This window comes from Thalassovita taeanensis (genome assembly GCF_900110775.1).
GTDB classification, from domain to species: domain Bacteria; phylum Pseudomonadota; class Alphaproteobacteria; order Rhodobacterales; family Rhodobacteraceae; genus Litorimicrobium; species Litorimicrobium taeanense.
In genome coordinates, this window is the sequence record NZ_FOEP01000011.1 from 55,952 (window position 1) to 111,452 (window position 55,501).

The 55,501-nt window shown below is 59.8% G+C and carries 58 protein-coding genes and 1 tRNA gene (2 of these 59 cut by a window edge); 33 read left to right on the plus strand and 26 right to left on the minus strand.

The features are described from left to right. Positions 1–756: the 5' portion of a sensor histidine kinase gene (locus tag BSF79_RS14185; RefSeq protein ID WP_139246452.1), read on the minus strand. The gene continues 618 nt to the left of window position 1, outside the view; only the first 756 of its 1,374 coding nucleotides appear in the window; it begins with the start codon at positions 754–756; its stop codon lies beyond the left edge, outside the window. Positions 757–1,110: 354 nt separating this feature from the next. Between BSF79_RS14185 and BSF79_RS14190 the strand changes: the two genes are divergently transcribed. After that, positions 1,111–3,183, plus strand: coding sequence for an ATP-binding protein (locus BSF79_RS14190; protein WP_090270489.1), 2,073 nt, complete (start codon positions 1,111–1,113; stop codon positions 3,181–3,183). 163 nt (positions 3,184–3,346) lie between these two features. After that, positions 3,347–3,907, plus strand: coding sequence for a DUF4202 domain-containing protein (locus BSF79_RS14195; RefSeq protein ID WP_090270490.1), 561 nt, complete (start codon positions 3,347–3,349; stop codon positions 3,905–3,907). A gap of 246 nt (positions 3,908–4,153) precedes the next feature. On the opposite strand, the gene BSF79_RS14200 is transcribed toward BSF79_RS14195, so the two are convergent. Then, positions 4,154–4,229 (minus strand) — tRNA-Lys (locus tag BSF79_RS14200). Positions 4,230–4,337: 108 nt separating this feature from the next. Here BSF79_RS14200 and dapF point away from each other — a divergent pair. From dapF to BSF79_RS14220, 4 genes are read left to right on the plus strand one after another with little or no spacing between them, the layout of a single operon-like run. Next, a complete protein-coding gene (gene dapF, locus BSF79_RS14205; protein WP_090270491.1) occupies positions 4,338–5,168 on the plus strand; it encodes a diaminopimelate epimerase in 831 nt (276 codons plus the stop codon). Continuing rightward, positions 5,168–6,427: a tRNA (N(6)-L-threonylcarbamoyladenosine(37)-C(2))-methylthiotransferase MtaB gene (gene mtaB, locus BSF79_RS14210; RefSeq protein WP_090270492.1), complete on the plus strand. Its 1,260-nt coding sequence runs from the start codon at positions 5,168–5,170 to the stop codon at positions 6,425–6,427. Before dapF ends, mtaB begins: the two co-directional genes overlap by 1 nt. Before the next feature lie 57 nt (positions 6,428–6,484). Beyond that, a complete protein-coding gene (locus tag BSF79_RS14215) occupies positions 6,485–7,111 on the plus strand; it encodes an FMN-binding negative transcriptional regulator (RefSeq protein ID WP_090270493.1) in 627 nt (208 codons plus the stop codon). Positions 7,112–7,163: 52 nt separating this feature from the next. After that, the gene (locus tag BSF79_RS14220; protein ID WP_090270494.1) at positions 7,164–7,769 is read left to right on the plus strand and encodes a glutathione S-transferase; all 606 of its coding nucleotides are present in this window, start codon (positions 7,164–7,166) and stop codon (positions 7,767–7,769) included. 42 nt (positions 7,770–7,811) lie between these two features. On the opposite strand, the gene BSF79_RS14225 is transcribed toward BSF79_RS14220, so the two are convergent. Then, entirely contained in the window at positions 7,812–8,471 is a 660-nt protein-coding gene (locus BSF79_RS14225) for an outer membrane protein (protein WP_090270546.1), read from the minus strand. Between the two features lie 232 nt (positions 8,472–8,703). On the opposite strand from BSF79_RS14225, the gene petA reads away from it, so the two are divergent. From petA to BSF79_RS14240, 3 genes are read left to right on the plus strand one after another with little or no spacing between them, the layout of a single operon-like run. Beyond that, the gene (gene petA, locus BSF79_RS14230) at positions 8,704–9,264 is read left to right on the plus strand and encodes a ubiquinol-cytochrome c reductase iron-sulfur subunit (RefSeq protein ID WP_090270495.1); all 561 of its coding nucleotides are present in this window, start codon (positions 8,704–8,706) and stop codon (positions 9,262–9,264) included. Positions 9,265–9,275: 11 nt separating this feature from the next. Then, complete coding sequence (gene petB / locus BSF79_RS14235; protein WP_090270496.1) at positions 9,276–10,589, plus strand: cytochrome b; 1,314 nt, start codon at positions 9,276–9,278, stop codon at positions 10,587–10,589. A gap of 16 nt (positions 10,590–10,605) precedes the next feature. Further along, positions 10,606–11,394 (plus strand): cytochrome c1, encoded by a 789-nt coding sequence (locus tag BSF79_RS14240; protein WP_090270497.1) that lies wholly within the window; start codon positions 10,606–10,608, stop codon positions 11,392–11,394. A 67-nt stretch (positions 11,395–11,461) separates the two neighbouring features. Here BSF79_RS14240 and BSF79_RS14245 read toward each other — a convergent pair whose 3' ends face one another. Then, positions 11,462–12,718, minus strand: coding sequence for an FAD-dependent monooxygenase (locus BSF79_RS14245; protein WP_175545335.1), 1,257 nt, complete (start codon positions 12,716–12,718; stop codon positions 11,462–11,464). 46 nt (positions 12,719–12,764) lie between these two features. Between BSF79_RS14245 and BSF79_RS14250 the strand changes: the two genes are divergently transcribed. The 4 genes from BSF79_RS14250 to BSF79_RS14265 all read left to right on the plus strand — a co-directional run bounded on the left by BSF79_RS14250 (position 12,765) and on the right by BSF79_RS14265 (position 19,119). Next, positions 12,765–14,099, plus strand: a complete 1,335-nt coding sequence (locus BSF79_RS14250) for an amidase (protein ID WP_090270547.1) — start codon at positions 12,765–12,767, stop codon at positions 14,097–14,099. Between the two features lie 139 nt (positions 14,100–14,238). Next, complete coding sequence (locus BSF79_RS14255) at positions 14,239–15,417, plus strand: aminotransferase class I/II-fold pyridoxal phosphate-dependent enzyme (RefSeq protein ID WP_090270499.1); 1,179 nt, start codon at positions 14,239–14,241, stop codon at positions 15,415–15,417. Between the two features lie 16 nt (positions 15,418–15,433). Beyond that, positions 15,434–18,400 (plus strand): DNA translocase FtsK, encoded by a 2,967-nt coding sequence (locus BSF79_RS14260; RefSeq protein ID WP_090270500.1) that lies wholly within the window; start codon positions 15,434–15,436, stop codon positions 18,398–18,400. 113 nt (positions 18,401–18,513) lie between these two features. Further along, positions 18,514–19,119, plus strand: coding sequence for a LolA family protein (locus tag BSF79_RS14265; RefSeq protein WP_090270548.1), 606 nt, complete (start codon positions 18,514–18,516; stop codon positions 19,117–19,119). A 7-nt stretch (positions 19,120–19,126) separates the two neighbouring features. Here BSF79_RS14265 and BSF79_RS14270 read toward each other — a convergent pair whose 3' ends face one another. Next, the gene (locus tag BSF79_RS14270; protein WP_090270501.1) at positions 19,127–19,717 is read right to left on the minus strand and encodes a transglycosylase SLT domain-containing protein; all 591 of its coding nucleotides are present in this window, start codon (positions 19,715–19,717) and stop codon (positions 19,127–19,129) included. Positions 19,718–19,962: 245 nt separating this feature from the next. Here BSF79_RS14270 and hspQ point away from each other — a divergent pair, with 245 nt between their 5' ends. Further along, positions 19,963–20,289 (plus strand): heat shock protein HspQ, encoded by a 327-nt coding sequence (gene hspQ, locus BSF79_RS14275; RefSeq protein ID WP_090270549.1) that lies wholly within the window; start codon positions 19,963–19,965, stop codon positions 20,287–20,289. A 33-nt stretch (positions 20,290–20,322) separates the two neighbouring features. Here the strand turns inward: hspQ and BSF79_RS14280 are convergent, their stop codons facing one another. The 3 genes from BSF79_RS14280 to BSF79_RS14290 form a co-directional block, all read right to left on the minus strand. Then, positions 20,323–21,900, minus strand: a complete 1,578-nt coding sequence (locus BSF79_RS14280; protein ID WP_090270502.1) for a gamma-glutamyltransferase family protein — start codon at positions 21,898–21,900, stop codon at positions 20,323–20,325. Between the two features lie 216 nt (positions 21,901–22,116). After that, positions 22,117–22,560: an ATP-binding protein gene (locus tag BSF79_RS14285; RefSeq protein WP_175545336.1), complete on the minus strand. Its 444-nt coding sequence runs from the start codon at positions 22,558–22,560 to the stop codon at positions 22,117–22,119. Between the two features lie 37 nt (positions 22,561–22,597). Continuing rightward, positions 22,598–22,936, minus strand: coding sequence for an STAS domain-containing protein (locus BSF79_RS14290; protein ID WP_090270504.1), 339 nt, complete (start codon positions 22,934–22,936; stop codon positions 22,598–22,600). A 91-nt stretch (positions 22,937–23,027) separates the two neighbouring features. Here BSF79_RS14290 and BSF79_RS14295 point away from each other — a divergent pair, with 91 nt between their 5' ends. The 8 genes from BSF79_RS14295 to BSF79_RS14330 all read left to right on the plus strand — a co-directional run bounded on the left by BSF79_RS14295 (position 23,028) and on the right by BSF79_RS14330 (position 32,006). Next, positions 23,028–24,200, plus strand: coding sequence for a thiolase family protein (locus BSF79_RS14295; RefSeq protein WP_090270505.1), 1,173 nt, complete (start codon positions 23,028–23,030; stop codon positions 24,198–24,200). A gap of 79 nt (positions 24,201–24,279) precedes the next feature. Further along, positions 24,280–24,747, plus strand: coding sequence for a GAF domain-containing protein (locus tag BSF79_RS14300; RefSeq protein WP_090270506.1), 468 nt, complete (start codon positions 24,280–24,282; stop codon positions 24,745–24,747). An 81-nt stretch (positions 24,748–24,828) separates the two neighbouring features. Then, positions 24,829–25,401, plus strand: a complete 573-nt coding sequence (locus tag BSF79_RS14305; RefSeq protein WP_090270507.1) for a helix-turn-helix domain-containing protein — start codon at positions 24,829–24,831, stop codon at positions 25,399–25,401. Positions 25,402–25,411: 10 nt separating this feature from the next. Then, positions 25,412–26,035, plus strand: a complete 624-nt coding sequence (locus BSF79_RS14310) for a LysE family translocator (RefSeq protein WP_090270508.1) — start codon at positions 25,412–25,414, stop codon at positions 26,033–26,035. A gap of 1 nt (position 26,036) precedes the next feature. Continuing rightward, on the plus strand, positions 26,037–26,408 hold the full coding sequence (locus tag BSF79_RS14315; RefSeq protein ID WP_090270509.1) for a GFA family protein: 372 nt from the start codon (positions 26,037–26,039) through the stop codon (positions 26,406–26,408). 9 nt (positions 26,409–26,417) lie between these two features. Further along, positions 26,418–28,865, plus strand: coding sequence for a GcvT family protein (locus BSF79_RS14320; protein ID WP_090270510.1), 2,448 nt, complete (start codon positions 26,418–26,420; stop codon positions 28,863–28,865). Beyond that, positions 28,862–31,306: a GcvT family protein gene (locus BSF79_RS14325; protein WP_090270511.1), complete on the plus strand. Its 2,445-nt coding sequence runs from the start codon at positions 28,862–28,864 to the stop codon at positions 31,304–31,306. Before BSF79_RS14320 ends, BSF79_RS14325 begins: the two co-directional genes overlap by 4 nt. A gap of 46 nt (positions 31,307–31,352) precedes the next feature. Beyond that, the gene (locus BSF79_RS14330; RefSeq protein WP_090270512.1) at positions 31,353–32,006 is read left to right on the plus strand and encodes an RluA family pseudouridine synthase; all 654 of its coding nucleotides are present in this window, start codon (positions 31,353–31,355) and stop codon (positions 32,004–32,006) included. 44 nt (positions 32,007–32,050) lie between these two features. On the opposite strand, the gene BSF79_RS14335 is transcribed toward BSF79_RS14330, so the two are convergent. The 9 genes from BSF79_RS14335 to BSF79_RS14375 are packed head-to-tail and all read right to left on the minus strand — an operon-like array spanning position 32,051 to position 36,619. Then, positions 32,051–32,554, minus strand: coding sequence for a flagellar basal body-associated FliL family protein (locus BSF79_RS14335; RefSeq protein WP_090270513.1), 504 nt, complete (start codon positions 32,552–32,554; stop codon positions 32,051–32,053). Between the two features lie 9 nt (positions 32,555–32,563). Then, on the minus strand, positions 32,564–33,295 hold the full coding sequence (flgH, locus tag BSF79_RS14340) for a flagellar basal body L-ring protein FlgH (protein WP_090270514.1): 732 nt from the start codon (positions 33,293–33,295) through the stop codon (positions 32,564–32,566). 12 nt (positions 33,296–33,307) lie between these two features. Then, complete coding sequence (flgA, locus tag BSF79_RS14345; protein WP_090270515.1) at positions 33,308–33,724, minus strand: flagellar basal body P-ring formation chaperone FlgA; 417 nt, start codon at positions 33,722–33,724, stop codon at positions 33,308–33,310. Then, complete coding sequence (flgG, locus tag BSF79_RS14350) at positions 33,724–34,509, minus strand: flagellar basal-body rod protein FlgG (protein ID WP_090270516.1); 786 nt, start codon at positions 34,507–34,509, stop codon at positions 33,724–33,726. The genes flgA and flgG overlap by 1 nt, the downstream gene beginning before the upstream one ends. Positions 34,510–34,530: 21 nt before the next feature. Further along, positions 34,531–35,244 (minus strand): flagellar hook-basal body complex protein, encoded by a 714-nt coding sequence (locus BSF79_RS14355; RefSeq protein ID WP_090270517.1) that lies wholly within the window; start codon positions 35,242–35,244, stop codon positions 34,531–34,533. Between the two features lies 1 nt (position 35,245). After that, positions 35,246–35,515, minus strand: a complete 270-nt coding sequence (locus BSF79_RS14360; RefSeq protein WP_090270518.1) for a flagellar biosynthetic protein FliQ — start codon at positions 35,513–35,515, stop codon at positions 35,246–35,248. Further along, positions 35,515–35,796 carry a flagellar hook-basal body complex protein FliE gene (gene fliE / locus BSF79_RS14365; RefSeq protein WP_090270519.1) on the minus strand — a complete coding sequence of 94 codons (282 nt, stop codon included), beginning with the start codon at positions 35,794–35,796 and terminating at the stop codon, positions 35,515–35,517. Before fliE ends, BSF79_RS14360 begins: the two co-directional genes overlap by 1 nt. 35 nt (positions 35,797–35,831) lie before the next feature. Then, positions 35,832–36,224 (minus strand): flagellar basal body rod protein FlgC, encoded by a 393-nt coding sequence (flgC, locus tag BSF79_RS14370; protein ID WP_090270520.1) that lies wholly within the window; start codon positions 36,222–36,224, stop codon positions 35,832–35,834. A gap of 11 nt (positions 36,225–36,235) precedes the next feature. Continuing rightward, positions 36,236–36,619 (minus strand): FlgB family protein, encoded by a 384-nt coding sequence (locus BSF79_RS14375; RefSeq protein ID WP_090270521.1) that lies wholly within the window; start codon positions 36,617–36,619, stop codon positions 36,236–36,238. 86 nt (positions 36,620–36,705) lie between these two features. On the opposite strand from BSF79_RS14375, the gene BSF79_RS14380 reads away from it, so the two are divergent. Next, the gene (locus BSF79_RS14380) at positions 36,706–38,142 is read left to right on the plus strand and encodes a FliI/YscN family ATPase (RefSeq protein ID WP_175545337.1); all 1,437 of its coding nucleotides are present in this window, start codon (positions 36,706–36,708) and stop codon (positions 38,140–38,142) included. Between the two features lie 9 nt (positions 38,143–38,151). Here the strand turns inward: BSF79_RS14380 and BSF79_RS14385 are convergent, their stop codons facing one another. The 6 genes from BSF79_RS14385 to BSF79_RS14410 form a co-directional block, all read right to left on the minus strand. Continuing rightward, positions 38,152–38,940: a DUF1217 domain-containing protein gene (locus tag BSF79_RS14385; protein WP_090270522.1), complete on the minus strand. Its 789-nt coding sequence runs from the start codon at positions 38,938–38,940 to the stop codon at positions 38,152–38,154. Then, on the minus strand, positions 38,937–39,341 hold the full coding sequence (gene flbT, locus BSF79_RS14390) for a flagellar biosynthesis repressor FlbT (RefSeq protein ID WP_090270523.1): 405 nt from the start codon (positions 39,339–39,341) through the stop codon (positions 38,937–38,939). Before flbT ends, BSF79_RS14385 begins: the two co-directional genes overlap by 4 nt. Further along, a complete protein-coding gene (flaF, locus tag BSF79_RS14395; RefSeq protein WP_090270524.1) occupies positions 39,338–39,715 on the minus strand; it encodes a flagellar biosynthesis regulator FlaF in 378 nt (125 codons plus the stop codon). Before flaF ends, flbT begins: the two co-directional genes overlap by 4 nt. Positions 39,716–39,791: 76 nt before the next feature. Then, positions 39,792–41,003: a flagellin N-terminal helical domain-containing protein gene (locus BSF79_RS14400; protein ID WP_090270525.1), complete on the minus strand. Its 1,212-nt coding sequence runs from the start codon at positions 41,001–41,003 to the stop codon at positions 39,792–39,794. Between the two features lie 210 nt (positions 41,004–41,213). Continuing rightward, entirely contained in the window at positions 41,214–41,567 is a 354-nt protein-coding gene (locus BSF79_RS14405) for a hypothetical protein (protein ID WP_090270526.1), read from the minus strand. Further along, entirely contained in the window at positions 41,557–41,832 is a 276-nt protein-coding gene (locus BSF79_RS14410) for a rod-binding protein (protein ID WP_090270551.1), read from the minus strand. Before BSF79_RS14410 ends, BSF79_RS14405 begins: the two co-directional genes overlap by 11 nt. Positions 41,833–41,944: 112 nt before the next feature. Here BSF79_RS14410 and BSF79_RS14415 point away from each other — a divergent pair, with 112 nt between their 5' ends. The 3 genes from BSF79_RS14415 to BSF79_RS14425 all read left to right on the plus strand — a co-directional run bounded on the left by BSF79_RS14415 (position 41,945) and on the right by BSF79_RS14425 (position 44,961). Further along, positions 41,945–43,360 (plus strand): flagellar hook-length control protein FliK, encoded by a 1,416-nt coding sequence (locus tag BSF79_RS14415; protein ID WP_090270527.1) that lies wholly within the window; start codon positions 41,945–41,947, stop codon positions 43,358–43,360. Positions 43,361–43,368: 8 nt separating this feature from the next. Beyond that, complete coding sequence (locus tag BSF79_RS14420) at positions 43,369–44,037, plus strand: flagellar hook capping FlgD N-terminal domain-containing protein (RefSeq protein ID WP_090270528.1); 669 nt, start codon at positions 43,369–43,371, stop codon at positions 44,035–44,037. Positions 44,038–44,109: 72 nt separating this feature from the next. Continuing rightward, entirely contained in the window at positions 44,110–44,961 is an 852-nt protein-coding gene (locus BSF79_RS14425) for an aminoglycoside phosphotransferase family protein (protein ID WP_090270529.1), read from the plus strand. Here BSF79_RS14425 and ubiB read toward each other — a convergent pair. Both ubiB and ubiE read right to left on the minus strand, forming a co-directional pair. After that, positions 44,958–46,490 (minus strand): 2-polyprenylphenol 6-hydroxylase, encoded by a 1,533-nt coding sequence (gene ubiB / locus BSF79_RS14430; RefSeq protein ID WP_090270530.1) that lies wholly within the window; start codon positions 46,488–46,490, stop codon positions 44,958–44,960. The genes BSF79_RS14425 and ubiB overlap by 4 nt on opposite strands. A 1-nt stretch (position 46,491) precedes the next feature. Next, entirely contained in the window at positions 46,492–47,244 is a 753-nt protein-coding gene (gene ubiE, locus BSF79_RS14435; protein ID WP_090270531.1) for a bifunctional demethylmenaquinone methyltransferase/2-methoxy-6-polyprenyl-1,4-benzoquinol methylase UbiE, read from the minus strand. Positions 47,245–47,329: 85 nt separating this feature from the next. Between ubiE and mutM the strand changes: the two genes are divergently transcribed. The 3 genes from mutM to rpsT all read left to right on the plus strand — a co-directional run bounded on the left by mutM (position 47,330) and on the right by rpsT (position 49,484). Beyond that, positions 47,330–48,181: a bifunctional DNA-formamidopyrimidine glycosylase/DNA-(apurinic or apyrimidinic site) lyase gene (gene mutM / locus BSF79_RS14440; RefSeq protein ID WP_090270532.1), complete on the plus strand. Its 852-nt coding sequence runs from the start codon at positions 47,330–47,332 to the stop codon at positions 48,179–48,181. Positions 48,182–48,244: 63 nt separating this feature from the next. Beyond that, the gene (locus BSF79_RS14445) at positions 48,245–49,021 is read left to right on the plus strand and encodes an enoyl-CoA hydratase (protein WP_090270552.1); all 777 of its coding nucleotides are present in this window, start codon (positions 48,245–48,247) and stop codon (positions 49,019–49,021) included. 199 nt (positions 49,022–49,220) lie between these two features. Next, positions 49,221–49,484: a 30S ribosomal protein S20 gene (rpsT, locus tag BSF79_RS14450; protein ID WP_090270533.1), complete on the plus strand. Its 264-nt coding sequence runs from the start codon at positions 49,221–49,223 to the stop codon at positions 49,482–49,484. A gap of 35 nt (positions 49,485–49,519) precedes the next feature. Here rpsT and BSF79_RS14455 read toward each other — a convergent pair whose 3' ends face one another. After that, the gene (locus BSF79_RS14455; RefSeq protein ID WP_139246453.1) at positions 49,520–49,846 is read right to left on the minus strand and encodes a hypothetical protein; all 327 of its coding nucleotides are present in this window, start codon (positions 49,844–49,846) and stop codon (positions 49,520–49,522) included. 217 nt (positions 49,847–50,063) lie between these two features. On the opposite strand from BSF79_RS14455, the gene dnaA reads away from it, so the two are divergent. The 4 genes from dnaA to BSF79_RS14475 all read left to right on the plus strand — a co-directional run. Continuing rightward, entirely contained in the window at positions 50,064–51,443 is a 1,380-nt protein-coding gene (dnaA, locus tag BSF79_RS14460) for a chromosomal replication initiator protein DnaA (RefSeq protein ID WP_090270535.1), read from the plus strand. A gap of 185 nt (positions 51,444–51,628) precedes the next feature. Beyond that, positions 51,629–52,747, plus strand: coding sequence for a DNA polymerase III subunit beta (dnaN, locus tag BSF79_RS14465; protein ID WP_090270536.1), 1,119 nt, complete (start codon positions 51,629–51,631; stop codon positions 52,745–52,747). A 63-nt stretch (positions 52,748–52,810) separates the two neighbouring features. Continuing rightward, on the plus strand, positions 52,811–53,920 hold the full coding sequence (recF, locus tag BSF79_RS14470; protein ID WP_090270537.1) for a DNA replication/repair protein RecF: 1,110 nt from the start codon (positions 52,811–52,813) through the stop codon (positions 53,918–53,920). 114 nt (positions 53,921–54,034) lie between these two features. Beyond that, positions 54,035–55,501: the 5' portion of a class I adenylate-forming enzyme family protein gene (locus BSF79_RS14475; RefSeq protein WP_090270538.1), read on the plus strand. Its footprint extends 90 nt past the window's final position; the window shows 1,467 of its 1,557 coding nt (coding positions 1–1,467); it begins with the start codon at positions 54,035–54,037; the stop codon falls past the right edge of the window.

A 55,501-nucleotide genomic window follows, 5' to 3' on the forward strand; every position in this document is an offset into this window, starting at 1 on the left:
AGCTCCCGAGGCAAGTAATTCCATCGCGCCCTTCACAGATGTCAGAGGCGTGCGCAACTCGTGACTAACTGTGGCAACGTAATCTGCTGTTCGCTGGGCAGCATCACTTTCGTCCGCCTCGGTCCGTTGCAAAACGGCCATGAAATCCGCCTCGGTCCGTTGCAAAACGGCCATGAAACATGTCGGACCATCGCCCTGCTGTATCAACTGCAAGGAAATATGAATTTCCTCTTCGTCAGCCTCGTAGTCAAGGCATTCAACATCGTTCGCGCCAGTTAGAAGCGGCTGGACTGCGCCGCGCAGGCGCGCGCGGTCCAGACCCGGAACGATCTGACCGAAGTGCAAGGCCTGACCCTTTGCTTGATGCGAGTTGCGCCGACGCGCGCGCGCATTCATGAAAACAATCTCGAACGTTTCGGGGTGGAACATATATACTTCGTCAAGAAGTGCGAAGAACGCCGCCCCAACCATTTCGCCAAGGTCCATGCCTTGCTGTCCGGTCTCAGCCTGGTATCCGCGAGGATTGTCATCCATGTGCCCTGCATCCGTACCCGGCAAGATCGCCATATCCGGGTGGTACACCGCATCTGGGTCGAACAATACGCAATCGGAATCTCCGAAATATGGCTTGGGGCGCCGCAACATTCGCCAACCAAAAAGCGCCGCACAAACGACCAATGTCGCGCCGACGAGACGTGTATCAAGTGGCGACATTTCTCCCACCGACCTGGACTGTTCTAAAATACCGCTTAACACCCTGAACCCTCGAATTTCTCAACACGTCCGGACACATTTACCATTTAAAAATTGAACGCATCACATTTCAATAATTCGTCTCAAAATACCGTGCCAGCAGAGGTGGGCGAGAATTCGGTCGGAAGTCGTTGAAAATAAGGCAGCCCGCGCCTTCTTTCGCCGCATTCAACCTATGCGAGTTTAACCTCGAATACGACAGGAAAAAAGTGTAATAAATACGCAATAGCGCAGGATTTCTTTGATTCCTTCCGTGGCGTTAGTGCTGTATTTCTTCCGTATTGGTTTCGAATGCGTTTCGTGAGTATAACACAATAAGTTGGCACGGATAAAACCGGTCCGTCCCTGAGAGCATAGATGCAGGCAAGCGATGCAAAACGTGTGAGTTCACGAAGGTTTTCGTGGCGCTGGTTCCTTAAACGGATCCGCGATAATTCGCATTTGCTGATCTATCTCTATGTGCTGGCGTCGTTGACCGTTGTTGACTACATCCTCGAAAAATACACGATCGCGCATAACCGCACCGAATTTGTACAAAACGTGTCCGAGCGTGCAGATACAATCCGCGCTCAGCTTGAGGCTGATATTGTTGGCAAAGCGTTGTTGATGCGCGGACTGGCGGTCTCGATTGCTAGCACCCCCAACATAAGTCAGGATCAGTTCGCGAAGATCGCGGCGCATGTGATTGGTGGCGATTCAAACATCCTTCTCATTGCTTCGGCACCCGATCTTGTGATCCGCAACATCTATCCTTTTGAAAAAAATCATAAGTATATTGGTCTGGACTATCGAAATACCCCAGAAAACTGGGACGCTATTCAGACAGCCCGAAGTACAGGCCAAACAGTGGTCACAGGGCCGATAGTCATGGAAGATGGCAGTGGTGATCGGGCTTTTGTCTCCCGAACCCCGGTTTTCACTTCGAACCCCGTGACCGGGGAGCAGGAGTTCTGGGGACTAATGGTCGCCCTGCTTAACGCCCAAAACTTCATCGAAAAAGTGGCGGCGTTCGCGGTCCAGTCCGGCTATGACATTGCGATCCATTCGCACTCACCTGATGGTACCGACGGAGAGGTCTTTTTTGGTGACCCAAACCTATTTGACAAGGATCCAGTCCTGACCAAGGTCACGCTGCCCTTCGGGAGCTGGGTCGTTGCCGTTCTTCCAAAAGGAGGGTGGCCCAGCTTCCAGAAAAGCTTGGGCGCATTACGGTTCTGGCTGGCTTTGGTCGGGGTATTCTTGCTTCTGATCGTAGCGTATTTCGTCGAACTGAACCGGCGCAAGCTTGCAGCCGAGGAACATTTGCTGAATGCGATCGACGCGATAAATGACGGGTTTGCCTTGTATGACGACCAAGATCGCCTTGTGCTGTTCAACAACAAGTACCGCAAACTATACGCTCAGACTGGTGATCTTCTGGTCAAGGGCAACACGTTCGAGAGGATCATTCGCGGAGGAGTTGCGCGCGGCCAGTATCCTCAGGCAAAAGGCATCGAGGAAGACTGGATAGCCGAGCGTATGGCAAAGCACCGAGAGGCCAATTACGAGATCGAACAGCTGCTGGATGATGATACTTGGGTGCGAGTATCTGAGCGCAAGACTGCGGCCGGATGGACCGTTGGCTTCCGCGTCGACATTACCGAGCTGAAACGCGCACAGACCGCAGCCGAAAGCGCAAACCACGCGAAAACAGAGTTCCTGAACGTAATCAGTCACGAGTTGCGTACGCCTCTGACCGTGATCTTGGGCTACAACACCTTCCTTGTCGCGCCAGAAACGCTACCCACGGTGCGGGCGCTGCGCGAGGCGATTGCCGATGAAAGCATCCCACGGGAGGCGCTCAATGAAAAGACCGACAAACTGGTTGATATGGTGGCCCGCTATGCGGGCAAGATGGACACCGCAGGCAAGCATCTACTGACGCTCATTCAGGAAACGCTGGATTATTCCAAAATCGAAGTGGGAAAGATGAATATCTCGCCTGAACCGGTTGAGGTCGCGCCAATCGTTGAATCCTTGGTGGACCAGCTGCGTCAGCAAGCCAAGGCCAAGGGCATATGCCTTCTGAGCGAGACCGAAAACCTGCAGGTTCTGGCTGATGAAACCCGGCTGAGGCAGATTCTTTTCAATCTGATCGGCAATGCGATCAAGTTCACTGATCACGGCGAAATCGAGGTCTGGACCGAGAAGACCGGAGATATGATGACCTTCCACGTCGAAGATACAGGGCAGGGCATCCCCGCGGACGAACTGGAACGTGTTTTTGAAAGCTTTCGGCAGGTGGAAACCTCTTCGGTACGCAAAACGGGTGGGACCGGGTTGGGGCTGGCCATCAGCCGCAAGTTGGTAGAGATGCATGGCGGCAAGATATGGGTTGAAAGCACACTTGGCGAAGGCAGCGCATTTAGCTTTACGATTCCACTGGCTTGATCGCCCGCCCCGCGCCGTCGCCCTCGTGGCCGCTACCAGGTCGGCAAGCACCTCCATCTCCGCGCAGACCGACCAATGCCGTAACGCGCTGGTCAAGTTGCGTGACCTATGCCAAACTTTTTTGTCAGGACCGTTCACTTCCCAGGATGCAGAGCTCGTATATATGACCAGACTAGCCACCGCCCTCGCCGCCATTGATGCCGCCAATACCGCCGACCCCAACCTTGATCAGGGCCGCCCCGCCGCCCGGATCTATGGCGAGCGAATGAGCGCCGAGTTGGACAGGCTGTTTCCTGATGCGTCCGAAGTACTTCAAATTGCGGCGCGCGGGCAGCACGTGGAGCGCTGGCTGTTGCCGCGCTCTGATTACCCCGAAGGCAAGCCGGGCTATTTCGCCTGGCGTAAAGAGCAGGGGCGAAGACATGGCGCTCGCGTCGCCGCCATCATGGCAGACGCCGGATATGACGGCGCCGAACAAGACCGCGTCGGCGTTCTGCTGCGCAAGGAAGGCATCAAGCGTGACGCCGAGGTGCAGGCGCTTGAGGATACGATCTGCTTTACCTTCATTCGCTGGTACCTACATGCTTTCGCAGAGACTCGCACGCCCGAAGGGTTGGTCGATATTGTGCAGAAAACGGCTCGCAAGATGTCCGCAGAGGGACGTAGCCGTGCGGTATCAGAATTCGACATGCCCGCTGCATTGGAGCAGGCATTCCTGACCTGAGCTACACGATAGCACTGACGTCGCACCGAAATCTGTCGATATCAGGATGCAACAAAGGACTGCGGCGCTGTCTCATTCGGGGCGCGCCGAACTCAAACGCATGCGACTTAGGCGCTCTTGCCGCAATCAGCCTACACACAACGCGCTGCTGATCTTCTACGACTTGGAGCAACCGAGATTCTGGCGCCGATGCGATAGACCAATCCGAGCGCAAGCACATATTAGAAAACATCTAATTGTGTTCAGTGGTGAGCCGTGCAGGATTCGAACCTGCGACCCACTGATTAAAAGTCAGTTGCTCTACCAACTGAGCTAACGGCCCACTGTGAAGGCAGCTTCTAGAAAGAGCAGCGGAGAGGGTCAACCCCGAAAATGGATATTCTTCCAGACAGGCTGGATAAAGTGGAAAGCCGGGTTTATATGGCGCATCATGGCCAACGAGAATGATATCGGGTTGCCCTTCATGAAAATGCATGGGCTGGGGAACGACTTTGTCGTGATCGATGCGCGCGCGCATGCCATTCCTCTTGTGCCAGCGTTGGTGATTGCGATTGCCGACCGGCACCAAGGTGTTGGCTATGACCAGCTTGCCGTGATCGAGAATGGTGCAGGGGATGCACATCTGACGTTTTATAATGCGGATGGGTCAACCTCGGCTGCGTGCGGGAATGCGACGCGCTGTATCGCCCGCCACATCATGAATCAAAGCGGTAAGACGCAACTGCATTTGACAACCGACCGCGGCGATCTGTTTGCGGTGGATGCAGGCGACGGGCTGACCTCGGTCAATATGGGGCAGCCACAGTTGGACTGGAACGAAATCCCACTGTCGCACGCCATAGATACGCTGGAATTGCCCATCGAGGGCGCGCCCACCGCGACGGGCATGGGCAATCCGCATTGCACCTTTTTTGTCGACGATGCGGAAGCGGTTGATCTCGCCGCGCGTGGTGCTGTGATGGAACATCATCCGCTGTACCCTCAGCGCACGAACGTGCAGTTTGCCTCGGTCGTTGGCAAAAATCACCTGCGGATGCGGGTGTGGGAACGCGGCGTCGGTGTCACGCTGGCCTCCGGCTCCTCCTCGTGCGCCACGGCGGTTGCTGCAGCGCGCAGGGGGCTGACCGGGCGGTCTGTGCGCATTGATCTGGATGGCGGCGCGTTGCAGATTGATTGGCGCGACGATGGGGTCTGGATGACGGGCGAAACGATGCATATTTTCACGGCCCATCTGACACCGCAATTTATGGACAGCCTGTGATGTCGGACAAACCGCCCGTCTTTGCGACGCTGGGCTGTCGCCTGAACGCCTATGAGACCGAAGCGATGAAGGATCTGGCGGCGCAGGCCGGAATCGAAGGTGCCGTTGTGGTCAACACCTGCGCCGTGACGTCCGAGGCGGTGCGCAAGGCGAGACAGGAAATTCGCAAGCTGCGGCGCGAACATCCCGACGCCCGGTTGATCGTCACCGGCTGCGCCGCGCAGACCGAGCCCGAGACATTTGCCCGCATGGCCGAGGTCGATCAGGTCATTGGCAACATCGAAAAGATGAACCCGGCCACTTGGGCTGCGATGGGTCCGAATTTCATTGGCAACACCGAGCGGGTGCAGGTTGATGACATCATGTCCGTCACCGAAACCGCCGGGCACCTGATTGACGGCTTTGGCACCCGCAGCCGCGCCTATGTGCAGGTGCAGAACGGATGCGACCACCGCTGCACCTTCTGCATCATCCCCTATGGCCGGGGCAATTCGCGGTCGGTCCCTGCAGGTGTGGTTGTGGATCAGATCAAGCGCTTGGTGGACAAGGGCTATAACGAGGTGGTGCTGACAGGCGTCGACCTGACCAGTTGGGGCGCCGACCTGCCCGCGACGCCACGGTTGGGCGATCTGGTCATGCGGATTCTGAAGCTGGTGCCAGATTTGCCACGCCTTCGGATTTCCAGCATTGATTCGATCGAGGTTGATGAAAACCTGATGCAGGCGATTGCAACCGAGCCGCGCCTGATGCCGCATCTGCACCTGAGTTTGCAACACGGCGACGACATGATCCTCAAGCGGATGAAACGGCGGCACCTGCGCGACGACGCGATTCGTTTCGCCGAAGAGGCGCGCAGGCTGCGCCCGGATATGACATTCGGCGCCGACATCATCGCCGGCTTCCCGACCGAGACCGAGCCGATGTTTGAAAACGCGCTAAAACTGGTAACCGAGTGCGATCTGACCTGGCTGCACGTTTTCCCATACAGCCCGCGCCCCGGCACCCCGGCCGCGCGGATGCCGCAGGTCAATGGCAACGCCATCAAGGCGCGCGCCGCCCGCCTGCGCGCGGTCGGCGAGGCGCAGGTAATCCGGCATTTGTCGGCGCAGGTCGGGCTGCGCCACAAGGTGCTGATGGAAAACCCGCACATGGGCCGGACCGAGCAGTTTACCGAGGTAAGCTTTGCCACGCCGCAAACAGATGGCGCAATTGTCGAGGCCCTGATCACTGGCATTTCCGGTCAGCAACTGACCGCCTGAGGCTTGCAAATTACTGCGCCGGCCCGGAGTGTTGCGCCGCACAACCAGAGGCCCACAATGCACCCGAATCCTGCCTTCCGAAAAACCCCGCGCGACAGAAACCTGAATTTTGCCGCGCAGGTCGGGTTTGGAGTTCTGGCGGTGGCCGATGAGTCCGGGCTGCCGCTGCTCAGCCATATCCCTTTTGTGATCGAAGATGACGCTGCACTGTTCCATCTCGTGCGCTCAAACCCGATTGTGGCGCGACTTGCAGCGCCGCACCCGGCACGCTTGGCGGTCAGTGGGCCACACAGCTATGTCTCTCCCGACTGGTATGGGACTGCGGATCAAGTACCCACATGGAATTACGTCGCCGTGCATCTGACCGGTATGGCCGAAGCTTTGCCCCAGACAGAGTTGCGCCCAATGTTGGATTCGCTTTCGCACAAATTTGAGGCGCAGCTTGCACCAAAACCGGAATGGACATCGGAAAAGATGACCGACGGCGTGATGGACCGGATGATGCGGCAGATCGTGCCCTTTCGGCTGCACATCACCGATGTGCAGGGCACCTGGAAGCTGGCACAGAACAAACCCGAGGCCGCACGGCTTGCTGCGTCTGACGGTGTGGCGCAATTCGGCATGGGCAGCGAAGTGCAGGCGTTGGCCGATCTGATGCGCACGCCGCCACCTGAACAGCAATAGACAGCGGTTGCCTCCATCCCTAGGCTGCGTCCAAGCTTTGGGAGAGAACATCATGAAACTCGTATCCGCCGCCGCCTCGCCGTTTGTGCGCAAGGTCCATGTTGTACTGCACGAAACCGGCCAGACAGGCGACGTGGAAATTGTGCCAGTAAAAACATCGCCACTTTCCACCTCGGCCGAGGTGAGGGCTGCGAATCCAATTGGGAAAATCCCTGCATTGATTCGCAGTGACGGGCCTGCCCTCTATGACAGCCGCGTAATTTGCCAATACCTGAATGAACGCGCGGACGCGCACCTGTATCCTGATTCGCGCAAATGGGAGGTAATGACGCTGGAAGCGACCGCCGATGGCATCATGGACGCCGCTGTGCTGATTTCGTACGAAAACCGTCTGCGCCCGTCAGATCTGATTTTCAAAGACTGGACCGATGCCCAATGGGCCAAGGTGACAAGCGCTGTGAGTGCCGTGAATGATCGCTGGATGAGCCATCTGAATGGCCCCCTGGACATTGGGCAGATCGCCATGGGTTGTGCGTTGGGGTATCTGGATTTCCGGCACGACGCACGCGGCTGGCGCAAAGGCAACGACGCGCTGGACGACTGGTTTGCGGCCTTCTCACGTCGCGACAGCATGATCGCGACCGCTCCAAGCGATTGAGGATACTGGCCCTCTTATAAGATCAGAGGGCCAGTATCTATTTCAGAACGACAGGCTGACGCCAAAGTTCAGCGCGTTTGTGATGATCCGCGCATGCAGATCGCCACCGCCGTCCAAATCGACATTGTTGTCCGAAATCGTGAACTGATATTCGCTGAACAGCGCCCAACGATCGTTGAGCTTATAGCTGGCACCCGCTGTCAATCGCGCCGCCGGCCCAGTCATCTGATACCCATAGGTATGGTCGCCACCTGTGGGTTCGATATCAACATGCGGCAGCGCAATACCAATGCCCGCACCGACATATGGCGTGAACGTGCCCCACTTCCCCGGCCAGCGCTTCATATAGTTGACGGTGATGATGTTATGCCCGTCGGTAAATTCAAGACGGGTAAACTCGGGCGACATATCCGCCCCGGCATAGGCTTTGTCATGGCTCAGCTCGAGTCCCCAACCGGTGTTGCGGTCGTTCCACCAAGTAATGCGCCCACCGTAATAGGGCGGCATCGAGAAGGACTTACCGTCCCAGCCAACGCGCTTGCTGAAGTCACCCGGAAAGGCAACGCCTGCAGGCAATGTGCCCGAGGCCCGGCTGTGTGGCGAGGTCTGCCAGCCGCCATAAAGGCTCACTTCGGTTTCTGCGGCGGCGGATGTCGCAAACGAAACGGCCAACACTGCTGACGCGATCAGCTTTCGAGACATATCTGTATCCATTCAAGAATATGAGGGTGACGATGATTGTAGCAGGATAATGAGTCTTTTGCCGCCCCTCAAGCGCGACACTTCCGCACCTCTGACGCAAGCAGTGCCCCTGCGCCGCATTGTATACTGGACTGAGCGGAAAACCCCGGCTAAATAGCGGCTCGGAAAGGTTGCGTAATTCGCGGCCCAGAACCGTATTGGCCAGTTCCGGCCGAAGAATGGAGATAACCTCGTGTCCCACGCAGAAGATCACGAAGGCACCCGCAGAGATTTCCTCTACTACGCCACCGCAGGTGCAGGTGCCGTGGCCACTGGTGCCGCCGTCTGGCCGCTGGTCAATCAGATGAACCCATCCGCCGATGTTCAGGCCCTGTCATCCATTCGGGTTGACGTGTCTGGCGTTGATGTCGGAACGCAGCTGACGGTGAAATGGCTGGGCAAGCCGGTTTTCATCCGGCGCCGGACAGAGGAAGAGATCGCCGCGGCGCGCGCGGTCGCGCTTGACGACCTGGTCGATAAATCGGCCGAGAATAAGAACAAGCCCGGCGCCGACGCGTCGGACGAAAACCGTACGATGGATGAAGCCGGCGAATGGCTGGTGATGATCGGCGTCTGCACCCATCTGGGGTGTGTTCCGATCGGCAACGGAGCAGGCGACTTCGGCGGCTGGTTCTGCCCCTGCCACGGGTCGCATTACGATGGGGCCGGACGTATCCGCAAAGGCCCCGCTCCGCGGAACCTCGACATTCCCGTCGCTGCGTTCGAAGATGAAACCACGATTAAGCTGGGTTAAGGACACGTAACATGGCTGGAATTCCTCACGACCATTACGAACCGAAGTCCGGTGGCGAGAAGTGGCTGCACAGCCGCCTCCCGATCGTCGGTCTTCTTTATGACACCATCATGATCCCCACACCCAAAAACCTGAACTGGATGTGGATCTGGGGCATCATCCTGACCTTCTGTCTGGCGCTGCAAATCGTTACCGGTATCGTTCTGGTGATGCACTACACGCCGCATGTTGATATGGCCTTTGCCTCGGTCGAGCATATCATGCGCGACGTCAACGGCGGTTATATGCTGCGGTATCTGCACGCAAACGGCGCGTCGCTGTTCTTCATCGCGGTTTACCTGCACCTGTTCCGTGGTCTGTACTACGGCTCGTACAAAGCCCCGCGTGAAATCACATGGATCATCGGCATGCTGATCTATCTGGCGATGATGGCGACCGCATTCATGGGCTATGTTCTGCCTTGGGGTCAGATGTCATTCTGGGGTGCAACCGTGATCACCGGCCTGTTCGGCGCGATCCCTTTCATTGGCGAGCCGCTGCAAACGTGGCTTCTGGGCGGACCGGCTGTGGACAACGCCACGCTGAACCGCTTCTTCTCGCTGCACTATCTGCTGCCCTTCGTGATTGCCGCACTTGTTGTGGTTCACATGTGGGCCTTCCACACCACGGGCAACAACAACCCGACCGGTGTTGAAGTGCGCCGCACCTCGAAAGAGGACGCCGCCAAAGACACCGTGCCCTTCTGGCCGTATTTCGTCATCAAGGACGTGTTTGCGCTGGCCGTGATCCTAGTGGTGTTCTTTGCCATCGTCGGCTTCATGCCAAACTATCTGGGCCATCCCGATAACTATATCGAAGCCAACCCGCTTTCGACGCCTGCGCATATCGTGCCCGAATGGTATTTCCTGCCATTCTACGCAATCCTGCGCGCCTTTACCGCTGATGTCTGGGTTGTTCAGTTCGCAAGCTGGATCACTGGCGGCATCATCGACGCCAAGTTCTTCGGCGTTCTGGCAATGTTTGGCTCGATCGCCATCATGGCGCTGGTGCCGTGGCTGGATACCAGCAGCGTACGCTCGGGCCGTTACCGCCCGATGTTCAAATGGTGGTTCGCCTTGGTTGCGCTTGATTTCTTGGTTCTGATGTGGGTGGGCGCAATGCCGACCGAGGGCATCTACCCGTACATCTCGCTGATCGCGTCGGCCTACTGGTTCGGCTATTTCCTCGTGATCCTGCCGCTTCTGGGTGTGATCGAAAAACCCATCGCGGCCCCCGCCACGATCGAGGAAGACTTCAATAACCATTACGGCAAATCGGCCGAATAAGACGGGATACAGGACAATGTTTAAGAAACTCGCGATCACCGCAGTTGCTGCCCTGACCCTGATGGCAGGTGGCGCTTTGGCTTCGGAAGGGGGGAAAATGCATGATGTGGACTTCTCTTTCGAAGGACCGTTTGGCAAATTCGATCAGATGCAACTTCAGCGCGGCCTTCAGATTTATACCGAGGTCTGCTCGGCCTGCCACGGTCTGAAGTTCGTGCCAATCCGCACTATTGGTGATGAGGGCGGCCCCGCTCTGCCCGAGGATCAAGTGCGCGCCTATGCAGCACAAATGGATATCTACGATCCCGAACTGGAGGATGACCGTCCGCGTACACCGGCCGACCATTTTCCTGCGTCGGGTGATCCCAACGCACCTGACCTGTCGCTGATGGCCAAGGCACGTGCAGGCTTTCACGGGCCTTACGGCTCGGGTATGAGCCAGCTGTTCAACGGCATCGGTGGCCCCGAATACATCGTCGCGATCCTGACCGGCTATACCGGCAACGAGAAAGAGGAAGCGGGCACCACCTATTACGAGAACACTGCCTTCCCAGGTGGTTGGATCGCAATGTCGCCGCCGCTTGCGGGTGAGGATGTCGAGTTCGCTGATGGCCATTCGAACGAGCTGCACCACGAATCCGAAGACGTGGCCTCTTTCCTGATGTGGACAGCAGAACCCAAGATGATGGCGCGTCAGCACACCGGTTTTGTCGCCGTTCTGTTCCTGACGATCCTGTCAGTTCTGTTGTACCTGACCAACAAGCGCATCTGGGCGCCGGTCAAGAAAAAGGCGAAAGAGGCGTAAGCCGCTTTCCAGCTGAGACAATAAAAAACCCCGCCATCTTGCGGGGTTTTTTATTGCTGAACGATTGTCAGCCGCGCATCAGGTCAGGCAAGTCGCCGGTAAGCCCGGCAGCTTCGCGGATGAAACTGCGTCGCAGGCCAGGGATCGCATTGATCGCCCCCATGCCCAGATCACGCCCAAACCGCAGAAACGGATTGTCATTGGAAAACAGTTTGTTGGTCAAGTCCGTCGCCAACGCAAGCGACGCTGTATCGAAACGCCGCCATTGCTGATACCGCTCAAGCACTGGCGCTGCGGCGAAATCTTCACCGCGGCGCGTGGCGTTGGTAAGAACCTGTGCCAGCGCGCCGACATCACGCAATCCGGCATTCAACCCTTGTCCGGCAATCGGGTGCATTCCATGTGCGGCGTCGCCGATCAAGGCCAACCGATCCGCCACGATATTATTCGCAATTGTCAGATTCAGCGGATAGGTAAAGCGCTTTCCAGCGAGCCGGATCTGCCCAAGAAAATCGCCAAACCGCGGGCGCAGCATTTGCATATACTGCTCATCCGGCAGCGCATCGAAAGCGGCAGCATTGTCGTGCGTTTCGGACCATACGATAGAGGATCGGTTGCCCGGCAGCGGCAAAATCGCCAATGGTCCGGGCGGCATGAAGAACTGATGCGCCACGCCGTGATGCGGCAAGTCATGTTCGATCGCACACACCAGTGCAGTTTGGCCGTAATCCCAGCCGGTGCGCTTGATCCCAGCGCGCTGCGCCGTACCGGATTTGCGTCCATCCGCACCGATCAGCAACCGCCCCCGCAGGACCCGGCCAGAGGCCAGCGTCAGGCTCACGCCGCTGGCATCACGGTCTTGGCTGACCACGGCTTCGCCATCAAGCAGGGTGATCGCGTCCTGCTCCGCCATCGCCTCGGCTAGGGCGCGACGCAGGAATCGATCCTCAAGCATGAAACCCATCGGGCCTTCTTCGATTTCGGCATGGTCGAAATGCAGAAAAAACGGCGATAATGGACCTTCGCCCGCGCGCCCATCGCTGACCTTGATTTCCAACATTGGTTGGCTGTACTCGGCCACCCGCCCCCAGACGCCAAGCGCAGTCAGCAAGCGTTTCGAACTCAATGCCAACGCATAGGCTCGTCCATCGAAATCGTCTTGCGCCTGCGCAGCGCGCGGCAAGGCATCAACCACCGTCACGCTGAGGCCGGTTTGAGCCGTCGCCAACGCCAAGGCCGGGCCATTCAACCCGCCGCCCACAATCAGGATATCGCTGTCATATGTCATGCCCGCCAATATGCGCCTGCAATCGGGATTGTCCATGCGCCGTGCTGCCGCTACCGTCAGAGAAAATCAACAGGAGACGATGATGCAGGAGTGGTTGTGGAAAAGTGCCGCCGAACTTGGACGCGGTATTGGTACGGGCGCAATCAACCCGGTTGACCTGACCCGGACCTATCTTGAGGCGATCGAGGCGCACCCGCTGCGCGACCGAATCTATGCCCGCGTCACCCCCGAAAGGGCCGAGGCCGAGTCCGCCGCCGCCGCCACGCGCGCCAAATCGGGATACCGCCTTTCGCTTCTTGATGGGGTGCCGGTCAGCTGGAAGGACCTGTTTGATACCGCTGGCGTCGCGACCGAGGCCGGGTCGTCCCTGCTGAAAGATCGCGTACCTGATCGTGATGCCTTGGTTTTACGCAACGCCACCGCGATGGGGCTGGTCTGCCTAGGAAAAACCCATATGAGCGAGCTGGCCTTTTCCGGGTTGGGGCTGAACCCCAGCACTGCAACACCGCCTTGTGTCAATGACGCCGATGCCGTGCCCGGCGGATCGTCCTCCGGGGCTGCTGCCTCGGTCGGGTTCGGGCTGGCACCCTGCGGGATCGGCTCTGACACGGGGGGATCTGTGCGGTTGCCATCGGCCTGGAACGATCTGGTTGGGCTGAAAACCACGTCGGGGCGTCTGTCGCTGAACGGGGTCGTGCCGCTTTGCGCCTCTTTCGACACCATTGGCCCGCTGTGTCGCTCGGTTGAAGACGCCGCGCTGATGCTGGCCGCGCTGGAAGGCGGGCGCGCAGCAGACCTGAAAGGGGCGACGCTGCAGGGCAAGCGCTTCGCCGCGCTGCAAACCGTTGTGTTCGACGACATCCGCGAGGGGCCCCTCGCCGCCTACATGTCAGCGATTGAAAAACTGCAAGCCGCAGGCGCAATAGTGGAGAAAATCGAGGCGCCCGAGGTCGCCCGCGCGATGGATCTGGCCGGGGCCCTGTTCGCCACCGAGGCCTATGGCACATGGCGCGAGGTGATCGAGGCCAATCCGGGCCTGATGTACGACAGAATCCTGCATCGCTTCCGGTCCGGCGCGCATACCTCTGGGCCTGATTACGTCGCGGCCTGGCTGGAACTTGACGCATGCCGCGCCGAATGGAACGCGCGCGTGGCGGGGTTTGATGCTGTGCTTTGGCCCACATCGCCGGTGCTGCCGCCAAAAATGGATCGGTTGATCAAAGATGAGGACTATTTCGTGTCCGAAAACTTGCTAACGCTGCGCAATACGCGTGTTGGCAACCTGATGGGGGGCTGCGGCGTAACGTTGCCAACGGGAACACCCAGCTGCGGCATTTTGCTCAATGGCTTGCCATATCAGGAAGAGCGCCTGCTGCGCTTGGCCTGCGCGGCCGAGGCGGTTTTGATCACCGACTGAGTTCACGCCGTCACAGCGATCTGTCAAAAAGGTCACAACACCGGTCCAAACCGTTGCTTTTTCTGGACGAAAGCCGCGGGCTTGAGTAATCTGCCATCAAACGGGGCGACAATGATCCCGAAACCTGAGGCAGTTGAATATGTTTCCCGAGCGGTTTGCGAACCTACCGGCCTATGCGTTTCCGCGCTTGCGGACGCTACTCGACGCTCATGCGCCGGGCGGCGACGTCATTCACATGACGATTGGCGAGCCGAAACACGCATTCCCGGACTGGATCGCAGGTATTCTGGCCGAAAACATCGCTGGGTTCGGGCAATATCCGCCAAATGATGGCACCCCTGAATTGCGCAGCGCGATCCGCGATTGGGTGAAGCGTCGCTATGGCGTGGCGCTGGATGCGGACACACAAATCATGCCGCTGAACGGCACCCGCGAGGGGCTGTACAACGCAGCGATGGCGCTGATCCCTGAGCAAAAGAATGGCGCGCAGCCCGTGGTTCTGATCCCGAACCCATTCTATCAGGTCTACATGATCGGCGCGATTTCGGTCGGGGCAGAGCCTGTCTTTGTGCCTGCCACCCGCGAAACCGGATATCTGCCTGATTATGCCGCGCTACCGCCCGAGCTGCTGAACCGCGTCGCCGTGGCCTATATCTGTTCGCCCGCCAATCCGCAGGGGGCAGTGGCCAGCCGCGCCTACTGGACCGATCTGATCCGGCTGGCCGAGCAGTATGATTTTCAGATCTTCGCGGATGAATGCTATTCCGAGATCTACCGCGATGCACCGCCCGTGGGCGCGTTGGACGTGGCCCAGGAACTTGGCGCCGACCCCGAACGAGTCTTGATTTTCCACTCGCAGTCAAAGCGATCAAACCTGCCGGGCCTGCGTTCGGGGTTTGTGGCCGGCGGGCCGGAAAGCCTGCGCCACATCAAGCAGCTGCGTGCCTATGCTGGGGCACCGCTGCCCCTGCCTTTGCAGCGCGTGGCCGAAGCCGTTTGGGCCGACGAGACGCATGTAATCGAAAACCGTCGCCTGTACGGCGAAAAATTCGTCGCCGCCGATCAGATTTTTTCCGGGATCAACAGCTATCTGCCACCAGACGCCGGGTTTTTCCTGTGGCTGCCTGTCGAAGATGGCGAAGAGGCCGCGCTGAAGGCGTGGCGTGAGACCGGGGTTCGGGTTCTGCCCGGTGCCTATCTCAGCCGCGATGTGGCTGGGGGCAACCCCGGCAAAGGATATATCAGGGTCGCCATGGTGGCCCCAATAGAAGAGATGCGGCGCGGGCTTATAACCCTGCGTGACTGCATCTATGGGTAAGAGGACGAGGGCAGGAATGGCATATCAGACCAAAGGACGCGATCCATTGTTTGACAGCGACATGCAGGCCGCAATCGAAAAGCGTGGCAAAGAACTGTTGGGAATTGCGCTGGTCCTTCTGGGGCTGGCGGCAGCAGCGATGATCCTATCCTATCACCCCGATGATCCCTCGTTCTTGTCGGCGACTGACGCGCCGGTGCAGAATTGGATGGGGCGACCCGGTGCTTCGGTTGCGGCGTTCCTGTTCGTGATTGTTGGCTGGGGTGGCTGGATCATTGCCGCCGCGCTGATTGCTTGGGGGCTGCGGCTTGCGCTGCACCGCGGGGCCGAACGCGCAGTCGGTCGGCTGATTTTCCTGCCTATCCTGATCGCGGTCACGTCAGTTTACGCCTCGACTCTGGTGCCGGATTCGAACTGGACGCACGGCTTTGGCCTTGGTGGTCGCTTTGGGGATACGGTTCTGGGCGCGTTCCTGAACCTACTGCCGGTCGGTGCCAGCTTTGGCCTGAAATTCGCGTCCTTGCTGTTGGCAGTAAGCTTGCTTGTGCTGAGCGCTTTTGTCCTGGGCTTCACCATGCCCGAGTTGCGCTCCATTGGCCGATTTCTGCTGATTGGCGTCATAGTGAGCTATGCAACGCTGCTCAATCTTCTGGGCAAAGGTGCCACCGGCGCCGTGACTGCGGCGCAAACCCTGCAGGCCCGCAATTCCGCCCGCAGGGCCGAACGTGACCGGCAAGCACAGGAACACACCGCTTGGCAGGAACAGCCAGACTGGAATGACGACCCGGCATATGACACGTTGGTCGAAACGGATGAGCCGACCAAACCGAGTTTGCTGGCGCGGATGCCCGGCCTTATTCGCCGACCTGACCCGATGCCCGAACCCGAGCTGGTAGAGCCGACCCCGCTTGGCGACATCGACTATGCCCCCGGCGATGAACGGATCAAGGCCAAGATCGCCGATGTGATCCGCAATCGCGTGCGCAGCAGCCCGCAGATCATGGTTGAAAGCGTGGCCCCTTTGACCAAAGGCCGTGGCCGTGGGCCCGAGCCTCTGGTTCTGAACACCTCTACTCGGTCCGCCAACTTGCCGCCCGAACCACAGTTGAGGGCGCCGCAAGCTGCCACCAGCGCGCACCACCTGCAGCCAACCGTTTCGGTACGCGCCCCGGTTCAACCCCCCGTGGCCTCAGCGCCGTCCCCGGCTGCGGCCGACCAGCCTGTCACGACCTATGAGGCCGAAAGCGCGTTCGACGACTACGCCCCCGGCGAGGTGGATTTCGCGCCCGAAGTCCAACCTGAGCCTGAACCTCTGCCGTTACAGCCTGCACCCGCAGCGCAACCTGCCATGACCATTCCCGTCGCCGAGCCACGTAAAGTGGTACAACACGCACCGCGCAAAGTGGTTCAGCCCTCATCCCGCGCTCAGGCCGAGGCGCAACCGGCATTGCAGTTCGACGAGGCCGCCGCCGCGCAATACGAGCTTCCGCCACTGAACCTTCTGGCCAACCCGGCGCTGATCCAACGCCACCACCTGAGCGACGACGCACTGGAAGAAAACGCGCGCATGCTGGAAAACGTGCTGGATGACTATGGCGTCAAAGGCGAGATCGTCAGCGTGCGCCCCGGTCCGGTTGTCACCATGTACGAACTGGAACCCGCGCCGGGCCTCAAGGCCAGCCGCGTAATCGGCCTTGCGGACGATATTGCCCGCTCGATGTCGGCCTTGTCAGCGCGGGTGTCCACCGTACCCGGCCGCACGGTAATCGGGATCGAACTGCCGAACGAGAATCGCGAAAAAGTGGTCCTGCGCGAGATCCTCAGCGCGCGCGATTACGGCGACAGCAACATGAAACTGCCGCTCGCACTTGGTAAGGATATCGGCGGCGACCCGGTTGTGGCCAACCTCGCCAAGATGCCTCACCTGTTGATTGCGGGGACCACCGGGTCCGGTAAATCGGTGGCGATCAACACCATGATCCTATCACTGCTGTATCGCCTGACGCCGGAAGATTGCCGGTTGATCATGATCGACCCGAAAATGCTGGAACTCAGCGTTTACGATGGCATTCCACACCTGCTCAGCCCGGTTGTTACTGACCCGAAAAAGGCGGTTGTCGCGCTGAAATGGGTCGTGGGCGAAATGGAAGAACGATATCGCAAGATGTCAAAAATGGGGGTGCGCAACATCGACGGCTATAACAGTCGCGTGGCCGATGCATTGGCGCGCGGAGAAATGTTCAGCCGGACGGTGCAGACCGGGTTCGACGACGATACCGGCGAACCGGTATTCGAGACAGACGAATTCGCGCCCGAGAAAATGCCCTATATCGTTGTTGTCGTCGACGAGATGGCCGACCTGATGATGGTCGCCGGCAAAGAGATCGAGGCCTGCATTCAGCGCCTGGCACAGATGGCGCGTGCCAGCGGCATCCACCTGATCATGGCCACACAGCGGCCTTCGGTGGATGTGATCACCGGCACGATCAAGGCCAACTTCCCCACCCGGATTTCGTTTCAGGTCACATCGAAAATCGACAGCCGGACGATCTTGGGTGAAATGGGCGCCGAACAGCTTCTTGGCATGGGCGACATGCTTTATATGGCCGGTGGCGCCAAGATCACGCGTTGCCACGGACCGTTCGTAAGCGACGAAGAAGTCGAGGAAATCGTCAACCACCTCAAGGCCTATGGCCCGCCGTCCTATATCGGCGGCGTGGTCGAAGGCCCGGATGATGATCGCGAAAGCGATATCGACGCGGTTCTGGGCTTGGGCGGCAATACCGACAGCGAGGATGCGCTGTATGATACTGCCGTGGCAATCGTGACCAAGGATCGCAAATGCTCGACCTCCTATATTCAGCGCAAGCTGGCGATCGGCTATAACAAGGCTGCGCGTCTGGTCGAGCAGATGGAGGACGAAGGCGTTGTGTCGGCGGCCAACCATGTCGGGAAACGCGAGATCCTGGTGCCAGAGCGCTAAGGCCTAACGCATCGCACGCAGCGCAAGGGTGGATACGCAACCCTTTGCCTGTCTCGCGTGTTTGTGACGTGTCGCAGGATGAAATCCAAAGTTCAGGAGACTACATCTTCACCATGAACAAGTTCGCATCACTCCTCGCCGCGCCGCTGTGCGTTGTTGCCATGTCGCTTCCGGCGGCGGCTGAAAAGCTGTCTCTGGGCGAGCTGTCGCGCTATCTGAATGGGTTGAACACCGCCTCGGCGGATTTCACGCAAATCAATGATGATGGCACGATCTCAACCGGGAAGCTGTTCCTGAAGCGGCCCGGACGGATGCGGTTTGAATACAACCCGCCGGAAAAGACTCTTGTTCTGGCAAGCGCCGGGGCTGTCGCGATCTTTGATCCCAAAACCAATCAGGGCCCTGAAAGTTATCCGCTGAATCGCACGCCGCTGTCGATTATTCTGGCCCGCAACGTCGATCTTGCGCGCGCCAATATGGTTGTCGGCCACGGCTATGACGGGACCGCAACTACCGTGACCGCGCAAGACCCCGAACATCCCGAATACGGGAATATTCAACTGGTCTTCACTGGCGCGCCGGTTCAGTTGCGGCAGTGGGTCATCAATGACGACGCCGGGAACAGCACCACAGTTGTGCTAGGCGCCATGCAAAGCGGTCAGGGCCTCAGCGACACGTTGTTCAACATTCAACTGGCAACACAGCGCCCTATCCGCTGACCGCGCCTCATTTAATACGACGGCGACAAGACCTGAGCTGAGCCTCGTACAGGTTGGCCCGCGCGCCCACCTCACCCGAAATACGTATCAGCCAGCTTTTGCTGTTGTATGATCCGCGCGCAAAGCCGGTGTGGCCCTCGTGATAGGCCAGATATTGATTGCGGGCGTCATGCAGGGCGATACCATTCTTCTCGCGCGTCTGCGTCATATACCAACCCATAAAGTCAGTGGCGTCCTGAATGTCATCGCGACGCGCACCAAAACGCCGGGTCTCGCGCTTATACTGGTCCCAAGTGGCATCCAACGCCTGACCATATCCATAGGCCGAGCTTTGCCGCCCCATCGGGATCACACCCAGCACATACCGGAATGGCGTGCGTGCGTTGCCGATGAATTTGCTTTCCTGATAAATCGTCGCCATCTGCACATGCACTGGAACACCCCAACGGCGTTCGGTCGCCTTGAAGGCGCGGCCATATTTCGGGCGCTGACTGAGGATCGAACAAGCGTCATCCAGATTACGCGGCGCGGAGTAGTTTCCGCCGCCACAAGACGCCAGCACCATCAACAGTATCAAAGCGCGAAGAGTTCTGCTCATATGCCTCTCGCTTTCTCATTTTTTCTGCAGTTTAGCGGAAAGTGGGCGCAGAGGAAATGGCCTTTGCAGGCCCGTTGCAAAAGCACGCTTAGCATCAGGGCAATCGCGCCAAGAAAACACCCGCGCGGCACGCCTCATGCACTGTAACTGCAAGGTTCACAGACTGTTTCCCCGAGAAATCGCGGCAATCATTGGACAAATTACCCCAAAACCGTCTATCCATGATGAATAGGGGCCGCAACAACATGCTAAAGACACGTGCGAAATATCACCTGGGCCAGATTGTCCGGCATAAAAAGCACCCGTTTCGCGGGGTGATTTTTGATGTCGACCCGCAGTTCAGCAACACCGAAGAATGGTATCGCTCGATCCCCGAGGAAAGCCGACCGGTGAAGGAACAGCCATTTTACCATCTGCTGGCGGAAAATGACAAAAGCTACTACGTGGCCTATGTATCCGAGCAGAACCTTGTCGCGGACTATTCCGGCGAGCCTGTGGATCATCCGGACATCCCTGACCTTTTCGGGCCGTTTCAGGATGGTCACTATCCCCTGCACTTTCAATTGAACTGAAGGCGCCCCGCTGTCGCGGGACGCGCTGTTGGCTCAATATCCCAAGGCGCAGCCATCCTTGCGCGGATCTGATGCGCCTTCCAGCACACCATCGTCACGAATCACGATCGCCTGCGCGCCGCCAATCGGCTCATTCGGGATTGAAACATTATGCCCCAGATCCGCCAACTCTTGCCGAACTGCATCCGAATATCCGCGCTCGACCTTCATCGCGCCGCTGTCGCTGAAACAACGCGGGGCGTCGATGGCGGCTTGTGGGTTTAACCCGAAATCGCGCAGGTTCGACACCATCCGCGCATGCCCGTTCGGTTGATAAGCCCCGCCCATCACACCAAAAGGCATCCGCACCTTGCCATTCTCGCGCAACATCCCCGGAATGATCGTATGCATCGGGCGATTGCCCCCGGTCATTTCATTCGGATGCCCCTGTTCAAGGGTAAAGCCCGCCCCCCGGTTTTGCAGCAGTATCCCGAATTTATCCGATGCAATACCCGATCCAAACCCGTGGAAGATGGAATAGATCAGCGAAACCGCCATGCCGTCCCGGTCAACGACAGTGATATAGATCGTGTCCTTATGCACCGCCTCGCTCAGCGGTGCCGCAGCGACCATGGCGCGTTTTGGATTGATCAACGCCGCCAATTTCGCCGCAGTTTCAGGGGCAAGCATATGCGCCAGCCGCGTGGTGCTGTTTGGATCGGCAATAATCCGATTGCGCGCGTCATAGGCCAGCTTTGCGGCCTCGGCTTCGATATGGGCGCGCTCTGCGCCGAACGGGTCCATCGTCGGCAGATCGAAATGCGATAGGATATTCAGCATCAGGATCGCTGTTGCCCCTTGGCCATTTGGCGGATGCTCGACCAGGTCGACTCCATTGTATCGCCCACTGACCGGTGTTGTGAAATCACAAGCTGTGGCGGCGAAATCCTCGGCCTCATGCACGCCTCCCAACGCCTGCAGCGCGGTGATCATGTCTTCAGCCACTTCGCCCTCGTAAAAGGCGCGGCGACCATCTCGGGCCAGCCTGCGCAGCACTTCGGCCTGTCCGGGTGCGCGGAAGATCTGCCCGACCTGCGGCGCCTTTCCGTCCAGCAGATAATGCCTGCGCCCATGTCCTTGCAGCGCTTTTGCACTTTCGGGCCAATCGAATGCCACGCGCGGTGCGATCGGAACTCCCTGATCGGCATAATGTATCGCCGGGGCCAGAAGCGTATCCAGACCCAGTTTGCCATGCTGTTCGGACAATGTGCAAAACGCATCGACCGCACCGGGGATTGTTACGGCCTCTGGCCCATGCAGCGGCACTGCCGTCAATCCGCGCGCGCGCAACTCCGCAGCCTGTGCCGCTTTTGGCGCGCGCCCCGAACCGTTCAGCGCCAGAATTTCATCGCTTCCTGCCGGGGAAAACAGGACGAAACAATCACCGCCCAACCCGGTCATCTGCGGCTCGCAAATCCCTAAAAGGACCGCACCGGCAATGGCGGCATCCATCGCGTTTCCACCGCGCTCAAGAATGTCGATTGCGGCCTTGGCGGCTAAAGGGTGTGAAGTGGCACACATTCCATTGCATGCCAGCACCGGCGATCTGCCGGGAAAGTGAAAGTCGCGCATCGTCCAGTCTCCTGCTCATTTCGCGGCAGGTTAGTTGGCACGATCAGAACTTCCAAGGATGTCAGGAAAGAAATCCTCGGCACCGTGCACTGGGTGGGGGCTATAAACGCACGGTACCGAGGGAAGCTATTTGCAGCTACCATTCATTTATGACCTGAATTTCGGGCGGCTTTGGGGGGGGCATGTGGCAATTCTAAGGCCATTTGCCCAGCACAGTCAGGAATCTCTGATTGACACCAACATTTCAAGCGTCAGTTCATTCCGCCCGCCCACACGATGATACGACAGGTTTTCGGTTAATTCCCGGATCAGCATCCAGCCCCATCCACCTTCAGGCAGCTCCTCCGGAAGCGGCAGAGGCGCCTGCACGACCTCTGGGACAAGGATCGCCTGCGGAACCGGCACGCCTTCGTCCCCTATTGTAACGAACAGCCTGCCGCATCCGAATCGGCACCGCAGGTCGACCGGCCCCATCCCCGCACTGCAGTAGGCGTGTTCCACCACATTGTTCAAAGCCTCTGCCACGACGATCTCGACCCGACCCAGATCGTCCTGATCGGGCACGTGGCGCGCGAGCTGAGCCAGCAACCGGATCAGAGCCTGACGAACAGACATGTCGGTGCTGGTAAAATGCAGTTGGATCTCTGCCGGTGCGGTCATGTAGGGGGCAGCTCCATCCTTCGGGGGCAGACCAGAGTCAGCCAGCATTTGCCCCAACAGCCTGTTCTACAGAGTCATGAATGGCAAACACCGTGTCCATGCGAGTCAGGCGAAACACTTTGTCCACATTGGGCATAAGCGCCGCCAAATGCAGCCTGCGATCTTTGCCCAACTGCTTCATCGCGGCAACAATCGCGCCAAGGCCGCTGGAATCAATAAAGCTGACATCGGTCAGATCAAGCACCACATCCGGCGCACCGCCATCCGTCAGCTGCCGCATTTGATCCTTGAAGGCGATCGCCACCGCGGCGTCGATTCTTGTTTCCGCAACAGTCACGATCTGAAACCCGCTGCGAGAGATAGTGGACATCTGCATGAAACCTCCGTTCAACTACAATCTGATCGTGAAAAGGCTAGACCCTAATTCTTACCATTCGGTATGCAGGCACAAATCAGGAGGATTTAAGATGAAGAATGTTGTTATTGCGGGTGCCGCCCGCACGCCGATGGGCGGTTTTCAGGGGGTTTTCGACGGAATCGCCGCGCCGATTCTGGGCGGGGCCGCTATTCGCGCCGCTCTGGCCGATGCGGGCGTAAAGACCGTAGATGAAGTGTTGATGGGGTGCGTGCTGCCTGCGGGCCAGGGGCAGGCCCCTGCGCGCCAAGCCGGTTTCGCCGGTGGCTTGGGCGAAGAAGTGCCCGCCACCACGCTCAACAAGATGTGTGGCTCTGGCATGAAAGCCGCGATGATGGCCTTTGACCAGATCGCCCTTGGTCATGCGGATTCTATGATTGCAGGCGGCATGGAAAGCATGTCCACCGCCCCATACCTGCTGCCCAAGATGCGCGGCGGCGCCCGGATTGGCCACCAAGAGGTCAAGGACCATATGTTCCTTGATGGCTTGGAAGACGCCTACGACAAAGGTCGCCTGATGGGCACCTTCGCCGAGGATTGCGCCGAGGCGTTCCAGTTCACCCGCGAAGCGCAGGATCAATATGCGCTGGCATCGCTGTCCAACGCGCTGGAGGCCGAACGCTCAGGCGCCTTCGAGGGCGAGGTGGCGCCAGTGACCCTGCACACCCGCAACGGCGAAGCCGTGATCACCACAGACGAACAGCCCGCCAAAGCCCGCCCCGAGAAGATCCCGCAACTGAAACCCGCCTTCCGCAAGGACGGCACGGTTACGGCGGCCAACTCTTCGTCGATCTCAGATGGCGCGGCTGCGCTGGTGATCGCCTCGCAAGACGTCGCCATCGCGCAGGGCATGAATATTCGCGCCCGCATCCTTGGCCATGCCAGCCACGCCCATGCCCCCTCGCAATTCCCGACCGCACCGGTGCCTGCGGCCAAAAAGCTTCTGGCTCGGCTTGGCTGGTCGGTCGACGATGTGGACCTGTGGGAAGTGAACGAGGCGTTTGCCGTTGTGCCCATGGCGTTCATGCAGGAAATGCACATCGCGCGCGACAAGGTCAACGTGAACGGCGGTGCTTGCGCACTGGGGCACCCTATCGGCGCAAGCGGTGCGCGGATCATGGTCACGCTGCTGAACGCGCTGGAAAAACGTGGACTGAAGCGAGGCGTGGCCGCGATCTGCATCGGCGGCGGCGAAGGCACCGCCATCGCGATCGAGCGTATCTGAGCGTCATTCTGAACAAACACTGCTGGGGGCCGTGTGTGCAGCAAACATGCGGCCCCCTCCCCTTTCGGAACAAAGCACCATGCAGACAGACTATTCCAATCTCGCCCAAACCATTGCGGCCCTGACTGAAGCCGAGACTGACACCGTGTCCCTGATGGCAACCCTCGCCTGCGAAGTGCACCATGCCGATGATCGTTTCGACTGGACCGGGTTTTATCGCGTGACTGCGCCGGACCTACTCAAGATCGGCCCCTATCAAGGCGGGCACGGCTGTCTTGTGATCCCGTTTTCGCGCGGCGTTTGCGGCGCGGCGGCCCGCACCGGTCAGGTGCAGCTTGTGCCGGATGTCGAGGCGTTTTCCGGCCATATTGCCTGCGCCTCCTCTACCCGGTCAGAGCTGGTCTTGCCTGTGTTCAACGGTGCAGGCGCTTTGCTGGGTGTCTTTGACATCGACAGCAACCAACCCAACGCCTTCACGACCGACGATGCGGAACAGCTGTCGTGCATCCTTGCCGATACATTTCGGAATGCAGCGGCGCCATTCTGAACGCGGCATGAAAATTATCTTGAAAATTTCACCGACTCGCTGCACCGTGAAAATTGACGGTACTTTTTCACGGATCCTGCAATGCAGCACGCGCTTCCCACTGACGGCAAAACCCTGGGCGCAGACCTGCGCGCCCTGCGCAAGGCGCGCGGGCTGACGCTGGCAGATATGGCGCAGCGGCTTGGCCGCTCGGTTGGCTGGCTTTCCCAGGCCGAGCGTGACCTCTCGGCCCCCTCTATCACCGACCTGCGCCATATTGCGGCCGTGCTTGATGTCCCGGTCTCCATGCTGTTCGGACAGGCCAACGCCCCCGCCGAAGAAGTGGGCCATGTCGTGCGCAAAGAGGCCCGCCGCCCAATCGGCTCCAATGACACCGGCCTGATCGAAGAGCTGCTGTCCCCCGACCTGACCGATGATTTCGAAGTGGTGCATTCCACATTCGAGCCCCACAGCCAGATCGGCGAAACCGTTACCCGCCCGACGCAAGAGGTGGGCTATCTGATCTCCGGCACGCTGGATCTAGAGATCGGCAAGGCCCGGTTCACCATTCACCCCGGCGACAGCTTCCGCATTCGTGGCGAGCCGTTTCGCTGGATCAACCCCTATGACCAACCGGCCGTGGCGATCTGGGTGATCGCCCCGCCGGTGTATTGAAAGATGCACGATGAGCTTTGAAGCCTGGACAGTCTTTGCCCTGTTTTGGGTGGTCTTCGTCACCACACCCGGCCCGAACGCGGTCAATTGCATCATGAACGGCATGACCCTTGGCTTTCGCCGCAGCCTGCCGGGCGTATTGGGTATTCTGACACAGGCCAGCCTGTTTCTGACCCTGTCGGCCTTTGGCATAACAGCTCTAATCGCAGCCTCGCCAACAGCCTTCTACGTGGCCAAGCTGATTGGCGCGGGGTTCCTGATCTATACGGGCGTCCGTGGCTGGCTGAATGCCAAGAAACCCGTCACCACCGATGGCGGCCCGGCCCGGTCCATCTATGGACGTGCCTTTATGATCGCCACGATCAATCCCAAAAGCGTCGCAGGCTACTTGGCAGCCTTTTCACAATTCGTGCAGCCCGATGTGCCCATCGCGGCGCAGATGGGAGTGATTGTCCCCACCGCCCTGATCATCACCACGCTCAGCTATACCACCTATACCGCGCTTGGGGCCGGGCTGGGCAGGGCAGCACTTGGGGCGGTGTTCAACGTCTGGCTGCGCCGGGCAATGGCGCTGTGCTTCATCATCTATGGCGTGTTGCTGGGCAGCGCCTCAACTCCGACAGGGCGCGCCTGACATGCTGGACGGAAGCTGCCTGTGCGGGCAAATCCACTTCAAGGTATCCGGCACGCCGCAAGGCACCTCGGTCTGCCATTGCAACCAGTGCCGAAAGATGTCGGGCTTTGCCTGGTCCTCGGCCTATGTGCCGCAAGATCAGATCAGCATCACCGGCCCCGTGCACTGGTTTTCCGCCAGCCCCAAGGCCCGGCGCGGCATTTGCCCCACCTGCGGCTCGTTCTTGTTCTGGCAGGGCACGGATGAAGACACGCTCAGCTTTGCCCTTGGGGCCATCGACGGTCCCACCGGACTGCACCTGTCCAAGCACATCTTCACCGCCGACAAGGGCGACTACTACGACATCGCAGACAGATTGCCGCAAAAACCATAGGAGGCAAGTATGACCGATTTCCCCACCTCAGCGCGGGTCGTCATTATCGGGGGCGGCGTGATCGGGACCTCCTCTCTCTATCATCTGGCCAAGGCGGGCTGGACCGATTGCATCCTGCTGGAAAAGAACGAACTGACCGCCGGCAGCACATGGCACGCCGCAGGCAATGTGCCCACCTTCAGCACCTCGTGGTCGGTGATGAACATGCAGCGCTATTCGACCGAGCTGTACCGTGGCCTTGGCGCGGCGGTGGACTATCCGATGAACTACCACGTCACCGGCTCGCTTCGTCTGGCGCATTCGGCCCAGCGCATGCAGGAATTTCAGCGCGCCAAAGGCATGGGCCGCGCACAGGGAATGGAGATCGACATTCTTGGGCTTCACGATGCCCGCGACATGTACCCCTTCCTTGAAACCCACGACCTGAAGGGTGCGCTTTATGATCCCGACGATGGCGATATCGACCCCGCCCAGCTGACGCAGGCATTGGCCAAGGGCGCGCGCGACATGGGGGCCAAAATCCTGCGCTTTACCCCCGCCACCGGCGTCAGTCGCGAAAATGGCGAATGGATCGTGCACACGGAAAACGGCGATATTCGCTGCGAATTCGTGGTTAACGCCGCCGGGTACTACGCCCAGCGCATCGGCGAGTGGTTCAAACCCTTCGGCGGACGCACAGTGCCGATGATGGTGATGAGCCATCAATACATGCTGACCGACGAACTCCCCGAGCTCGAAGCTTGGTCGCGCGACACCGGCCATAAACTGCCGCTGCTGCGTGATGTCGACAGCAGCTACTACCTGAGGCAGGAAAAGCATGGGCTGAACCTTGGCCCCTACGAGCGTAACTGCCGCGCCCATTGGGTCCACCCCGACGACCCCATGCCCGAGGATTTCAGCTTTCAGCTCTACCCGGACGACCTTGAACGGCTGGAATGGTACATCGAAGATGCAATGGCCCGCGTACCGCTTCTGGGCAAGGCCGGGGTCAGCAAGGTTATCAACGGGCCGATCCCCTATGCCCCCGACGGGCTGCCGCTGATCGGCCCGATGCCCGGCGTCCCCAACGCGTTCGAGGCCTGCGTCTTTACCTTTGGCATCGCGCAAGCCGGCGGCGCGGGCAAGGTGCTGGCTGAATGGATCACCGAAGGCCAGACCGAATGGGACATGTGGTCAGTCGATCCGCGCCGCTTCACCGATTATACCGACCGCGACTATTGCATCGCCAAAGGGACAGAGGTCTACGGCCACGAATACGCCATGCACTTCCCTTGGCATGCGTGGCCTGCCGGGCGCGACAAAAAGCTCTCGCCGGTACATGACCGTGTACTGGCTGCTGGCGGGCAGATGGGGGCCTACAATGGCTGGGAACGCGCAAATTGGTTCGCGCACCCCGGCGACGACACGTCCGAAGCCGCGACGCAAACATGGCACCGCAGCGGCCCGTGGGAGGATCGCATTCGGCACGAATGCCTTGCTGTGCGGGACGGTGTCGGCGTACTGGATCTGCCCGGCTTCTCGCGCTTCAACCTCAGCGGTGACGGCGCGGCCGCGTGGTTGCACAGCCGCATCGCAGGCGCGCTGCCCAAGACTGGCCGGATGAACCTCGCCTATTTCCCCGACACCCGTGGCCGTATCCTGACGGAAATGAGCATCCTGCGCCACGCCGAGGATAGCTTTACCCTGATCACCGCCGCCACCGCGCAATGGCATGATTTTGACGTGCTGAAACCCGCACGAGCAGCGGGGTTGACCCTGACAGACCATACCGCCGACTACTCCACGCTGATCGTCACTGGCCCGAAATCGCGCGCACTGCTTCAGGCGCTGGGGATCGATGCGGACCTGACCTTGCCTTGGCTGTCGCATCAAAAGGCGCGACTGTCCGGGATCAGTTTCGCCCTTGCACGGGTTTCTTTCGCAGGCGAACTGGGGTGGGAAATACACGCCGCCAACGCCGACATCCCCGCGCTCTACGACGCGGTGATTGGTGCCGGGGCGGTGCCCTTCGGTATGTGGGCGCTGGACAGCCTGCGGATCGAAAAAGGCTATCGCGCGTGGAAAGGCGACCTATCGACGGATTACACCCTTCTGCAAGGCGGGCTGCAGCGGTTCATTCGCTTTGACAAACCACAGGACTTCCCCGGCAAATCCGAACTTCTGGCGCAGCAACAACAGGGCGTGGACAAACGGTTCGTGACCTTGATCGTCGATGCCGAAGATTGCGACGCGCCTTACATGTCCACGCTGTGGCACGACGGGCAGATCGTGGGGGAAACCACCTCCGGCGCGTGGGGGTATCGCGTCAACGCCAGCGTCGCACTGGCCATGGTGCGGGCCGACCTGGCCGCGCCTGGAACCCCGCTTGAGGTCGAGATTTACGGCACCCGCCACCGTGCGATTGTGCAACCAGATCAGCCGCTCTGGGACCCCGCCAACGAAAGGATCAAAGCATGACCCTGCCCACTCAGGCCCGCGTGGTCATCATCGGCGGTGGCGTGATCGGCTGCTCGGTCGCGTATCACCTGACGAAACTCGGCTGGACCGATGTTGTCCTGCTCGAACGCAAACAGCTGACCAGCGGCACCACATGGCACGCCGCCGGGCTGATCGCGCAACTGCGCGCGACAGCGAACATGACCAAGCTGGCGAAATACAGCCAGGAACTCTACGGCGCGTTGGAGGCCGAAACCGGCATGGCCACCGGGTTCAAACGTGTGGGCTCGATCACCGTCGCCCTGACCGAAGAGCGCAAGGAAGAGATCTTCCGCCAGGCCGCCATGGCCCGCGCCTTTGGCGTCGACGTCGAACAGATCACACCCACAGAGGTCGGCGCGCGATATCCGCACCTGAACCTTGAGGGGGTCAAGGCGGGCGTCTATCTGCCCAAAGACGGTCAGGGCGATCCGGGCAATATCGCCCGCGCCATGGCCAAAGGCGCCCGGATGCGCGGCGCGGCGGTGCACGAGGGCATCAAGGTCACTGGCATGTCCCGTGCCAACCAACGGATCACCGGCGTCGATTGGCGCGCCGAAAATGGCAGCACGGGCCATATCGCCTGCGACATGATCGTCAACTGTGCGGGCATGTGGGGCCACGACGTGGGCCGGATGGCGGGCGTCAACGTGCCCCTGCACGCCTGCGAACATTTCTATATCGTCTCTGAACCCATTATCGGGCTTGGCCCCCTGCCCGTGCTGCGGGTGCCCGATGAATGCGCGTATTACAAAGAAGAGGCGGGCAAAATGATGCTGGGCGCATTCGAACCCACCGCCAAGCCCTGGGGCATGGGCGGCATCCCCGAAAGCTTCGAATTCGACCAGCTGCCCGAAGATTTCGATCACTTCGAGCCGATTTTGGAACAGGCCGTGCAGCGGATGCCGATGCTGGGAACGGCTGGCATCCACACCTTCTTCAACGGTCCCGAAAGCTTCACCCCCGACGACGCCTATCATCTGGGCCGCGCGCCCGAGATGGAAAATGTGTGGGTCGCCGCCGGGTTCAACTCGATCGGCATTCAATCGGCTGGCGGCGCGGGCATGGCACTGGCGCTATGGATGCAGGATGACGAGAAACCTTTCGATCTTGGCGATGTCGATATCGCCCGGATGCAGCCGTTTCAGGGCAACCGGCGCTATCTGCGTGAACGCTCCACCGAAACACTGGGGCTGCTCTATGCCGATCATTTCCCCCATCGGCAAAAGGCCACCGCGCGCGGCGTCCGTCGGTCGCCGTTTCACCCGCAACTTGCAGCGCAGGGCGCGGTTTTTGGCGAACTGGCGGGCTGGGAAAGGCCCAATTGGTTTGCTGAACCGGGGCAGGACAAGGCCTATCACTACAGCTGGAAACGGCAGAACTGGTTTGCCAACGCGGCGGCTGAACATGCCGCGATCCGGGGCGGCGTGGGCCTCTATGACATGTCCTCTTTCGGCAAATTACGCGTTGAGGGCCACGATGCCGAAGCCTTCCTGAACTATATCTGCGGCGCGGATATGTCGGTGCCGGTGGGCAAGATCGTCTATACCCAATTCCTGTCGCCGCGCGGCGGGATCGAGGCGGATGTGACCGTCACCCGCCTGTCGGAAACCGCGTATCTGGTCGTGACCCCCGCCGCGACCCGGCTGGCCGATGAAACATGGATGCGGCGCCATCTGCGCGATCATGCTGTGGTGATCACCGATATGACCGCGTCCGAAGGCGTTCTGGCGATCATGGGACCGCAGGCGCGCGCCGTGATGCAAGCCGTATCACCGAATGATTTTTCCAACGATGCCAATCCCTTCGGCACCGCGCAACAGATCGAACTGGGCATGGGCTTGGCCCGCGTGCACCGGGTGTCATACGTGGGCGAACTTGGGTGGGAAATCTATGTCAGCGCCGATATGGCCGCGCATGCGTTCGAAACCCTGTGGCAGGCCGGGCAGGATCACGGGCTAAAACTGTGCGGACTGCACATGATGGACAGCTGTCGGATCGAAAAGGGCTTTCGCCATTTCGGTCACGATATCACCTGCGAGGATCACGTGTTGGAGGCGGGGCTGGGCTTCGCCGTCAAAACCGACAAACCCGCCTTCATCGGTCGCGACGCAGTGCTGCGCAAACGCGAAACCGGGCTGGAGCGGCGGCTAGTGCAGTTTCGCCTTACCGACCCCGAACCGCTGCTCTATCACAACGAACCCATTTTGCGCGACGGACGGATCGTGGGGCACCTGACTTCGGGTGCATATGGGCATCATCTGGGTGCGGCGATCGGGCTGGGCTACGTGCCGTGCAAAGGCGAAACCGCCGCTGCGGTGCTGGCCTCGCAGTATGAAATTGACGTGGCCGGGCTGCGTGTGCGGGCCGAGGCATCGCTGAAGCCAATGTATGACCCAAGCTCGGCGCGGGTACGGATGTGAGGGCCTCGCGGGTTGCACGAGGGCCAACGGGGGCGTAATCAGCGCCATGGCCCTGAGCAGTGAATATACCCCGCCGACCGACCCGCTTGAGATTCTGCACGAGGATCACGAAATTATCGTGGCGAACAAACCTGCCGGTTTGTTGTCGGTGCCCGGACGCGGGGCGCATCTGGCGGATTGCCTGCTAAGCCGGGTGCAAGCGGCGTTTCCACATGCCTTGCTGGTGCACCGGCTGGACCGAGACACATCAGGCGTGATGATCTTTGGTTTGACCCCACACGCGCAACGCAATCTGTCGATGCAATTCGAAACCCGAAGCACGAAAAAAACCTATGTCGCGCGGGTAGCAGGGCGGTTGGAGCCGAAAACCGGCACGGTCGATCTGCCGCTGATCGTCGACTGGCCGAACCGACCCCGCCAGATGGTGTGCCCTGCGACCGGAAAACCAGCAGTGACCGATTTTCGCGTGCTGCGGGCAACCGATCAGGAAAGCCGGGTCAGACTGATGCCTAAAACAGGCCGCAGCCATCAGTTGCGGGTGCATATGCTGGCGTTGGGGCATCCAATTCTAGGCGATCCGATCTATGCTCAAGGGGCGGCGGCGCAATACCCGCGCATGATGCTGCATTCCGAAGAGCTGCGGATCAACCACCCTGACAGCGGCAAGGGCATGGGCTTTCGCGCCAAAGCCCCATTCTGACGCCCGCCATTCCTTCGTTCGAGCAGAGCGTCAAAGCCTAACTCTCAAACATCCTGCCGCGCAAGATCGGTAATCAACACATCCGAAATCGCCGCTCCACCGGTTTTCTGCGCGACAGACAGAAGCGAGCTGCGCAGCACCTCCATATTGGCCGCACTCGTGAAAGCCCCGCGAAAGCCGCCAATATTCGCGTGGTCAAACAGCACCTGCAGAAACACGTCGCGCAGTTTCGGCTCGCGCGTATAAACCGTCTCGGTCTCGCCGGGCCTGACCTCAAGACTAAGCGACATAACAACCAGCGCACTGACACGCTCTCCGGTAATAATGGGCACGACAAACTGATTGTTGAGCTTGACGTACTCGTTCCCATCGCCGCCGTGCTCATCGCCAGGACCATCCGTGTCAGCATGGGCATCAGGTTGTGCGTCCTCACCACAGGGGTTGATCTCAACCATCTCTGCCGGTTCGGGCTTAAGCACAAGCCCCGCGCCGATACCGGCACCAACCCCTAGCAACGCAAGAATGACAGGAAGAATTTTCTTGAACATATCACCTCCTTAAAATGGCAGAACCGCATCCAGAACCTGTTGCCCGATACGGGGTTGCTGCATGTCGGTAATCTGCCCACGCCCGCCATAAGACACGCGCGCCGCAGCGATTTTGTCATAGGTAATCTCGTTCTGCCGCGAGATGTCTTCAGGACGGACAAACCCGGTGACCAGCAACTCGCGCATCTCGAAGTTCACCCGCACTTCCTGACTGCCCTGGATCGACAAAGTCCCGTTCGGCAAGACATCCACCACTGTGGCAGCAACCCGCAGCGTCAGCTTTTCATTGCGCCGCACCGATCCATCCCCGCTGGACGCACTATTCGACCCGATCGAGACGGCACTATCCATCGAGGCCCCCTCGGGCAGACGTTCGTTGATCCGCTGCGGGATGCCAAAAAGCTGCGGCACGCCAAGCGACTCCGACCCGCTGCGCGACCGCGAGCTTGTGTTTGAAATCTCTGCCTTGTCGTCGATCTCGATGACAACGGTCGTGATGTCGCCGCGCTTGATCGCCCGGCGGTCCCCCAAAAGCGAACGCTGCCCACTGGTCCACAAGGATGCCTGATCAAGCGGACTGTAACGTTCGGTATAGATGGGAAGACCCGGATCGAACATCGCCCGCTGTTCAAGCCCATCCTGAACCGGCGTAAAGTCAGGCACGCGCCCAATGGCACTGCTGCGTCCGCAGCCAGAGGTCAAAGCAATCAGGCCCATCAGCGGAACAAGTCGTTTTAGCATATTTATAAGCTCCTATTGCAGAACCTGCACGGTTCCGTCGGGCATGATCTGCCCAGTGATCTGGGTTCTGGACGTCAGGTTTATCACCCGGATTTGATCGCCTTCACCGCCACGCGACAACGCGCGCCCTTCGGCTTGAATGCTCAACCCGCCGCTTTGAAAAAGCAGTGGAACAATTTGGTTGCGATCAACCAAAGCGGGCGGACCGACATCACCGGGGCGTATCGGGCGCCCGGCGTAAACCGCAACCCGGGTTTCCAACCCCAACAGCTGCGCAGTATCCGAATAGACCCCCGGCAGGGTGCCCGGTTTCAGCGTGACATCTTCCGGCGTCAGGATCGTCCGCGCGCGAATGGTGCGGGTGGCTACAGCGATATCCGCCTGAACAGGCGCGGCGACAAGCAAACACATCAGGATCAATCTATACATCAGCGGATCTGCGTCGTTGCGCCAAGCATCTGATCGGCCGCTGAAATCACCTTGGCGTTCAATTCATAACCGCGCTGCGCTTCGATCAACTCGGTGACCTCGCGCACGGCATCAACCGAGCTGTCCTCCAGATACCCCTGCCGCAATGTGCCCAATCCATCCTGTCCCGGCGATGACACCAGCGCCGAACCAGAGGCTTCGGTTTCAACAAAAAGATTGCTGCCCATCGCTTCCAACCCTTTGGCATTGGAAAAGCCGACAAGGCTGAATTGCCCCAACAATTGCGCCTCCGCTGTCTCGGAAAAATAGGCATAGACCTCGCCATCTGCGTTGATGGAAATCGACAGGGCGTCGGAGGGGATCGTGATTTCAGGCGACACCGCGAACCCGTCAGAGGTGACAATCAGCCCATCTGCCGACCGCTTCAAACCGCCATCGCGAGTATACGCCGCCTGCCCTGATGGCAGGGTCACCTCAAGATAACCTTTACCTTCAATAGCCAGATCAAGATCGCCATTCGTGGCAGAAAGTGACCCCTGCGCCAGATGGACAGACACAGCCGCAGGCCTGACACCAAGCCCCAACTGAACCCCGGTCGGCAACACGGTTCCATCCGCAGCGTTGACAGTTCCGGCACGGCTAAGTTGTTGATAATGCAGATCCGCAAATTCCGCTCGTCGGGCGTTATATCCGGTTGTGGACATGTTCGCGAGGTTGTTCGAGATCGTCTCGACCCGCATCTGCTGGGCCAACATGCCCGTTGCTGCGATTTTCAGAGCGCGCATTCTGCACCTCCTTCATTTGGGTTAACGTATTAGGGTCTTGAGCGCATTGCGGATCCGGTCATCTTCGGATTGCAAAAAGCTCTGCCCCATCTCATAGGCACGTTGCACTTCGATCATACGGGCAACCTGCGACAGCGGATCGACGTTGGACCCCTCAAGGAACCCTTGCACGATCCGTCCACCCGGCGCGGGTTCAATGCCCGCGTCAGAGCGAAACATAACGCCGTCCTCGCGCAGCATCCGCACTCCATCCACGGGTTGGAAAAGTCCGATCTGCGCCAGCGGACGGCCACCCGCACTCACCGTGCCATCTGCCGACACGCCCAGGTCCGTGGCATCAGGCGGGATGAACACCGGGGCGCCGCCAATATCCAGAACCCGGTTGCCATCATTGGTCACCAGATCGCCCTCGGCATTGGGGGAAAAGCTTCCCGCCCGCGTCAGGCGCTCGCCTGCAGGGGTTTCAATCAGGAAAAACCCTTCGCCTTCGATGGCAAAATCGAACTGCCCTCCGGTCTGGGTCAAAGCGCCTTGCGCCGCCGAAGTCTGATGGATATTTGCCGTCGCCATCGACAAAGATGGGCCGCCTTCAACCTTTTGAACATACTCGGAAAAAACCAAACCCTCTTGCCGGTATCCGGTTGTCGCGGCGTTTGCGATGTTGTTGGCCACAACCTGCATTTCGCGCATCAACCCCGATTGTCGGGTCAGCGTCGTGTAAACAGCGTCATCCATATCATCCTCCGATCATCAGTGGGATCAGGCGATCTTGAAAAAACGCCACAAGGGTCTGCGACATGAACCCCATCGAGGCCCAGAAAACCGCAATAATGGCGAGCACTTTCGGCACAAAAGTCAGGGTCATTTCCTGGATCGAGGTCAGAGCCTGAAACAACCCCACGGCCACACCTGCAACCAGGGCCACCGCAAGGATCGGAGTCGAGGTGATAACCGCGACCCAAAGCGCCTGCCGCAAAGTGTCGAAAAAAACCGCCTCTTCCAGCATCAGACCGGCATCCTGAGGATTTCCTGATAGGCTTCAACAACCTTGTCCCGGACCGTCACGGCGGCTTCGACCGCCAGCTCGGTCTGCGCAAGCGCCTGCACCAAAGCATGCGGATCAGCGTTACCGACCATTGCCGCCTTGGCGGTGGCTTCGGCCTCTTGCAGCGTGCTCGCAAAATCGCGGGCCACACCCAGTGCGGCCTCGCCCGCGCCCGACGACGGTTCTGTCGCCGGGCGGGATGCCGCATATTTCTGAGCCGCGAGGGGGGAGCGGATTTCCATTCTGTTTCTCCTTGTTGTGACCGGATTCTCCGGCGTTAGCGGCGCAGCAAGTCCATCAGACTGCTCGACATTTGCCGGGCCTGATCGAACATTTTAAGGTTCGCCTCATAGCTGCGTTGCGCCTCACGCGCGTCCGCGATTTCAACGATCAGGTCCACATTGGACCCATCGTAATGACCGTCTTGATCAGCCAGCGGGTGCGACGGATCATAAATTTTCTCCAGATCGCTCTGATCAAGTTTTACCCGCCCAGTCCGCACTTGGGCCACGTCACCTGTCGCATTGAACGTCGCCTCGAATGGCACCGATTTGCGCCGATATCCCGGCGTGTCCGCGTTCGCGATGTTTTCCGACACATGCCGCAAACGCGCGGCCTGAGCTTTCAGTCCACTTGCCGACACGGATAGGGATTGAATAAAATCACTCATATATTTCTTCCCTACCTGCGACCGATGCTGGCGCGCAAAATCGTCATCGAGGATTTGTAAATCGCCAGCGCCTGATCATGCTGCCGCTTGACATCGACGGCCTTCACCATCTCGTTTTCCAACGAAACGGAATTGCCGTTGGGCGACGCCGGGCTGCCATCAGGTTCAAAAGAAATCTTTGCGACGCTTGCACCGAAAAACATGTCGTTCCGACCAGACGCTGATCCACCTGATCTGGTGGCGGGCTGGTACAGATCCTCAAACGGGGCCACGTCCAGCGCCTTATATCCGGGCGTGTCCGCATTCGCGATATTTTGCGCCACAACCGATTGCCGCGCACCGGCATGGGTGGCCAAAGCCTGCGCCATGCGGAAAATTTCCAGGTTTTCAAACATTCAGGGATTCTCCCGTGATCAATCTCAACCAAGGCTTAACTGTGATTCCTTTAGAAATTGTTTTCAGAGGATGATTGGAGAGAACGATGTATCAGCCCGACATGATTTGCCTTCAGGCAGAAATCTCAACATTGAAAGCCGTGCATCGCTTGGGGCGCGTGTCAGAAGTTCAGGCGGGGCTGGTCTATGTGCGCGGGCTGCAAGATGATGCCCGCATGGGGGATCAACTCCGGCTTTCCCGGAAAACCGGGGGCGATCTCAGCGGAGAGGTGGTCCGGCTGTTGGAAACCGGCGTGGTGATGCTGCCAAATGCTGCCTGCGAAGGTGTGTCGCTCAACGATCCGGTTGCCTTGTGTGACAACATCGGAATTGCCCCGTCGCCCGGTTGGATCGGGCGGGTGATTGACCCCTACGGCAAGCCGCTGGATGGGCGACCGCTGCTCCGCGGGCCCATGAGCCGTCCCTTGCAGTCAGATCCCCCGCCCGCAGCTGAACGGCGTGCAATGGGCGGTCGGCTGGAAACCGGGATGGCGGTTTTCAATACGATGTTGCCGATTGTACGCGGACAACGGATCGGGTTGTTCGCCGGGTCTGGTGTCGGAAAATCCAGCCTTCTCGCCCACTTGGCCCGCCACTTGCAGGCCGACGTTGTCGTCATTGCGCTTGTTGGCGAACGCGGAAGAGAGTTGAGGGATTTTATCGAAAACGTCCTGGGACCAGAAGGAATGGCGCGGGCCGTGGTTGTCGCGGCGACGTCCGATCAGTCGCCCTTGGTGCGTCGGCGTTGTGCGTGGACCGCGATGGCGGTTGCCGAATACTTTCGTGAACAAGGGCGTCATGTTCTGTTTCTTGCCGATTCAATCACCCGCTTCGCCGAGGCCCACCGAGAAGTCGCCGTTGCCGCAGGCGAAGCGCCCGCACTGCGCGGCTATCCCCCCTCCACCGCGCATATGATCATGTCGCTCTGTGAACGGGCTGGGCCGGGCGCGGGGCAGTCAGGCGATATCACGGCGGTCCTGAGTGTGCTGGTTGCCGGGTCGGATATGGACGAGCCGATTGCAGACATCCTGCGCGGCGTCCTTGATGGTCATGTCATTCTTGACAGACAGATCGCCGAGCGGGGGCGGTATCCGGCGATTGATTTGCTGCGATCCGTGTCGCGCAGCCTTCCCGCCGCGGCCTCCGACGCTGAAAACGGGCAAATCAGCGAAGCGCGCCGCTTGCTCGGGGCTTACGATCAGTCCGAGATGATGATTCGCGCAGGCCTGTATTCCGAGGGAAGCGATGCCTTGCTGGACCGTGCGGTCAGCGTCTGGCCTGACCTTGATGCATTTTTGGCCCAATCCGAGACGGAAACCAGCGCCAGCAGCTTCTCCCGGCTTGAACTGATCCTGCGCCGAGCAAGAGCCGCGCGCCCGTCAACGATCCCCGGCGGCGATGCGCACGCGGCGAAAATCGGAACCGCTCAACGCAACCAAGCTCATGGAGCCGCCGTCACCCGCTCAAGCCTCCCGCGCAGGTAAGTTCGGGGGCTATCCTGCCTGCAACAGCGTAAGTGCAATATTCCCTGAACTCGTCGCCTGAATATTGTTGGCCTGTGATCGGATAAGAAACCGCTGGGTCAACTTATCCCTCAGGCCCTCATCGCTCAGGTCGCTCAAGCTACTGAGCCCCAACTGCCGTTCGGATTTTTCCTTGAAAACGCCCAGCTGCTGATCAAGATCAAGTTGTGAAAAACTGGTCGGCAGCCCCAGCGCGGTTTCAAAAATTTTCCGCAACGGGGGGCTCCCCATGATCTTGAACCACTTCGTGTCCTCGTTTTGCGTGCCGGTTGCAAAACCTTCCAGCTCGCGTTGGGCAAACAGGGCCAGCCGCAGGTCGTCATCCTGTTCTCCGACCGCGATCTCGAACTGCTGACTGCGGTAGAGTTCAGTAATTTTTGTCCCAAAATCTGATAGTTTTGTACTGGGCGTGGCCAGATCAAAGCCGAACGTGCGTGCCAAATCAGTATAGCGGCTATCGGTTAATCTGCTGGCCAACGCACCGGTTTTCAGTGTCCCGTCTTCCAGAACCTTGCGAATGAACGCCTTGCTGTCGATGTCATCCTGCAACCCAAACGCCCCCAGCGCGACCCGCAACAGTCGCCGATCACTAACCAGGTCTTCGGCGGTGTTAACCTCGCCGATCTTGGCTTCAAAATAAGCGGTGTCGCGGCTCAGGGCCGGCGATGCTTGAAAGACCCTTGTTTGTGCGGACAGCGTTCGCTCCAGAAAGTTCCACCCGACAATCCCGGTCGCAGGTATGATCGGCCGATAGGTCATGAACAGCCCACAGCCATCAACCTGTCTTCACGTGGCAACAACGCCCGCAAGGATTTAAGGCATTGATAAAACTGCCTGTCGATCGCCGCTTCAGTCGCAAGCGTTAGATGCATGTGACTGTCATTGTCTGTCAGAATACGGCTCAACTCTTCGATGCGGCGCAGCAACTGCAACCGAGAGTTCTCGGCATCCGCATCCCCAGACAGGATCAATTGCGCGGCATAGCACACACGCCGCACCGGCGTGTTCGCCTCTTCTGGGTGGATCGCATCGCGAAGCCGAAGAATGTTGGCATTTGGGGTGACAATGGCAAGACGACTGCGCCGGTCACCATTTTCGATTACAGCCCCGTTGATCAGAACGCGCTCTTTCGGGCCAAGCTTCAACACCAAACCGCTCATGGCCGTTGCCCTTCCTGACGTAAACCACGCATGACGGAGGCGTTGATTTCGATCAGAGCATCCACACTCGCCCCCTCACTCAGAACTTTACGGCTATGGGCTTGCGTGAATTCCGCCAAGTAGAAAATGCGCGCCCTCAGGTCCTGTGGCAGTTCATTTTCGGCACCAGCCACGTCAGTGGCTAGGATAGTCCAGAGCTTTCGATTGTCATGTAAGGCATTGGCAAGGGCGCCAAACCCGGATTTGCCAAGTCGGGCAGTCGATGCCAGACGACGGGTGATCCGGGCGAACGCCTCGTATTCAACACCGCGCGGTGTGCGGATCGGGGCTGATGGCTGGGAATAAGCGCGTTGCGCCAGAATTTGCGAGTTCACGTCAGGTCCTTCCTGCTGCAGAAAGCTTCAAAAACCGGGAACAGGGGCGCGATTGACGCGCCCCTGAAAGCGGCTGTTACCTGAACAGCGACAGGATGGACTGCGGCGCCTGGTTGGCAATCGACAGCGACTGAATCGAAAGCTGCTGCTGTGTCTGCAGCGCCTGCAGGCGTGCCGAAGTGGCTTCCATATCCGCATCGACCATTGCGCCGATCCCCGACTTCAGCGAATCGGTCAGGTTGGAGATGAAGTCCGACTGAGTCGAAATGCGCCCCTCGGCCGAACCAAACGACGCCGCGGCATCAATCGACGAATCGATCAGCGTTTCGATTGTCGCAAGCGCAGCAGTTGCCCCCGTACCGGTCGAGACATCAATACCAGCCATGGCACCCAAGCCACCCGAACCGGCGTTGGTGAACTGCCCGCTGATTGACAGATCAACGGCCCCGGCGTTGGTGAAATCCAACGTGCCTGGTGTACCGCTGTCATAGTCAACGGTAAGTCCGGCAACGCCCAGATCGTCGATCTTGTTCTTCAGCGCGATGGCCACAATATCGGACGTGGTCGTGGCCGCAGCATCATCGGCTGTCACGGTATAGGATACGGTCTCATCCCCCACCCGCAGGCTGACTTTATCGCCGCTCGCAAAGGCCGCACCATTTTCCGCGATCTCAACCTGCTCGTTGCCGCCACCATTGTCGAGCGCCAGCGCAACAGTGTCACCATTCCCCGAAGACCCCGCAGAGCTGCCCGAGAAGATGTCGTTGGCAACATACCCGCCAGTCGACATGTCTTGCCCGCTGACGGTGATCGAAGACGCCGTGACATTGCCCGAGCTGTCGCGATCCAACGAGGACAAAACCGACGTTGACGCGGTCGAACCGTTTACCAGGTTCAGCCCGTTGAATTGCGCCGCGCCAACAACAGATTCGATCTGCTCTTTCAGCGCGGAGACGTCGTCGTTGATCTTGGTACGGTCAACGTTTTCTTCCTGCGCCGCGACGATCTTGCCCTTCATCTGGGTCAGAAGGTCGGTGATCGTTTCGGTCGCCTGACGGGCGACGGCAACGGTCGATTCGCCCAGCGACAGGCTGTCGGAAATCGCCTGGAAGCCGCTTACGTCGGATTCCATAACCTTCGAGATTGCCCAGACGGCAGAGTTGTCCTTGGCCGAGCTCACATCTTTGCCGGTCGAGATTTGGTTTTGGGTTTGCGCAAGGTTCGAGTTCACGGATTTCAGGGTTTGCAGCGCAACCATTGCGCCGTTGTTTGTCAAAATGCTGGACATAGCATGTATTCCTTCAGTCATAGGCTGCTTTTGCGCCCGGTTGAACATCCCGCCCCCAATGGACGGACCGAAGTCTTTCAGACCCATACAGCGCCAACGCTCTGGTGCTGCGCCACCCGTTTCGGATGCAAGGCCAACATGTGATGCCAAAGCCTAAAAGAGTGCTAAGCCCAAAATGCCAAGTATCTGGCATTTGTGATAAATCCGGCGTCAGGCGCGCTTTTCGACCCGCTTTTCCCGGAATCCTTCAATCGTGGTCCTGCGACCGCTTTCATCATAGGTGTCCAAAGAGTTCCGAACCCGGCGCAGCGCGCCCAGCCGGTTCGCAACCGACCGAATCCCGTCCATCGCGCTGTCCAGCAACGCGTGATTGCGCATCAGCTTGCCCTGCAACGCGATCAGATCCTCGCGTTGACCAGACGTATTGAGCGCATCAATCAAGCGCTCTTTTTCCGGCAGTAACCGCGAAATCACATCAAGATCCCCGCCGATCAGCGCCGTGCGCTCTTTTTCCAGCAGATCGTCCAAAGCGCCAATGATGGCTTGGGTGTCGTCAGTTTGCATTTTCTTTCTCCTTTAATGCGTGAAACAGCGATTCCGCCAACCCGATCCCGCCACCGCGGACCATCGCCTCGGCCTGCGCCTGACGCAGAAACGAGGCAAACTGATCCTCCCCGGTCCCGCCGCCAAACCCCTCCGGCGAGTCCCCCACGCCGGAAGCTTTCAACATTTCCGCCAAAAAACCTGCTTCCAGTTGTTCAGCGGCCGCACGCAACGCCGCGTCGCGTTGCGGCGTGATGATGGGGGGCATTGTGACGATTTCGGCCATGGCAGATATCTCCAATTGATCGGACTTTGCCCAGAATGCGTCATCAGCGGTAAAGAACCGGTAACCAAGCTTTGCCATATTGCCCGGCATCGAAAGAATTTCTGAGGCTGATATGGACCTATTTACTGCCGTGCCACCTGTCGCAGGCGCACCCGTGCCGACCGGGCGCGCTCCGTCAGTCGACAGCAAAGCGACCGAGCTGTTTGAACACATCTTCGCCAACGCCGCGCCAAAGGACAGCGATACGCACAGCGTGGCGGCAGACGATCTGTTGACCGATCCAGACGTCCTGCCAGTTGATGAAACCACCGATAGTACGAGCGAGTTGGAGGAGGGCCTGACCGACCTCGTCGCGGTCAGTCACGGCGTGCCTGATCACACCCGCACCCCTTCAATCACGATAAGCGGGCGCCCCGACGCACCCGCGCCTCACGGCAGCGGTCTGCGCATTGAACCGTCTGCTCTTAGCGCAACAAGCACGCCAAACGCCCTCAATCACGACCCGCAACGCGCTGGCACCGCGCTATGGGCCAATGGCACCTATACCGCCCCCCAAACCGCCGGGACCACGCTTTCGCCGACACCCGAATCGTCCCGCAACAATGTGCAGACGCCCGAATCGACCTCGACAGAAGCTGACGACCCCGCACCAAGGTCCCGTGGGTCGCGTCCCGACGCTCAGCTCCAAAACAGCGACAAAACCGCGCTGCACCCCGAATCTCAACCGATCCCGGACGGCGCCACGACCGCGCGGCAACTTGCCCAAGCGCCGGATTCCCCGCTCGCATTTGCCACAAACACACCTGCCCGTACCGAAACACCGGCCAATCGCGCCGATCCAGCCACCCAAGCCATCTTTGCCGCGCTACAAACACAGCCCGCCGCCGAAAGAACTGCGGCACCTCACAGCGGTTCCGGGCGTATCAAGCCGCCAGATGACCTCCCCTCCTCTACCGAGCAGCCAAAGATCAGCGCCGACACCGCGCCCGAACCCACCACCGCTTTCGACGCGCCAACCGACGCGCCCGATGCCATCACCCACGCGCCGGACCATCCCGCCCCCGGTGAAACTCTGCCGCGACAGCTTGCCGATCCACCAGCGCCGACTGCCGCAGGCACGCCCCAACCTAGCGCGCCACTTGACCGCTCCGAAGCCCTTCGGAACATGGCCCAGCAGATCACCGATATGCAGCTGAAGGTCGGGGATCATGCCGATATTACACTCAGCCCAGAAGAGCTTGGCAACGTCCGCCTCTCTGTGCGCACTGGTGAAAGCGGCCTGATTTTGTCGATGCAGGCGGAACGGCCCGAAACGCTGGAACTGATGCGGCGCCATATCGGCGAACTTCTGCAAGAACTGCAATCGCTGGGATATGGCGACGTCGGCTTTGCCTTCTCGCAGCAAAACAACAAGCAGGACCCACAACAGACCGCCAACACGGCCCCCAACGATATTGCAGCCCTGCCGCCCGCAACGTCGCCCCACACTCTGACGCCTGTCACCGACGGGCTGGATCTGAGGTTGTAAGGACAAACATGACAACAATTGCCCCCACCCCTGCCGCAACCAACGCCGCATCGCCAAATGGATCTGCGGCCGAAAACACAACCGTGCTCAGTTCAGATTTCGAAACCTTCCTCAAGATGCTGACCGCGCAGATGCAAAATCAGGACCCCCTCAACCCGATGGACAGCTCTGAATACGCGATGCAACTGGCAACGTTTTCCTCGGTCGAACAGCAGGTTCTGACCAATGACCTGCTCTCAAGCCTGATCTATATGTCCGGCCAATCCGGCATGACACAGCTGGCCGAATGGGTCGGACTCGAAGGGCGAACCGCAGGCGCCATTCCGTTCAACGGCGAACCGGTCGAGGTCTTCGCAACACCGCCCGCTATCGCTGATTCGGCGCAACTCGTCGTCTATGACGAAGCCGGAAACGAGGTCGACCGCACCGCCTTCGACCCCGACAGCAGCTCGGCCAACTGGTGGGGAACGGACAGCAACGGCACCCCTTTTCCCACCGGCCTCTACAGCTTTCAGGTTGAAAGCTACGCCAACGGCAAGTTGTCCGACACCTCGGACGGCGAAACATGGGCGCCCGTGATCGAGGCGCGAAATGACAGCGGCGTAACCCAGCTTGTGCTGGCAGGCGGCACCGAAATCTATGCCGATGCCATCTCGGCGGTGCGCGCCCCGCAATAGCGCTGCCTTGCCACGCCCCGCGCCATCGCCTAGCGTGCGCGCGATTTTCACGGCAGGATACGGCGCAACAGAATGATCCGACCAGACCACGGATTGGTGACCGAACTGACGCGCCTCGGGCAAGTGCCCGCTGGCTTGGAATGGCACAGCCTCAAAGGCGGGCAGACCAATCAGCTGTGGCAAGTCGGGCAAGGCCCCCGGTCGCTGGTCGTCAAGCTGTTCGCACCGGCAGACGGGAACCCGCTGTTTCCCAACGACGCCGCGCATGAAACCCTGCTTTTGCAGTACCTTGACGGCATGGGCCTTGCCCCCGCCCTGCAATGCCGATTGCAAACTGATTTTGGCGTTTGCATCATATATCGCCACCACACTGGCCAATGCTGGACCACAGGCACACCCGCTGTTGCCCACGTGTTGCGGCGGGTGCACAGCCTGGCCGTACCGAAGGGCCTGCGCCTTGCCTGCGATGGATCGGAACACCTGCGCAATCAGGCCGAGCACATCCTGTCCCGCCTTCCCGCTTCCGTCGCGCAGCCGCTGATGCGCCTGCGTCCCAAGGGCACGGTTGCGCCCTCTGGCCGGGTCGCACTGCTGCATGGGGATCCGGTGCCGGGCAATCTGATCCAAAATCAGACCGGGCTGATCCTGATTGACTGGCAATGCCCCGCATTGGGCGACCCGGTCGAGGATTTGGCCATCTTCCTGTCGCCCGCCATGCAGAAGATCTATCGTGGCCATGTCCTGACTCGGGCGGAAATCGCGGATTTCCTCTCAGCCTACGACGACCCCGAAATATCCGCCCGCCTGCGCGCCCTTGCCCCTTGGCACCACTGGCGCATGGCGGCCTATTGCGCATGGAAGGCCCAACAGGGTGCGGCGGGCTATGCCAAGGCGATTGAACTGGAACGCGCCGCGCTGGTTTAACCCAGCCAGAGCACACTCAACGTTCCGGCCATCCCAACAGCCACGCCTGCAACCATCCACACCATGCCACGCCGCACACCCAACCGGGGCGGCTTGGGCGGCGGCTCAGACTGCCGGATCAGCGCAGTTTCCATCAGCTGCGGCAGCCGCGGCCCAAACCGCGCCAGAACCCGCGCCGTGCGGACCAGATCCTGAGCAAAAGCGCGCGGCCCGATGCTTTGCAGGATATAGCTTTCGACAACCGGCTTGGCGACTTCCCAGATGTTGATCTGCGGATAAAGCGACCGCGCTACCCCCTCGACCACCACCATCGTGCGTTGCAGCAAGATCAGCTCGGTCCGGGTTTCCATGCCAAACCGCTCGGTCACCTCGAACAGATAATTCAGCAACCGCCCCATCGAGATATGCGAGGCATCCATGCCGAAAATCGGCTCTCCTACGGCGCGCAACGCCCGGGCAAACTCGTCCACATCGTGATGGGAGTTCACATACCCGGCCTCGAAATGCACCTCGGCCACACGCATGTAATCCCGCTGGATAAAACCAAACAGGATCTCGGCATAAACGCGCCGGGTGTATTCGTCGATATGCCCCATGATCCCGAAGTCATAGGCAATGATATCACCATTCGCGGCCACCTTCAGGTTGCCCTGATGCATATCGGCGTGGAAAAACCCGTCGCGCAGCGCATGGCTCAGAAACAGCTGCAACACCCGCTCGCCCAGCGCCGCACGGTCATGCCCGGCGGCGTCCAGCGCAGCGTTATCGCCCAGCGGCAGGCCCTCGGCCCAGGTCATCGTCATCACGCGGCGCCCGGACAGATGCCACTTGATCGACGGCAGCTGAAATCCTGCATCCTCAACCGTATTGGCCGCAAATTCCGACGCCGAGGCGCTTTCCAACCGCAGATCCAGCTCGCCCTCGACCACGCCTTCGAAATGCTTGATCACATCGCGGGGCCGCAATCGCCGCGAGGCGGGCGACAGAAATTCAATCACGTCAGCGGCGAAATAAAACGCATCAATATCCTTGCGGAACGCGCGCTCGATCCCCGGCCGCAGCACTTTTACCGCGACTTCCTCGCCGGTGTCCGTCAACCGCGCCTTGTGAACCTGCGCGATCGAGGCAGCGGCAACCGGCTTGCTGAACTCCGAAAATACCTGATCCACCGGAATACCCATTTCGGCGGCAAAGCTCGCCTTGGCGACCTCAACCGGAAAGGGCGGCAGCTTGTCCTGCAAAACGCGCAGATGCTGCGCCATCTCGTCGCCAACCACATCGGGCCGCGTGCTCAGAACCTGCCCGAACTTGATATAGGCCGGTCCCAGCGCACTCAGCGCGCGGGTCGCGGGCGGCATCGTCGGGTCGCCCTTGTATCCCAGCCAGCGAAACGGCCAGGCCACCATGCGCGCCACGATGCGGATCGGGCGCGGCGCGTCCATCGCATCCAGAATCGCGCCCATCGCCCCGGTCCGCTCCATGGTCGCGCCGGTGACGATCAACCGCCAGATATTGTGAGGGCCCCGCATCTCAGATCTTCCAGCCAGAGTGCAGCGCGGCAATGCCAAGGCTCAGATTGCGGTACTTCGCGTTGCTGAACCCGGCCTTCTTGACCATCTCCAAAAACGTCTCTTGGTCTGGGAAATTACGAATGGATTCAACCAGATACTGATAGGACTCGCGATCATTGGCGATGATTTTCCCCATCGTCGGGATCACGTTGAACGAATACCGGTCATACAGCCATTGCATCCCCTCGTTCGGCAGCTGACTGAATTCCAGCACCATCAACCGCCCGCCGGGCCGCAATACACGGTACGCCTCGTTCAGCGCCTCTTGCGGGCGGGTGACGTTCCGGATGCCAAAGCTGATGGTGTACACATCAAAACTGTTGTCCGCGAACGGCAGCGCCATCGCATCGCCGACGACCCACTCCAGACTGTCGGCCATGCTCTCGGCCTCGGCGCGTTTGCGCCCCTCGATCAGCATCGGTTCGGTTAGGTCCAGAACGGTCGCATGCGCCTTGCCTGCCCGCTTCAGATACCGGAACGAGATGTCACCCGTTCCCCCCGCCACATCCAACAACTGCGTACCCGGACGCGGCGCCAGCCAATCCATCATCGCGTCTTTCCAAACGCGGTGGATGCCCATGCTCATCACATCGTTCATCACGTCGTATTTCGACGCGACTGATCCAAAGACCCCGCGCACCCGACCGGCCTTTTCGGCCTCGGGCACGGTTTCGAATCCAAAATGCGTGGTTTTGCTGTCTGTCTCGTCCATCAGGTCTTGCCAGTCTCTTGTTCCCGTCCTTCTTATAGAGCGCTGAGGGGGCGCTGCAATGCGCCTAACTGTCAAAGGAGCCCCCATGCCCGAATTGCCCGAGGTCGAAACCGTGCGCCGTGGCCTTGCCCCCGCGATGCAGGGCGCGGTGATCGCGCGTGCCCAGATCAACCGCCCCGATCTGCGCTGGCCCTTTCCTGATCGCATGGCCGACCGACTGACCGGCGCCCGCGTTCTGGCGCTGCGGCGGCGCTCGAAGTACATCCTCGCGGATCTCGACAGTGGGGAATCGTTACTGATCCACCTCGGGATGAGCGGGAGAATGCTGATTTCGGGCGATCCACTCGGCCAATTCGTGCACGATCACCCGGCGGCGGAAAAACACGACCACGTTGTGCTGGATATGGATAACGGTGCGCGGATCACCTTCAACGACCCGCGCCGCTTTGGAGCGATGGACCTGCTGACCACCGCAACGGCGGATCAGCACAAACTGCTGGCCTCGATCGGGCCGGAACCGCTGGGCAATGACTTCAACGAACCCTACCTGATCGCCGCCTTCCAAGGCCGCAACACGCCGGTGAAATCGGCGCTTCTGGATCAGAAGATCGTCGCCGGTCTGGGCAATATTTATGTCTGCGAAACGCTTTACCGTGCGGGCATCAGCCCAACCCGCAAGGCCGGTCAGATTGCCGCTGCCCGCGTCGGCAGCCTTGTTCCGATCATCCGTCAGGTTCTGTCCGAAGCCATCTCCGCCGGTGGCTCCAGCCTCAAGGACTTCCGCCATGCCGATGGCGAACTTGGCTATTTTCAACACAGCTTTGACGTCTATGACCGCGAGGGACAGCCCTGCCGCACTCAGGGTTGTACGTCCGGTATAATCCGCATCGTTCAGTCCGGGCGATCCACTTTTTACTGTCCCACCTGTCAAAGATAACTTGATCCGCAGCCCGCGATTGGCCATCAATCAGCACTGACCGGAACAATGAAAGCAGATTTTATGGCCTATGAGACGATCATCGTCGAAGTGGAAGACCACGTTGCCCTCGTGAAACTCAACCGCCCCGACGCGCTGAACGCTTTGAACGCGCAACTGCTGACGGAACTGGCGGATGCGCTGACTGCGGCGCAGGCAAATGAAAAAGTGCGCTGCATCGTGCTGACCGGTTCGGAAAAGGCATTCGCCGCCGGCGCCGACATCAAGATGATGAGCGAGAAAAGCTTCGTCGATGTCTTCATGGAAGACCTCTTTACCCCGGAAACCGATCAGATCCTGCGCGTGCGCAAACCGATCATCGCTGCCGTCTCTGGCTATGCGTTGGGCGGCGGCTGTGAGCTGGCGATGATGTGCGATTTCATCATCGCCTCCGATACCGCCAAATTCGGTCAGCCCGAAATCAACCTCGGCGTCATGGCCGGGATCGGCGGCACTCAGCGCCTGACCCGCGCCATTGGCAAGGCCAAGGCGATGGACATGAACCTGACCGGTCGCTTCATGGGCGCCGAAGAAGCCGAGCGCGCCGGCCTGATCAGCCGCATTGTCCCGGTGAAAAAGCTGATGGAAGAGGCCCTGGGCGCCGCGGCCAAGATCGCCGAGAAGTCGATGATCACCACGGCCGCCATCAAGGAATCGGTAAATCGCTCGTTCGAGGTAACGCTGGCCGAAGGTCTGCTGTTCGAACGCCGCGTTTTCCATTCGCTGTTTGCGACCGAAGACCAGAAAGAAGGCATGTCGGCCTTTGTCGACAAGCGCACGCCGCAATTCCGCGACCGCTAAGTCCAGTTTAGACGAAAACGGGGAATCGGCAGCACCCCTGCCTTTTTCCTGTTTTCATCTGCGGCGTTTATCCCTATAGAGACCCGCTATATGCGCGTGTAGCCCGCTCAGGCTCGAATCAAAACGGTTGGGCCCAGTCCCGTCCGGGCAGGTAACGCGTTTTCGAAATGCACCGAACCCGGAAATTGGGAATTATATCATGGCAAATACGCCCCAGTCGAAAAAACGCGCTCGTCAAAGCGAGACTCGTTTCGCAATCAACAAAGCACGCCGTTCGCGGATCCGCACCTTCCTGCGCAAAGTCGAAGAAGCCATCGCTTCCGGTGACAAGGACGCAGCAGCAGCAGCCCTGCGCGCAGCTCAGCCCGAACTGATGCGCGGCGTGACCAAAGGCGTGTTCCACAAGAACACCGTGGCACGCAAAATGTCGCGCCTGACTTCGCGCGTCAAAGCGCTCGGCTAAGCCAGCAGGTCCAACCAGACCTGAAAATATCCACTCTAAAAGGCGTCGCTTTCTGCGGCGCCTTTTTGCTGCGCTGCAGCCAAAAACCTTGCCTTTGTTGCAAAAAATGAGACCTCAGAGATTCTTTTTCGGAATCTCTGAGTCAAGCCCAGAAGATCAGTTGCCCCGTCCGCAGAGCTGTTGATAACTTCAGTCTTGCGATTCACATCGCCTTGGGGGGACAGGCACAGCCAGCGCGTTTTTCTGCTACGCAACGTGTCGGCACATATGGAATTGTCGTTCAGACCGACCCGACTGCCGGGACCGGCCCGCGATATTTCCTGAAGGTATTTACCTTCGCCATGTCCAACAAGATCGCGCATCATGGCGCAACCTAGGATTGCTTACCGGGCTTGGGACAGCCGGGCAGGGCGAAAACAGGTTTCCCATGCGGCGCAGACAGGTCCAAAGCTGGACAGGAAGCCTCGTTGCGGTCTCTGCAACGGATGTTTTCTGTGTTGGCTTTTAATAACGAGTTGGGTGGCACCGGTGCAGGCTGCTGGAAAAAACAGGACGACGACAGGCGTGGATTGGGGAAACATGACGCACGAACAATGGGGCCGGCTGCAACAAAACCTTCTCAAAACGTTGGGAAAGAACAACTTCGCAAATTGGATCGAACCGCTGGAGTTTTCGGATATTTCCGAAGGCGTTGCGACGTTCGAGGTACCAACAACCTTTCTGGGCAACTACGTGTCGCAGAACTTTGGCGATCTGATCCTGCATCAGCTCAGCGAAGTCGGTGAAGACGTGCGGCGCGTCAATTTCCGCCTCGCAGCCAACATCGGGAACCGGCCCAGCCTGCTTGACGCGCAACCCAAAAGTGCCGCGCCCGCCGCCGCACCATCAGCACCAGCAACCGCCACGCGCGAAGAAATCGTGCCCGGCGCGCCGCTTGATGCGCGCTTCACCTTCGACTCGTTCGTTGTCGGCAAACCCAACGAACTGGCCCATGCCGCCGCGCGCCGCGTCGGCGAGGGTGGCCCCGTCACCTTCAACCCGCTGTTTCTCTATGGTGGTGTCGGTTTGGGCAAAACCCACCTGATGCACGCCATCGCGCACGAACTTCAGATGCACCGCCCCGATCTGAACGTGGTCTACCTGTCGGCCGAACAATTCATGTACCGCTTCGTTCAGGCCCTGCGCGACCGCAAGATGATGGATTTCAAACAGCTGTTCCGCTCGGTGGATGTGCTGATGGTGGATGACGTGCAATTCATCGCCGGCAAGGACTCCACACAAGAGGAATTCTTCCACACCTTCAACGCGCTGGTCGATCAGAACAAACAGATCATCATCTCGGCCGACCGCGCCCCCGGTGAAATCAAAGACCTCGAAGACCGGATCAAATCGCGCCTTCAGTGTGGTCTGGTCGTCGATCTGCACCCCACCGACTATGAACTGCGCCTCGGCATCCTGCAGTCCAAGGTCGAACAGTACCGCCTGCAATACCCCGGTCTGGAACTGGCCACCGGCGTGCTGGAATTCCTCGCTCACCGGATCAGCACCAACGTGCGCGTTCTCGAAGGCGCGCTGACCCGGCTTTTCGCCTTTGCCTCGCTGGTCGGCCGCCCGATCACCATGGAGCTGACGCAGGATTGCCTCGCCGACGTGCTGCGCGCGTCCGAACGCAAGGTCTCGGTCGAAGAGATTCAGCGCAAAGTGTCCGAGCATTACAACATCCGCTTGTCCGACATGATCGGCCCCAAGCGCGTGCGCAACTATGCCCGCCCGCGTCAGGTCGCGATGTATCTGTGCAAGCAGCTCACCAGCCGCTCCTTGCCGGAAATCGGTCGCCGTTTCGGGGGCCGTGACCACACCACCGTGATGCACGGCGTTCGCCGGATCGAAGAACTGCGCACCCAGGACGGTCAGATCGCCGAGGACCTGGAAATGCTGCGCCGGGCGCTCGAAGCCTGAGCCAAAGCGATGACACAAACGCCACGCCTGCACAGGCGTGGCGCCCAGCCTCTTGACGCCCCAGCATTTCCAGCGGACAACCCAAGAAAGGGCTTGAGCCGGTTGGGGAATTAGCTACCTTATACACCCCGGCATCAGACCAGTATCAGACCGGTCTCAGACGGGCAGCGGATAGGAGCGAGGGAATGAAATTCAGCATCGAGCGCGGGGCGCTACTCAAAGCGGTATCGCAGGCGCAGTCGGTCGTGGAACGGCGCAACACCATTCCGATCCTCGCAAACGTTCTGATCGAAGCCGACGGAAATACCGTGCAATTCCGGGCCACCGACCTTGATATCGAGGTGGTCGATAAAGCCCCCGCGATGGTCGAAAAAGCCGGGGCCACCACGGTGGCCGCCGTCACGCTGCACGAAATCGTCCGCAAACTGCCTGATGGCGCGCTGGTCACCCTGTCTGACGACGGCGTCGCTGGCCGGTTGACCGTGCAGGCCGGGCGGTCCAACTTCAACCTCGCCACACTGCCGAAAGAAGATTTCCCGGTGATGGCCTCGTCGGAATATGCCTCGAATTTCAGCGTCGGCGCATCGGTGCTGCGTCGGCTGTTCGACAAGTCCAAATTCGCCATTTCGACCGAAGAAACCCGCTATTACCTGAATGGCGTCTATATGCACGTCGCCGATGGCGATGGTGGCAAGGTGCTGCGTTGTGTCGCCACCGATGGTCACCGTCTGGCCCGGATCGACGCCGAGTTGCCGATGGGCGCCGAAGACATGCCCGGTGTGATCGTGCCGCGCAAAACCGTCGGAGAGATGCGCAAACTGCTGGACGATGACGAGATGAAAATCGCCGTCTCGGTCTCGGAAACCAAAGTGCGCTTTGCCACCCCCGAGATCACCCTGACCTCCAAGGTCATCGACGGCACCTTCCCCGATTACACCCGCGTTATCCCCTCCGGCAACACCCGCAAGCTCGAAGTCGACGCCAAGGATTTCGCCGCCGCCGTTGACCGCGTGGCCACCGTGTCGTCTGAACGCTCGCGCGCGGTCAAGCTGCAACTTGACGAAGACCGGCTGATCCTGTCGGTCAACGCCCCTGACAGCGGCGCCGCCGAAGAAGAACTTGCCGTGGCCTATGCCGATGAGCGGCTGGAAATTGGCTTCAACGCCAAATACCTGCTGGAAATCGCCAGCCAGGTCGACCGCGAAAACGCGGTGTTCCTGTTCAATTCGGCCGGTGATCCGACCCTGATGCGCGAAGGCAATGACACCTCGGCGGTTTACGTCGTCATGCCGATGCGCGTGTGACCTGCGCGGAGGCAGAGATTTTTGCCTCCGGCGGGGATATTTTGAAAATGTGAAAGGCGGAGGATGTCCGGCCTCTACCTGACAGAGCTGACCCTGTCGCATTTCCGCTCGCACAAACAGGGGCGGGTGGTCTGCGATGGTCGGCCCGTTGCCATTTTCGGCCCCAACGGCGCAGGAAAAACCAACATACTTGAGGCGGTTTCGCTGTTCTCACCCGGTCGCGGGCTCAGGCGCGCCTCGGCCGAGGACATGACCCGCCGCCCAGAGGCGCTGGGATGGAAGGTGACAGGCCTTCTGCACAGCGGACCCAGCATTCACGAGGTCGCAATCTGGTCCGAAACCGGCAACGCACGTCAGCTGCGTATTGACGGCAAAGCGGCGCCGCAGTCAGAGCTGGGCCGGATTGCACGGGTCCTTTGGCTGATCCCGGCGATGGACCGGCTTTGGATCGAAGGGGCCGAAGGCCGCCGCCGCTTTCTGGATCGCATGACCCTGTCGTTCTTCCCCTCGCATGGTGACGCGGTGCTGGGCTATGAAAAAGCCATGCGCGAACGCAATCGCCTGCTCAAGGATCAGGTGCGCGATGCCCATTGGTATGCCGCTCTTGAGGGGCAGATGGCCCAGACCGGTGCTGCCATCCACGCCAATCGCCGCGCCGCGCTGCTTCGGCTTGAGGCCGCGCAGACGCAGGCCGAAACCGCCTTTCCCACCGCCCAGCTGGAGCTGACCCAGACCGAAGGCGAGATGCCCGAAACAGCGGAAGACCTGCGCGCGGCGCTGGCCGAAAGCCGGTTTCGCGATCTGGCGGCCGGGCGCAGCCTTGTCGGCCCGCACCGTGCCGACCTTTACGGTGTGTTCGCGGCAAAGGGCGTTCCTGCCAAGGACTGCTCTACTGGCGAGCAAAAGGCCCTGCTTGTCTCGCTGATCCTGGCCAATGCGCGGGCGCTGGCCGCGGATCTGGGCGCCCCCCCGATCCTGCTGCTGGATGAGGTCGCCGCCCATCTTGACGCCACCCGCCGCGCCGCCCTGTATACCGAGATCACCGCCCTTGGCGCGCAGGCCTGGATGACCGGCACCGGGGCCGAACTGTTCGACAGCCTCGGGTCAGCAGCGCAATATCTTGAGGTCACGGACCACGCAGGCCTGTCGGAAATCCGCGCCATAGCCCCCTAAGCCACGCGTGCGCCATATGCGCCACCAAAGATGTCTAGCGTATGATGTGGAACACGACTTGATTTCAGCACGCGCCCCCCACAGGATCACACCGACATTCGAGGAGGAGCAAGAATGACACAAGTGACCCCGCCCCAACCTGCCGAACCGCCGGTGACCACAGTTGTCGAGATGATCCGCGCCAGCGCCAAGATCGATCCCGACAAACTGGCCATCACCTGTGGCGATGAGCGGCTCAGCTGGGGTCAGTTCGATCTTCGCATCAACCGTGCTGCCAATGCGTTGATCGACCTCGGTATCGGCAAGGGGGATTTCGTCGCAATCCTGTCTCCCAACTCCATCGCCTTCGCCGAGCTTTTTCTGGGCACCCTGCGCGCCGGGGCCTGTGTCACCCCGCTGTCCACCATGGCCCCGCCCGAAGCCCTGCGGAAGATGATCGAGGATTGCGGCGCGAAACTGCTGTTTCTCGCCGATCAATACCGCGATCTGGTGGCGCCCTTTCTGGATCAGCTTGACCTGACCTGCATTGCGCTGGATTTCACCGCCGACGGGACCGCGGCGTATGACTCCCTGCTGGCCGCCGCCTCGGATACCGACCCGATGGTGCCAATCGCGTGGGACGATCCGTTCAACCTGATCTATTCCTCGGGCACCACCGGCACGCCCAAGGGCATCGTTCACACCCACTGGATGCGCGCGGTGCAAACCGACCGGGTTGAACCCAACGGCTTTGCCGATAATGCGCGCACCCTTCTGGCCATCCCGCTCTATTCCAACACCACGATCGTATCGTTCCTGCCGACCCTGATCGGCGGGTCGACCGTGCATCTGATGTCGAAATTCGACGCGCGCAAATTTCTTGAACTGGTTCAGGCCGAACGGATCACCCACACCATGCTGGTTCCGGTGCAGTACAAACGCATCATGGACGTGCCGGATTTCGACAGTTTTGATCTCAGCTCGATGCGGTTCAAACTGTCCACCTCGGCCCCGCTGCGCGCAGATGTGAAGGCCGATGTGCTGGCGCGTTTTCCCGGCAAGCTGATCGAATATTACGGTCTGACCGAAGGCGGCGGCGTAACCGTTCTCAGCGCCGACGAAAACCCGACCAAGCTGCACACGGTCGGCGTTCCGGCACCGGGGGTCGATATCCGGCTGATCGACGCCGACGGCGCCGAGGTGCCCAAGGGCAGCGTTGGCGAAATCTGCGGCCGTGGCCCGGCCATGATGGCAGGGTATTTCGGGCGCCCGGATCTGACCGCCGATTATATCTGGCGCGACCCGCAAGGTCAGATGTTCTTTCGCTCCGGCGATATGGGCAGCTTTGATGACGATGGCTTTCTGGTGCTGTCCGACCGCAAGAAAGACATGATCATTTCCGGCGGGCTGAACATTTATGCCAATGATCTGGAGCTGGTGGTGCTGCGCGACCCCGATGTGACCGACGTGGCCGTGATCGGCGTTCCGTCCGACGCATGGGGGGAAACGCCCCTCGCGCTGGTGGCTTTGCGGGCCGGGGCCACACGCGGGGCCAAGGAGGTTCTGGTCGCCGCCAACGCCCAGCTTGGCAAAAGCCATCGC

Coding starts and splice junctions, on each gene's coding strand:
- recF (WP_090270537.1), top strand. CDS start 52,811: ATGTCCGGCCTCTACCTGACAGAGCTGACCCTGTCGCATTTCCGCTCG.
- BSF79_RS14455 (WP_139246453.1), bottom strand. CDS start 49,846: ATGCGCGATCTTGTTGGACATGGCGAAGGTAAATACCTTCAGGAAATA.
- BSF79_RS14330 (WP_090270512.1), top strand. CDS start 31,353: ATGGCCCTGAGCAGTGAATATACCCCGCCGACCGACCCGCTTGAGATT.
- BSF79_RS14245 (WP_175545335.1), bottom strand. CDS start 12,718: ATGGACAATCCCGATTGCAGGCGCATATTGGCGGGCATGACATATGAC.
- BSF79_RS14425 (WP_090270529.1), top strand. CDS start 44,110: ATGATCCGACCAGACCACGGATTGGTGACCGAACTGACGCGCCTCGGG.
- petB (WP_090270496.1), top strand. CDS start 9,276: ATGGCTGGAATTCCTCACGACCATTACGAACCGAAGTCCGGTGGCGAG.
- BSF79_RS14380 (WP_175545337.1), top strand. CDS start 36,706: ATGTATCAGCCCGACATGATTTGCCTTCAGGCAGAAATCTCAACATTG.
- BSF79_RS14355 (WP_090270517.1), bottom strand. CDS start 35,244: ATGGATGACGCTGTTTACACGACGCTGACCCGACAATCGGGGTTGATG.
- ubiB (WP_090270530.1), bottom strand. CDS start 46,490: ATGCGGGGCCCTCACAATATCTGGCGGTTGATCGTCACCGGCGCGACC.
- BSF79_RS14335 (WP_090270513.1), bottom strand. CDS start 32,554: ATGTTCAAGAAAATTCTTCCTGTCATTCTTGCGTTGCTAGGGGTTGGT.
- flgC (WP_090270520.1), bottom strand. CDS start 36,224: ATGAGTGATTTTATTCAATCCCTATCCGTGTCGGCAAGTGGACTGAAA.
- flgA (WP_090270515.1), bottom strand. CDS start 33,724: ATGTATAGATTGATCCTGATGTGTTTGCTTGTCGCCGCGCCTGTTCAG.
- mutM (WP_090270532.1), top strand. CDS start 47,330: ATGCCCGAATTGCCCGAGGTCGAAACCGTGCGCCGTGGCCTTGCCCCC.
- BSF79_RS14315 (WP_090270509.1), top strand. CDS start 26,037: ATGCTGGACGGAAGCTGCCTGTGCGGGCAAATCCACTTCAAGGTATCC.
- BSF79_RS14280 (WP_090270502.1), bottom strand. CDS start 21,900: ATGCGCGACTTTCACTTTCCCGGCAGATCGCCGGTGCTGGCATGCAAT.
- BSF79_RS14300 (WP_090270506.1), top strand. CDS start 24,280: ATGCAGACAGACTATTCCAATCTCGCCCAAACCATTGCGGCCCTGACT.
- flbT (WP_090270523.1), bottom strand. CDS start 39,341: ATGAGCGGTTTGGTGTTGAAGCTTGGCCCGAAAGAGCGCGTTCTGATC.
- BSF79_RS14265 (WP_090270548.1), top strand. CDS start 18,514: ATGAACAAGTTCGCATCACTCCTCGCCGCGCCGCTGTGCGTTGTTGCC.
- BSF79_RS14250 (WP_090270547.1), top strand. CDS start 12,765: ATGCAGGAGTGGTTGTGGAAAAGTGCCGCCGAACTTGGACGCGGTATT.
- ubiE (WP_090270531.1), bottom strand. CDS start 47,244: ATGGACGAGACAGACAGCAAAACCACGCATTTTGGATTCGAAACCGTG.
- mtaB (WP_090270492.1), top strand. CDS start 5,168: ATGTCGGACAAACCGCCCGTCTTTGCGACGCTGGGCTGTCGCCTGAAC.
- BSF79_RS14415 (WP_090270527.1), top strand. CDS start 41,945: ATGGACCTATTTACTGCCGTGCCACCTGTCGCAGGCGCACCCGTGCCG.
- BSF79_RS14215 (WP_090270493.1), top strand. CDS start 6,485: ATGCACCCGAATCCTGCCTTCCGAAAAACCCCGCGCGACAGAAACCTG.
- BSF79_RS14405 (WP_090270526.1), bottom strand. CDS start 41,567: ATGCAAACTGACGACACCCAAGCCATCATTGGCGCTTTGGACGATCTG.
- BSF79_RS14195 (WP_090270490.1), top strand. CDS start 3,347: ATGACCAGACTAGCCACCGCCCTCGCCGCCATTGATGCCGCCAATACC.
- BSF79_RS14305 (WP_090270507.1), top strand. CDS start 24,829: ATGCAGCACGCGCTTCCCACTGACGGCAAAACCCTGGGCGCAGACCTG.
- BSF79_RS14420 (WP_090270528.1), top strand. CDS start 43,369: ATGACAACAATTGCCCCCACCCCTGCCGCAACCAACGCCGCATCGCCA.
- fliE (WP_090270519.1), bottom strand. CDS start 35,796: ATGGAAATCCGCTCCCCCCTCGCGGCTCAGAAATATGCGGCATCCCGC.
- dnaN (WP_090270536.1), top strand. CDS start 51,629: ATGAAATTCAGCATCGAGCGCGGGGCGCTACTCAAAGCGGTATCGCAG.
- BSF79_RS14190 (WP_090270489.1), top strand. CDS start 1,111: ATGCAGGCAAGCGATGCAAAACGTGTGAGTTCACGAAGGTTTTCGTGG.
- BSF79_RS14445 (WP_090270552.1), top strand. CDS start 48,245: ATGGCCTATGAGACGATCATCGTCGAAGTGGAAGACCACGTTGCCCTC.
- BSF79_RS14270 (WP_090270501.1), bottom strand. CDS start 19,717: ATGAGCAGAACTCTTCGCGCTTTGATACTGTTGATGGTGCTGGCGTCT.
- BSF79_RS14255 (WP_090270499.1), top strand. CDS start 14,239: ATGTTTCCCGAGCGGTTTGCGAACCTACCGGCCTATGCGTTTCCGCGC.
- BSF79_RS14385 (WP_090270522.1), bottom strand. CDS start 38,940: ATGACCTATCGGCCGATCATACCTGCGACCGGGATTGTCGGGTGGAAC.
- BSF79_RS14325 (WP_090270511.1), top strand. CDS start 28,862: ATGACCCTGCCCACTCAGGCCCGCGTGGTCATCATCGGCGGTGGCGTG.
- BSF79_RS14290 (WP_090270504.1), bottom strand. CDS start 22,936: ATGCAGATGTCCACTATCTCTCGCAGCGGGTTTCAGATCGTGACTGTT.
- BSF79_RS14400 (WP_090270525.1), bottom strand. CDS start 41,003: ATGTCCAGCATTTTGACAAACAACGGCGCAATGGTTGCGCTGCAAACC.
- flgH (WP_090270514.1), bottom strand. CDS start 33,295: ATGCTAAAACGACTTGTTCCGCTGATGGGCCTGATTGCTTTGACCTCT.
- BSF79_RS14360 (WP_090270518.1), bottom strand. CDS start 35,515: ATGCTGGAAGAGGCGGTTTTTTTCGACACTTTGCGGCAGGCGCTTTGG.
- BSF79_RS14310 (WP_090270508.1), top strand. CDS start 25,412: ATGAGCTTTGAAGCCTGGACAGTCTTTGCCCTGTTTTGGGTGGTCTTC.
- BSF79_RS14285 (WP_175545336.1), bottom strand. CDS start 22,560: ATGACCGCACCGGCAGAGATCCAACTGCATTTTACCAGCACCGACATG.
- dnaA (WP_090270535.1), top strand. CDS start 50,064: ATGACGCACGAACAATGGGGCCGGCTGCAACAAAACCTTCTCAAAACG.
- BSF79_RS14225 (WP_090270546.1), bottom strand. CDS start 8,471: ATGTCTCGAAAGCTGATCGCGTCAGCAGTGTTGGCCGTTTCGTTTGCG.
- BSF79_RS14260 (WP_090270500.1), top strand. CDS start 15,434: ATGGCATATCAGACCAAAGGACGCGATCCATTGTTTGACAGCGACATG.
- BSF79_RS14375 (WP_090270521.1), bottom strand. CDS start 36,619: ATGTTTGAAAACCTGGAAATTTTCCGCATGGCGCAGGCTTTGGCCACC.
- BSF79_RS14240 (WP_090270497.1), top strand. CDS start 10,606: ATGTTTAAGAAACTCGCGATCACCGCAGTTGCTGCCCTGACCCTGATG.
- rpsT (WP_090270533.1), top strand. CDS start 49,221: ATGGCAAATACGCCCCAGTCGAAAAAACGCGCTCGTCAAAGCGAGACT.
- hspQ (WP_090270549.1), top strand. CDS start 19,963: ATGCTAAAGACACGTGCGAAATATCACCTGGGCCAGATTGTCCGGCAT.
- flgG (WP_090270516.1), bottom strand. CDS start 34,509: ATGCGCGCTCTGAAAATCGCAGCAACGGGCATGTTGGCCCAGCAGATG.
- BSF79_RS14410 (WP_090270551.1), bottom strand. CDS start 41,832: ATGGCCGAAATCGTCACAATGCCCCCCATCATCACGCCGCAACGCGAC.
- BSF79_RS14220 (WP_090270494.1), top strand. CDS start 7,164: ATGAAACTCGTATCCGCCGCCGCCTCGCCGTTTGTGCGCAAGGTCCAT.
- dapF (WP_090270491.1), top strand. CDS start 4,338: ATGGCCAACGAGAATGATATCGGGTTGCCCTTCATGAAAATGCATGGG.
- BSF79_RS14320 (WP_090270510.1), top strand. CDS start 26,418: ATGACCGATTTCCCCACCTCAGCGCGGGTCGTCATTATCGGGGGCGGC.
- BSF79_RS14295 (WP_090270505.1), top strand. CDS start 23,028: ATGAAGAATGTTGTTATTGCGGGTGCCGCCCGCACGCCGATGGGCGGT.